Origin of the sequence: Actinomadura livida (assembly GCF_014648675.1) — a bacterium.
In the GTDB taxonomy this organism is placed as follows: domain Bacteria; phylum Actinomycetota; class Actinomycetes; order Streptosporangiales; family Streptosporangiaceae; genus Spirillospora; species Spirillospora livida.
The window spans coordinates 302642-358918 of the sequence record NZ_BMRO01000009.1 but is presented as its reverse complement, the minus strand read 5'-3'; the positions used below and the strand labels follow the sequence as shown (position 1 = coordinate 358918).

At 71.4% G+C, this 56277-nt stretch carries 57 protein-coding genes (1 of these 57 running past the window's edge); 19 read left to right on the top strand and 38 right to left on the bottom strand.

Features of this window, described 5'->3' with window-relative positions; genetic code table 11:
* A protein-coding gene (locus IEZ03_RS23300) for a flavin-containing monooxygenase (RefSeq protein ID WP_184885534.1) crosses the window boundary here: on the bottom strand, positions 1-590 show its beginning. 1027 nt of this gene lie to the left of the window's left edge; the window shows 590 of its 1617 coding nt (coding positions 1-590); the start codon lies at positions 588-590; its stop codon lies off the left edge, out of view.
* A 126-nt stretch (positions 591-716) separates the two neighbouring features.
* Between IEZ03_RS23300 and IEZ03_RS23295 the strand changes: the two genes are divergently transcribed.
* Positions 717-2648 carry a flavin-containing monooxygenase gene (locus IEZ03_RS23295; RefSeq protein WP_184885536.1) on the top strand — a complete coding sequence of 644 codons (1932 nt, stop codon included), beginning with the start codon at positions 717-719 and terminating at the stop codon, positions 2646-2648.
* A gap of 54 nt (positions 2649-2702) precedes the next feature.
* Here the strand turns inward: IEZ03_RS23295 and IEZ03_RS23290 are convergent, their stop codons facing one another.
* The 22 genes from IEZ03_RS23290 to IEZ03_RS23185 all read right to left on the bottom strand — a co-directional run bounded on the left by IEZ03_RS23290 (position 2703) and on the right by IEZ03_RS23185 (position 23687).
* A complete protein-coding gene (locus IEZ03_RS23290) occupies positions 2703-3632 on the bottom strand; it encodes a cyclase family protein (RefSeq protein ID WP_184885538.1) in 930 nt (309 codons plus the stop codon).
* Positions 3633-3666: 34 nt separating this feature from the next.
* Positions 3667-4455: an enoyl-CoA hydratase-related protein gene (locus IEZ03_RS23285; RefSeq protein WP_184885540.1), complete on the bottom strand. Its 789-nt coding sequence runs from the start codon at positions 4453-4455 to the stop codon at positions 3667-3669.
* 198 nt (positions 4456-4653) lie between these two features.
* Entirely contained in the window at positions 4654-5346 is a 693-nt protein-coding gene (locus tag IEZ03_RS23280) for a FadR/GntR family transcriptional regulator (protein WP_184885542.1), read from the bottom strand.
* A 569-nt stretch (positions 5347-5915) separates the two neighbouring features.
* On the bottom strand, positions 5916-7127 hold the full coding sequence (locus tag IEZ03_RS23275) for an ABC transporter substrate-binding protein (RefSeq protein ID WP_184885544.1): 1212 nt from the start codon (positions 7125-7127) through the stop codon (positions 5916-5918).
* A 152-nt stretch (positions 7128-7279) separates the two neighbouring features.
* Complete coding sequence (locus IEZ03_RS23270; RefSeq protein ID WP_184885546.1) at positions 7280-8017, bottom strand: ABC transporter ATP-binding protein; 738 nt, start codon at positions 8015-8017, stop codon at positions 7280-7282.
* 10 nt (positions 8018-8027) lie between these two features.
* Positions 8028-9842: a branched-chain amino acid ABC transporter ATP-binding protein/permease gene (locus IEZ03_RS23265; protein ID WP_184885548.1), complete on the bottom strand. Its 1815-nt coding sequence runs from the start codon at positions 9840-9842 to the stop codon at positions 8028-8030.
* Complete coding sequence (locus tag IEZ03_RS23260) at positions 9839-10702, bottom strand: branched-chain amino acid ABC transporter permease (RefSeq protein WP_184885550.1); 864 nt, start codon at positions 10700-10702, stop codon at positions 9839-9841. Before IEZ03_RS23260 ends, IEZ03_RS23265 begins: the two co-directional genes overlap by 4 nt.
* 358 nt (positions 10703-11060) lie before the next feature.
* Entirely contained in the window at positions 11061-11300 is a 240-nt protein-coding gene (locus IEZ03_RS23255) for a DUF5997 family protein (RefSeq protein ID WP_184891030.1), read from the bottom strand.
* Positions 11301-11610: 310 nt separating this feature from the next.
* Positions 11611-11790, bottom strand: coding sequence for a hypothetical protein (locus IEZ03_RS23250; protein ID WP_184885552.1), 180 nt, complete (start codon positions 11788-11790; stop codon positions 11611-11613).
* 355 nt (positions 11791-12145) lie between these two features.
* Positions 12146-12907, bottom strand: a complete 762-nt coding sequence (pcaD, locus tag IEZ03_RS23245) for a 3-oxoadipate enol-lactonase (RefSeq protein ID WP_184885554.1) — start codon at positions 12905-12907, stop codon at positions 12146-12148.
* Between the two features lie 80 nt (positions 12908-12987).
* Positions 12988-14316: a hypothetical protein gene (locus IEZ03_RS23240; RefSeq protein WP_184885556.1), complete on the bottom strand. Its 1329-nt coding sequence runs from the start codon at positions 14314-14316 to the stop codon at positions 12988-12990.
* Positions 14303-14713: a hypothetical protein gene (locus tag IEZ03_RS23235; RefSeq protein ID WP_184885558.1), complete on the bottom strand. Its 411-nt coding sequence runs from the start codon at positions 14711-14713 to the stop codon at positions 14303-14305. The genes IEZ03_RS23240 and IEZ03_RS23235 overlap by 14 nt, the downstream gene beginning before the upstream one ends.
* Positions 14710-15843 carry a molybdopterin-dependent oxidoreductase gene (locus tag IEZ03_RS23230; protein WP_229808506.1) on the bottom strand — a complete coding sequence of 378 codons (1134 nt, stop codon included), beginning with the start codon at positions 15841-15843 and terminating at the stop codon, positions 14710-14712. Before IEZ03_RS23230 ends, IEZ03_RS23235 begins: the two co-directional genes overlap by 4 nt.
* Positions 15819-16436: a class I SAM-dependent methyltransferase gene (locus IEZ03_RS23225; RefSeq protein ID WP_184885560.1), complete on the bottom strand. Its 618-nt coding sequence runs from the start codon at positions 16434-16436 to the stop codon at positions 15819-15821. Before IEZ03_RS23225 ends, IEZ03_RS23230 begins: the two co-directional genes overlap by 25 nt.
* On the bottom strand, positions 16433-17089 hold the full coding sequence (locus IEZ03_RS23220) for a TIGR04282 family arsenosugar biosynthesis glycosyltransferase (protein WP_184885562.1): 657 nt from the start codon (positions 17087-17089) through the stop codon (positions 16433-16435). Before IEZ03_RS23220 ends, IEZ03_RS23225 begins: the two co-directional genes overlap by 4 nt.
* Positions 17086-17760, bottom strand: a complete 675-nt coding sequence (locus IEZ03_RS23215; protein WP_229808505.1) for a glycosyltransferase family 2 protein — start codon at positions 17758-17760, stop codon at positions 17086-17088. The genes IEZ03_RS23220 and IEZ03_RS23215 overlap by 4 nt, the downstream gene beginning before the upstream one ends.
* Positions 17757-18770, bottom strand: a complete 1014-nt coding sequence (locus IEZ03_RS23210; protein ID WP_184885564.1) for an NAD-dependent epimerase/dehydratase family protein — start codon at positions 18768-18770, stop codon at positions 17757-17759. Before IEZ03_RS23210 ends, IEZ03_RS23215 begins: the two co-directional genes overlap by 4 nt.
* A 215-nt stretch (positions 18771-18985) precedes the next feature.
* A complete protein-coding gene (locus IEZ03_RS23205; RefSeq protein ID WP_221480768.1) occupies positions 18986-19180 on the bottom strand; it encodes a Rossmann-fold NAD(P)-binding domain-containing protein in 195 nt (64 codons plus the stop codon).
* 150 nt (positions 19181-19330) lie between these two features.
* On the bottom strand, positions 19331-20983 hold the full coding sequence (locus IEZ03_RS23200; protein WP_184885566.1) for an ABC transporter permease: 1653 nt from the start codon (positions 20981-20983) through the stop codon (positions 19331-19333).
* Positions 20980-21906, bottom strand: a complete 927-nt coding sequence (locus tag IEZ03_RS23195) for an ABC transporter ATP-binding protein (RefSeq protein ID WP_184885568.1) — start codon at positions 21904-21906, stop codon at positions 20980-20982. The genes IEZ03_RS23200 and IEZ03_RS23195 overlap by 4 nt, the downstream gene beginning before the upstream one ends.
* A gap of 79 nt (positions 21907-21985) precedes the next feature.
* Positions 21986-22663, bottom strand: coding sequence for a TetR/AcrR family transcriptional regulator (locus tag IEZ03_RS23190; protein ID WP_184885570.1), 678 nt, complete (start codon positions 22661-22663; stop codon positions 21986-21988).
* Positions 22664-22745: 82 nt separating this feature from the next.
* Positions 22746-23687: an ankyrin repeat domain-containing protein gene (locus tag IEZ03_RS23185; RefSeq protein WP_184885572.1), complete on the bottom strand. Its 942-nt coding sequence runs from the start codon at positions 23685-23687 to the stop codon at positions 22746-22748.
* Positions 23688-23862: 175 nt separating this feature from the next.
* Between IEZ03_RS23185 and IEZ03_RS23180 the strand changes: the two genes are divergently transcribed.
* The gene (locus tag IEZ03_RS23180) at positions 23863-24483 is read left to right on the top strand and encodes a TetR/AcrR family transcriptional regulator (RefSeq protein WP_184885574.1); all 621 of its coding nucleotides are present in this window, start codon (positions 23863-23865) and stop codon (positions 24481-24483) included.
* A 40-nt stretch (positions 24484-24523) separates the two neighbouring features.
* A complete protein-coding gene (locus IEZ03_RS23175; RefSeq protein ID WP_184885576.1) occupies positions 24524-25432 on the top strand; it encodes an alpha/beta hydrolase in 909 nt (302 codons plus the stop codon).
* A gap of 206 nt (positions 25433-25638) precedes the next feature.
* On the opposite strand, the gene IEZ03_RS23170 is transcribed toward IEZ03_RS23175, so the two are convergent.
* From IEZ03_RS23170 to IEZ03_RS23155, 4 genes are all read right to left on the bottom strand, one after another.
* Complete coding sequence (locus IEZ03_RS23170; RefSeq protein WP_229808504.1) at positions 25639-26652, bottom strand: glycoside hydrolase family 6 protein; 1014 nt, start codon at positions 26650-26652, stop codon at positions 25639-25641.
* Between the two features lie 295 nt (positions 26653-26947).
* Positions 26948-27295 (bottom strand): pyridoxamine 5'-phosphate oxidase family protein, encoded by a 348-nt coding sequence (locus tag IEZ03_RS23165; protein WP_229808503.1) that lies wholly within the window; start codon positions 27293-27295, stop codon positions 26948-26950.
* A 34-nt stretch (positions 27296-27329) separates the two neighbouring features.
* Positions 27330-28058, bottom strand: coding sequence for a flavodoxin family protein (locus IEZ03_RS23160; protein ID WP_184885580.1), 729 nt, complete (start codon positions 28056-28058; stop codon positions 27330-27332).
* 326 nt (positions 28059-28384) lie between these two features.
* Entirely contained in the window at positions 28385-28828 is a 444-nt protein-coding gene (locus IEZ03_RS23155) for an SRPBCC domain-containing protein (RefSeq protein WP_184885583.1), read from the bottom strand.
* A 351-nt stretch (positions 28829-29179) separates the two neighbouring features.
* On the opposite strand from IEZ03_RS23155, the gene IEZ03_RS23150 reads away from it, so the two are divergent.
* Together IEZ03_RS23150 and IEZ03_RS23145 are read left to right on the top strand one after the other, a co-directional pair.
* Positions 29180-30064 (top strand): bile acid:sodium symporter family protein, encoded by an 885-nt coding sequence (locus IEZ03_RS23150; RefSeq protein ID WP_184885585.1) that lies wholly within the window; start codon positions 29180-29182, stop codon positions 30062-30064.
* A 253-nt stretch (positions 30065-30317) separates the two neighbouring features.
* Positions 30318-30653: an MmcQ/YjbR family DNA-binding protein gene (locus IEZ03_RS23145; protein WP_184885587.1), complete on the top strand. Its 336-nt coding sequence runs from the start codon at positions 30318-30320 to the stop codon at positions 30651-30653.
* 362 nt (positions 30654-31015) lie between these two features.
* Here IEZ03_RS23145 and IEZ03_RS23140 read toward each other — a convergent pair whose 3' ends face one another.
* On the bottom strand, positions 31016-31444 hold the full coding sequence (locus IEZ03_RS23140) for a hypothetical protein (RefSeq protein WP_184885588.1): 429 nt from the start codon (positions 31442-31444) through the stop codon (positions 31016-31018).
* Between the two features lie 425 nt (positions 31445-31869).
* Between IEZ03_RS23140 and IEZ03_RS23135 the strand changes: the two genes are divergently transcribed.
* Positions 31870-32517, top strand: coding sequence for a class I SAM-dependent DNA methyltransferase (locus tag IEZ03_RS23135; RefSeq protein ID WP_184885590.1), 648 nt, complete (start codon positions 31870-31872; stop codon positions 32515-32517).
* Between the two features lie 521 nt (positions 32518-33038).
* On the opposite strand, the gene IEZ03_RS23130 is transcribed toward IEZ03_RS23135, so the two are convergent.
* On the bottom strand, positions 33039-34046 hold the full coding sequence (locus IEZ03_RS23130) for a MaoC family dehydratase (RefSeq protein WP_184885592.1): 1008 nt from the start codon (positions 34044-34046) through the stop codon (positions 33039-33041).
* A 340-nt stretch (positions 34047-34386) separates the two neighbouring features.
* On the opposite strand from IEZ03_RS23130, the gene IEZ03_RS23125 reads away from it, so the two are divergent.
* Positions 34387-34788, top strand: coding sequence for a nuclear transport factor 2 family protein (locus IEZ03_RS23125; RefSeq protein ID WP_221480770.1), 402 nt, complete (start codon positions 34387-34389; stop codon positions 34786-34788).
* Positions 34789-34799: 11 nt separating this feature from the next.
* Here the strand turns inward: IEZ03_RS23125 and IEZ03_RS23120 are convergent, their stop codons facing one another.
* A complete protein-coding gene (locus IEZ03_RS23120; protein WP_221480771.1) occupies positions 34800-35387 on the bottom strand; it encodes a TetR/AcrR family transcriptional regulator in 588 nt (195 codons plus the stop codon).
* Between the two features lie 97 nt (positions 35388-35484).
* Here IEZ03_RS23120 and IEZ03_RS23115 point away from each other — a divergent pair, with 97 nt between their 5' ends.
* From IEZ03_RS23115 to IEZ03_RS23100, 4 genes are all read left to right on the top strand, one after another.
* Positions 35485-36615 (top strand): hypothetical protein, encoded by a 1131-nt coding sequence (locus tag IEZ03_RS23115; protein ID WP_184885595.1) that lies wholly within the window; start codon positions 35485-35487, stop codon positions 36613-36615.
* Positions 36616-36691: 76 nt separating this feature from the next.
* Positions 36692-37759, top strand: a complete 1068-nt coding sequence (locus IEZ03_RS23110) for a DUF1214 domain-containing protein (protein ID WP_184885597.1) — start codon at positions 36692-36694, stop codon at positions 37757-37759.
* Entirely contained in the window at positions 37756-38973 is a 1218-nt protein-coding gene (locus IEZ03_RS23105; RefSeq protein ID WP_184885599.1) for a sulfotransferase family protein, read from the top strand. The genes IEZ03_RS23110 and IEZ03_RS23105 overlap by 4 nt, the downstream gene beginning before the upstream one ends.
* A gap of 118 nt (positions 38974-39091) precedes the next feature.
* A complete protein-coding gene (locus IEZ03_RS23100; RefSeq protein ID WP_184885601.1) occupies positions 39092-40150 on the top strand; it encodes an NAD(P)-dependent alcohol dehydrogenase in 1059 nt (352 codons plus the stop codon).
* A 245-nt stretch (positions 40151-40395) separates the two neighbouring features.
* On the opposite strand, the gene IEZ03_RS23095 is transcribed toward IEZ03_RS23100, so the two are convergent.
* Both IEZ03_RS23095 and IEZ03_RS23090 read right to left on the bottom strand, forming a co-directional pair.
* The gene (locus IEZ03_RS23095) at positions 40396-40875 is read right to left on the bottom strand and encodes a peptidase inhibitor family I36 protein (RefSeq protein ID WP_184885603.1); all 480 of its coding nucleotides are present in this window, start codon (positions 40873-40875) and stop codon (positions 40396-40398) included.
* A 71-nt stretch (positions 40876-40946) separates the two neighbouring features.
* Complete coding sequence (locus tag IEZ03_RS23090; RefSeq protein ID WP_184885605.1) at positions 40947-41852, bottom strand: hypothetical protein; 906 nt, start codon at positions 41850-41852, stop codon at positions 40947-40949.
* 259 nt (positions 41853-42111) lie between these two features.
* Here IEZ03_RS23090 and IEZ03_RS23085 point away from each other — a divergent pair, with 259 nt between their 5' ends.
* Positions 42112-42603, top strand: coding sequence for a flavin reductase family protein (locus tag IEZ03_RS23085; RefSeq protein ID WP_229808502.1), 492 nt, complete (start codon positions 42112-42114; stop codon positions 42601-42603).
* Between the two features lie 55 nt (positions 42604-42658).
* On the opposite strand, the gene IEZ03_RS23080 is transcribed toward IEZ03_RS23085, so the two are convergent.
* Both IEZ03_RS23080 and IEZ03_RS23075 read right to left on the bottom strand, forming a co-directional pair.
* Positions 42659-43369, bottom strand: coding sequence for a C39 family peptidase (locus IEZ03_RS23080; protein ID WP_184885607.1), 711 nt, complete (start codon positions 43367-43369; stop codon positions 42659-42661).
* 97 nt (positions 43370-43466) lie between these two features.
* On the bottom strand, positions 43467-44453 hold the full coding sequence (locus IEZ03_RS23075) for an alpha/beta hydrolase (RefSeq protein WP_184885609.1): 987 nt from the start codon (positions 44451-44453) through the stop codon (positions 43467-43469).
* Between the two features lie 156 nt (positions 44454-44609).
* Here IEZ03_RS23075 and IEZ03_RS23070 point away from each other — a divergent pair, with 156 nt between their 5' ends.
* From IEZ03_RS23070 to IEZ03_RS23060, 3 genes are all read left to right on the top strand, one after another.
* Positions 44610-45599 carry a helix-turn-helix domain-containing protein gene (locus IEZ03_RS23070; RefSeq protein WP_184885611.1) on the top strand — a complete coding sequence of 330 codons (990 nt, stop codon included), beginning with the start codon at positions 44610-44612 and terminating at the stop codon, positions 45597-45599.
* 155 nt (positions 45600-45754) lie between these two features.
* On the top strand, positions 45755-46546 hold the full coding sequence (locus IEZ03_RS23065; RefSeq protein ID WP_184885613.1) for an enoyl-CoA hydratase: 792 nt from the start codon (positions 45755-45757) through the stop codon (positions 46544-46546).
* 5 nt (positions 46547-46551) lie between these two features.
* Positions 46552-47409 carry a TIGR03619 family F420-dependent LLM class oxidoreductase gene (locus tag IEZ03_RS23060; protein WP_184890709.1) on the top strand — a complete coding sequence of 286 codons (858 nt, stop codon included), beginning with the start codon at positions 46552-46554 and terminating at the stop codon, positions 47407-47409.
* On the opposite strand, the gene IEZ03_RS23055 is transcribed toward IEZ03_RS23060, so the two are convergent.
* The 4 genes from IEZ03_RS23055 to IEZ03_RS23040 form a co-directional block, all read right to left on the bottom strand.
* The gene (locus IEZ03_RS23055) at positions 47406-48182 is read right to left on the bottom strand and encodes a PaaI family thioesterase (RefSeq protein WP_221480772.1); all 777 of its coding nucleotides are present in this window, start codon (positions 48180-48182) and stop codon (positions 47406-47408) included. The two genes, IEZ03_RS23060 and IEZ03_RS23055, sit on opposite strands and share 4 nt — an antisense overlap.
* Positions 48183-48208: 26 nt before the next feature.
* A complete protein-coding gene (locus IEZ03_RS23050) occupies positions 48209-49093 on the bottom strand; it encodes an LLM class flavin-dependent oxidoreductase (protein WP_184885617.1) in 885 nt (294 codons plus the stop codon).
* Positions 49094-49261: 168 nt separating this feature from the next.
* The gene (locus tag IEZ03_RS23045) at positions 49262-50440 is read right to left on the bottom strand and encodes an amidohydrolase family protein (RefSeq protein ID WP_184885619.1); all 1179 of its coding nucleotides are present in this window, start codon (positions 50438-50440) and stop codon (positions 49262-49264) included.
* 151 nt (positions 50441-50591) lie between these two features.
* Positions 50592-51491, bottom strand: coding sequence for an acyl-CoA thioesterase (locus IEZ03_RS23040; protein ID WP_184885621.1), 900 nt, complete (start codon positions 51489-51491; stop codon positions 50592-50594).
* 146 nt (positions 51492-51637) lie between these two features.
* Here IEZ03_RS23040 and IEZ03_RS23035 point away from each other — a divergent pair, with 146 nt between their 5' ends.
* The 4 genes from IEZ03_RS23035 to IEZ03_RS23020 all read left to right on the top strand — a co-directional run.
* On the top strand, positions 51638-52555 hold the full coding sequence (locus IEZ03_RS23035) for a hotdog family protein (protein ID WP_184885623.1): 918 nt from the start codon (positions 51638-51640) through the stop codon (positions 52553-52555).
* On the top strand, positions 52552-54144 hold the full coding sequence (locus IEZ03_RS23030) for an AMP-binding protein (RefSeq protein ID WP_184885625.1): 1593 nt from the start codon (positions 52552-52554) through the stop codon (positions 54142-54144). The genes IEZ03_RS23035 and IEZ03_RS23030 overlap by 4 nt, the downstream gene beginning before the upstream one ends.
* Positions 54145-54164: 20 nt before the next feature.
* Positions 54165-55208, top strand: a complete 1044-nt coding sequence (locus IEZ03_RS23025) for an acyl-CoA dehydrogenase family protein (RefSeq protein ID WP_184885627.1) — start codon at positions 54165-54167, stop codon at positions 55206-55208.
* On the top strand, positions 55193-56277 hold a 1085-nt coding region (locus tag IEZ03_RS23020; RefSeq protein ID WP_189241227.1), incomplete at its 3' end, for an acyl-CoA dehydrogenase family protein. The genes IEZ03_RS23025 and IEZ03_RS23020, both read left to right, overlap by 16 nt.

Genomic DNA, 56277 nt, shown 5'->3' with positions numbered 1-56277 from the left:
ATCGCCTGCGTGCCGGACGACCCCGTTCCGATGACCCCGACCCGCCGCCCGCGGAAGTCGACCTCCTCCCGCGGCCAGTGCGAGGTCTCGTACCACCGGCCCCGGAAGTCTCCGAGGCCGGGGATGTCCGGCGTCCGGGAGCTGGAGAGCTGCCCGGTGGCCATGACCAGATAGCGGCAGGTCACGGACTCGCCCGCGCTCGTCGTGACCGTGTACTGATGCAGGGCCGGGTCCCACACGGCCCCGGTCGCCCAGGTCTCGAACGTGATCAGCCGCCGGAGGTCGAACCGGTCGGCGACATGGTTCAGGTAGGCGAGGATTTCCGGCTGGGAGGGGTAGCGCTCGGTCCACCGCCATTCGGCGTAGAGGTCCGGGTCGAAGTAGTAGCAGTAGTCGTAGCACTCGATGTCGACCCGGGCGCCGGGGTACCGGTTGTGGAACCAGACCCCGCCCACGCCGGGCGCGGCCTCGAACCCCCGGACCGTGAACCCTTGCCCGGTCAGCGCGTGCAGCGCGTACAGGCCCCCGAACCCCGCGCCGACCACGACGGCGTCGACGTCTGGAGCATTGACCGATCCGGAAGGCGTCATCCTCGTCCCTTCTCGTCCCACCCGGGGCGCGGCACCGGCGACCCGCCGGGGCCGGCCGCGCACTTGCCGCTCGCGAGGATCTTATGCTAATCATAGCTAAGATACCACTCAATACCGGGAGGCGATGTGACCGGGACGACAGCCGCCGGGGTCTCGGACCTGGACGACGCCGCCATCTCCAAGGCCCTCGACCAGGCCGACATGAACGTGCTCCGCATGGCGCTGCTCCACGCCACCGGCGACCGCGAACTCGAAGGCATGAACGTGGACAAGGTCCCGCTCCGCGGCGGGACCTTCTTCGCGTACCGGCTGGCGGAGGAGCACCACGAGACCGTCAAGGCGAAGGCGCTGCGGTGGCTGCGGACCGTCCGGGCCGAGGGGTATCACGAGCGCACGCCCGACGACGCGGAGCTGCGCGAGCTCATGGAGACCATGACCGGCGTGCCGCTGAGCGACCGCCTCTTCCGCTTCGGCCGCGACGAGCTGGCCATCGACGAGTTCCCCCGGAGCGCCGCCTGGTCGGGCGCCCGGCCGGCGTCCGCGGGCGACTTCCACGTCGTCGTCATCGGCGCGGGCGCGAGCGGGATCGTCGCCGCCGTCCAGTTCCACCGGCTCGGCATCCCGTTCACCATCGTCGAGCGCCAGGAGCGCATCGGCGGGACGTGGAGCGTCAACGTCTACCCCGACGCCCGGGTCGACGTGAACAGCTACCTGTACCAGTTGAAGTTCGTGAAGAACTACCCGTGGACCTCCTACTTCGCGCCGCAGGAGGAGGTCCGCCAGTACCTCGAGCACATCGCGCACGAGTTCGGCGTCGCCGACGGGATCCGGTTCGGGACCGAGGTGAAGCGGGCCGTCTTCGACGACGCCGCCCAGGCGTGGACGGTCCACCTGCGCGACACCGCCGGACGGGAGAGCACCCTCCGCGCCAACGCGGTCATCAGCGCCGCCGGGTTGTTCAACCAGCCGAAGTTCCCCGACATCGAGGGCATCGGGACGTTCGCCGGGAAGATCTTCCACAGCGCGCGCTGGGACCCGGCGTTCGAGCCGGCCGGGGCGCGGATCGCGGTGATCGGCAACGGGTCGACGGGCGTCCAGGTCATGCCGAAGCTCGCGGAGACGGCCCGGTCCGTGCACGCCTTCCAGCGCACCCCGCAGTGGATCTCGCCCATGGAGGGGTACCGCGACACCGTCAGCGCCGAGGTCCGCTGGCTCTTCGACAACGTCCCGCACTACTGGAACTGGTACTGCTACTCCGCCCAGGTCACCTCGTCGAGCATGCAGACCGCGCAGGTGTACGACCGGGAATGGCAGGCGGCCGGGGGGCTGATCAGCCGGCAGAACGACGCCCTGCGCGAGAACCTGACCCAGTACATCGAGGACAAGCTCGCCTCCCGTCCCGACCTGATCGACCAGGTGACCCCGGACTACGCGCCCCTGGCCCGGCGCCTCGTGGTCGACAACGGCTGGTACGACGCCCTGCTGCGCGACAACGTCGAGCTGGTCACGGCCGGCATCGAGCGCATCGACGAGAAGGGGATCGTCACGGCCGGCGGGGCGAGGTACGACGTCGACGTGATCGTCCTCGCGACGGGGTTCGAGGTCGCCCGCTACCTGTGGCCGACCGAGTACGCCGGCCGGAACGGCGTCACGCTGGAGCGGCAGTGGGAGGCGGACGGCCCGCGCACCTACCTCGGGATGATGGTGCCGAACTTCCCGAACCTCTTCATCTTCTACGGCCCGAACGCGCAGCCCCGCTCCGGCGCCCTGCTGACCGCGGTCGAGCTGTGGGCGCGCTTCGCCGCCCAGTCCATCGTGGCGCTGATCGAGCACGGCAAGTCCGCGATGGACGTCGCCCAGGACGCCTTCGACGCCTACAACCGCGAGGTGGACCGGGCGCAGGAGGAGCTGATCTGGGCCGCCGAGTCGCCGCGCGGGCGGAACTACTACGTCAACCGGTTCGGGCGGCAGATGCTCAACGTGCCGTGGAGCAACCACGACTACTCGGCCATGCTGGAGCGGCCGAACCTCGACCACTTCGTCCTGACCGGGGACTGACCCGGGCCCGGCCGGGGGCGGGCCGGCCCGCCCCCCGCTCGGGCCGGCCGCTCCTCACTTGATCGCGACCGCGTTCGCCGGGGAGCCGATGCCGCCGCGGACGTGCAGCGGCGCGGACACGAGCAGGTGCTCGTAGCGGCCGTCGCGGAGGCAGTCCTCGGCCAGCGCTTCGAGCCACCACAACTCGCCGAGCGGCAGGCCGAGCCGGGAGAGGGTCAGGTGGTGCAGCGACGTCGCGGGGGCGGGCAGCGCCTCGACCCCGACGTTGTCCGACGCGACGGCGCCGACCCCCCAGTCCCAGAGGTACTCGGCCATCTCGCGGCTCGGCTCCAGGCCGGGCGACTCGCCGCCGGAGCGGTACTCGGTGCGCTCGGCCGTGGTGGCGGCCTCGTATCCGGCGGTCCAGCCGGTGCGGACGAGCAGGACGTCCCCCGGGCGCCGGTCGACGCCCGCCGCCGCCCGCGCCCGCTCCAGGTCGGCGGCGGTGATCTCGGTGCGGACGTTCCACGCCAGGTCCCGGCCGGTGCCGGCGAGCGCGCGGCCGACGTCGAGCAGGACGCCGCGCCCGGCGATCCCGCGGCGCGCCCAGTGGTCGACGCCCAGCGCCTCGTCCTGGCCGTTGTAGTAGCCGAACTCCGGGTCGCGGATGTGGCGGAACCCGTCCCACTGCGACGACGCCTGCGGATAGAAGTGGTCGAGGTGGTCGTCCAGGTTGCCCATCGCGGTGCGGAACACGGTGTGCTCGACGGGAAGCCTGCTGTACAGGGGAGGGTCCGGCCAGTCGACCGGGGCGTTGAGGGCGAAGACCCGGCCCGAGCGGACGAGGCGGGCCGCGGCGACGACGGCGTCCGGCGTCTGCAGGTTCAGGGTGCCGAGGACGTCGCCGGCTCCGAAGACGCCCGCCGCGCGCCCGTCGGGCAGGTCCCGGTACCGCGGACGCGGCGCGGAACCGGGTGCGCCGTCGGGGTTCGGATGGCCTCCCATCAGCCGCCCCTCCCCTCGCGCCGTGTCCGGTGCGTCACGTCCACGTCCATGACGGGGCCCGCTTCTCCAGGTAGGCGGCGCGCGCCTCACGCGAGTCGGCGAACTGGCCGAGCCGGTTCGTGTAGTCCCACTCCGTCCGGTAGTTCTGCTCGATGGCGTCGCCCTCGATCCGCAGGATGGACTCCTTGAGCAGCCGCATGGCGATGGGGCTCTTGCCCGCCAGGGAGGCCGCCGTCCGGACGGCCTCGTCTCCGGCCAGGCCCGGCTCGACGACCTTTTCGACGACGCCGAGGCGGTGCATCTCCGCGGCGTCGAGGAGTTCGCCGGTGAACATCATCGAGCGCGCCTTGTACGGCCCCACCATGTGCAGGGCCTTGCTCGCCCCGCCGAGGAGCCCGACGTTGATCTCGGTCAGCCCGAAGGCCGCGCGGGTCGAGGCGATGAGCACGTCGCACATGGCGATGAGCCCGAACCCGGCGCCGATGGCGGCGCCCTCGATCGCGCAGATCACGGGCACCGGGCAGTGGCGGACGGCGTGCTGCGCGGTGCGCCAGGCGAGGCCGGGGTTCAGCAGTTCCGAGGGGGTCCGCTCCGCGGGGTCCGGGGGCGGCTCCTTGAGGTCGATGCCGCCGCAGAACGCGCGGGACCCGGCGGCGGCGAGCACCACGGCGCGGACGTCCCGGTCGTCCGCGACGGCGCCGAACGCCTCGGTCAGCTCGCGGATCATCACCCGGTTCACCGCGTTGACCGGCGGCCGGTCGAGGGTCACCCGCCGCACCCCGGGCGCCGGTTCCTCGATGAGCAGGGTCTCGTACGCGGTCACGGTGCACCTTTCACCCGGCGGACGGAACTCCCTCGCCGGATCGCACAGCCCGACCCTTTGAGGGTAATCATTGCTATCTTAGCGCAGGTATTCGGGCGGCGCAGGAGGGGAGGGAGCATGCCGGCGGGTGGAGGCAGCCGCGAGCGGGCGGCGGGCCCGGACGGCGGCGCGGCGCGTCCGCCGTCCGGGGGAAGGCGGCTATACGCCTTCGGGGAACAGCGGCTCCTCGGTGAGGCCGTTCTTCTTGAGGTACTCGTCGTAGGCGAGCAGGTGGCTGCTCATGGCGCGCTCGGCGCCGTCGGCGTCGCCCGCGGCGATCTTCTGCGCGATCCTGCGGTGGGCGAAGTCGGTGTCCTCGCGGTCGGTCTCGGTGATCATGTCGTGCCGGAAGTGGCGCTCGAACGACACGTTGATGGCGTCGATCATGAACTCGAACATGTCGTTGCCGCACATCTCGGCGACCATGCTGTGGAAGTCCACCGCCCGGGACGTCGACTCGGCGCGCCCCTGCTCGGTCGCCCTGACCAGGTTCTCGCGCTGCTCGTCGGTGGCGTTCATGGCGGCCAGCCGGGCGACCACCGGCTCGACGTAGCCGCGGAAGGTCGAGAAGTGCCCGAGCCGGGTGTCGCGGATCGCGAACAGCAGCGCGAACGCGGACCCGAGCTGGCGGACGTCGGGCTTGGTGACGAAGATCCCGCCCTTGGGGCCGCGCTTGACCTCGATGAGGCCGTCGCGCTCCAGCACCCGCAGCGCCTCGCGGACGGTGACGCGGCCCAGGCCGTGCTGCTCCATGAGTTCGAGCTCGGTCGGCAGCCGGTACCCCACCGGCAGGCGTTCGCGAATGACACGGCGCCTGATCTCGTCGACCACCAGGTCGGAGGCCTTCGGCATCCTTCGTCGCGCCGACCCGGCCGACCTCTGGCGCGCGCCGGGACTAGTCGACATCTGCTCATTCCCTTCGGCGCCCGCACAAAGGCGCTATACCGGCCCTTGGCTCCACATGATCGTGACCAGAATCTCTTTCGCGTGCGGTCGACGCGATGCCTCCGCCCGCACTTTCGCGCGAGGCCCGTGGGCGCCCGGAAGGCACAATACATGCGGAACGGAAAGCATATCTATCATAGCATGGAAACCGCCATCCACCACTGAGGCTCGCGGCTCCGGAAGTCCGGCCCCCGTCCGGTTGGCTCGTGGCCAATCGGCCCTTTCACGTCGCGTATCCCCTGGTCAGAGCCCCGGGCGGGGTGAGGGTGAGTGACGGCCGTCACCTTCAGACGTGTTTTGGAATGACCGAATCGACGCCGATTACCGCCCGTTTATCGCGCCGGAGCAGTGATCGCTACATGTGACGTCGACATCGAAAAAGATATCGGGCGCCTGCCGCGGAAGACCGGCGCCATGTCGTCCCGATCCCCGCGCCCGGGACCGGGACGACATGGCGGGCACGCGGCGGCGTACCGTCACTTCTCCTTGACTTGGTACTGCCCGTTCACCATCGGCGAGGAGGGAATGAAGGGGAAGTCCTCCAGCGCCGGGACCAGGCTGTGGCGCCCCGCCTCGAACTCGAACTTCTTCGCGGTCAGCCAGTGCCCCTCGGGGACGTCGAGCTTGTAGAACGCCTGCACGTAGGAGTCGGGGTAGTCGTCGAACGCCCCCTCCACCTCGGCGGCGGCCGCGCCCAGCCGGAGCTGGTCCCACGCGAGCGCGGGCGTCGACAGGCTCGTCTGGACCGGCTGGCCCTTCGCGTACCGCTTCATGAACTGCTTGAACACCTCGGACTGCTCGCTCTCGGGCTGCGCGACCTCGACGCTGAAGACCAGGATCTCCAGGTTCTTGTTCGCCGCCTCCGAGCCGTACTTGTGCGGCCCCCCGGCCGTCATCGACATCCCGCTGCCGGCGATGGTGGGGATGTCGGTGGCGTCCGCCTGCTCGCGCGCCTGGAGGAGCCGGACCGCCGACTCGCCGGTGGTGTCCAGGTAGACGAAGTCCGGGTCGCCGTCGAGCATCCGCTCGTACGGGACGCGCAGGTCGACGTCACCGGGCGAGTAGGTGACCACGTTGACGTCGATCGGGGCGCCCTTGAGCTGGCGCTTGACCGCCTCGACGACCCCCTTGCCGTACTCGTCCTCGGACGCGAGGATGCCGAGCCGCTTCACGTTCGAGCGTTCGAGCCGCGCCTTCAGCCCGTTGAGCTGGCGCTCGCTGCTGGCGACGCCCTGGAAGTGGTAGGGGTACTGCTTCGGGTCGTCGATCAGCGGGCTCGCCGGGAACCCCACCGTGACGATCTTGTTGCGGGTGATGAGCGGAAGCATCGCCAGCGCCTCCGGGCTGGTCGCGCTGGGGATCATCAGGTCGGGCTTGCCGCCGCTCAGCGACTCCTGGAGGAGGCTCACCGACTTCGTCGGGTCGCCCTGGTTGTCCTTGACCTCCAGCTTGATCTTCTTGCCGCCGACGCCGCCGCTCTCGTTGATGTACTCGGCCGCGGCCTCCAGCGCCCGGACCGTCGCCTTGCCGTTGGTGCCGTACGGCCCCGTCGTGCCCCCGATGAACAGGACGTCGAACGTGTCGTCGCCCCCGCCCGCGTCGCCGCCGCACCCCGCCATCGCCACCGAGCACGCGACGAGCGCGGCCGTCAGCAGGCTTCTGCGCGCGAATCTTCTTTCCCTGCCCATGCCACCATCGACCTTTCTGTCCACCCGGGCCTGGCGGGTCCATCCCGCCGGGGCTTCATGCGTTCGGAGGCGCGGTCCGCCGCCGACGCGGCGGGCCTCCGCACCCGTGCTCCGTCAGGAGCCGTGCTTTCGGGAGCGTTGCGGCGGGTTCGTCATGCGACCGGCTCCTCGGACGGGGAGCCGTCGGCCATGTAGGCGTGCTTGATCGCGTCGCGGAGACCCGGCTGGTCGACGGTGCCCTCGTAGACCGTCCGGCCGACGTTGAGGACGACGACGCCGTCGGCGGCGGCGAGGGCGAACTCCACCGCCTGCTCGACCAGGACGATCGCCAGCCCCTGCTCGCGGAGGTCCTTGATGACCTCCAGGACGTCGCCGACGATGGTCGGGGCGAGCCCGGCCGACGGCTCGTCCAGCAGCAGGACGCCCGGCTCGGCGGCGAGGGCCTGCGCGATCGCCAGCATCTGCTGCTGGCCGCCGCTCAGCTGGGCGGCGCGGAACCGCCGCCGCTCGGCGAGCATGGGGAAGCGGTCGTACAGCTCGTCCCGGACCGCGTTCCCGCGGCGGCGCCGGGGCCGCGCGAACGAGCCGAGGGTCAGGTTCTCCTCGACCGTCCGCGACCGGAAGATGCGCTTGCCCTCCTGCACGTAGGCGATGCCCATCCGCGCGCGCCGGTGCGGAGCCACCTTGGAGATGTCCTCGCCGTCGAGGGTCACGCTGCCGGACATGACGCGGTTGAGGCCCGTCACGGCGCGCAGGGTCGTCGTCTTGCCGGCCCCGTTTCGGCCGAGCAGCGCGGTGACGCGGCCCGGTTCGGCGCGGAAGCTCACGTCCGTGACGACTTCGAGGTCTCCGTAGCCGCTGCGCAGGCGGCTGAGTTCCAGGATGCTCATCGGCCCGTCCCTACTCGCTCTCCGCGGTCGCCAGGCGGGTACCGCTGATCTCGCCGCCGGCGCCCAGGTACGTCGAGACCACGTCCGGGTGCGTGGCGATCTCCTCCGGGTCGCCCTCGGCCAGCACGCGCCCCTCGGCCAGGACGACGACGTGGTCGGCGATGGCGCGGACCAGCGCGAAGTTGTGCTCGACCAGGACGATCGTGACCCCGGCGTCCCGCAGCTTCCCGAGCACCGCGACCAGGTCCTGGATGTCGCTCTCGTCGAGGCCGGAGGCGACCTCGTCGAGCAGGATCAGCGCGCTGCCGCCGGCGACCGCCCGGCCGAGTTCGAGCATGCGGCGCGTCCCGAGGGCGAGGTCGGCCGCGGGCACGCCGGCGAGGTGGCTGAGGCCGAGGGCGCCCATGATCCGGCGGCCGCTCTCCGCCTCCTCGGCGAGTGCCCGCCAGTGCGCGGGGAGCCGGAGCGCCGACGCGATCATCGGGACCGGGTGGCTGCCGAGCCGTCCCGTCGTGATCGTCTCCGCGACCGTGAGGCCGTGCGGGACCATCGGCGTCTGGAACGTGCGGCCGACCCCGCACCGCGCCACCCGGTAGGCCGGGAGGCCGGAGATGGGCCGGTCGCCGAGTTCGATCGTGCCCTGGTCGGCGCGGTAGTAGCCGGACACGAGGTTCATCAGGGTGGTCTTGCCGGACCCGTTCGGGCCGACGAGCGCGGTGATCCGGCCCGCCTCGGCGACGAAGCCGACACCGTCCAGCGCCCGGTTCCCGCCGAAGCTCTTGCCGACCTTCGAGATCCGCAGCGCCCGCCCCTCGACCTCGGGGAACCGGAACTCCGCGGCCGGCGGCTCCTCGGCCGCGGGCCGCCTGCGGCGCGCGCCGAACCGCGCGTCCCAGAGCCGGTGCGCGATCCCGGCGATGCCGTTGCGCAGCAGCAGGCCGCCGATCACGAGGAAGACGCCGTAGGCGATCGTCGCGTACTGGTCGAACGCGGACGTGCGCAGCGGCCCGATCTCCATGATCGCCGCGCCGACGATGGCGCCGTAGACGCTCATCGAGCCGCCGAGGATGCTCGCCGCCAGGATCACGATGACGAGGTTGATGTTGAGGCTGACCGGCGACAGGAAGGAGTCGAGGAAGGCCGCGAAGCAACCCGCCATCCCTGCCGGGATGCCGCTCAGCGCATAGGTGACCATCTTCGTGCGGTACACCGACGTGCCCACGGCCGCCGCGAGCACCGGGCTCTCCTTGAGGACGAGCAGAGCCGAGCCGTGCCGCGACACGACGATGTTGCGGAAGACGGCGAACCACAGGGCGGCCACGATGATGAGGACGACGTAGAACTCCTCCGTCGACAGCTCGCGGCCGAAGAGGCTCGGCAGCGGGATGCCGTTCAGCCCCGCGAAGCCGCCGAGCGTCTCACCGAAGACGTTGACGACCGACGGCACGAGCAGCACCACGAAGAACGAGGTGATGGCGAGCGTCCAGCCGCCGAGCCGCAGCCCCGGAGCGCCGGTGAGGAGGCCGATGGCGAGGGCCGCCACGACCGACAGCGCCAGGCACAGCAGCAGGTCCGCCGAGTGGTTGATCGCGGTGTAGGCGCTCACGTAGGCGCCGGCCGCGTAGATCGCCACCTGGTTGAGGGCCAGTTCCCCGGCGTACCCGAGGGTCAGGTTCAGGGCGCTGACGCTGAGCGCGAGGATCGCGATGAGGGTGATGAGCCGGATGTTCGCCGGATCGGCACCGACCCAGGGCAGGGCGACGAGCACGCCGACCACCGCGATCCAGACGAGGCCGAGCTGCCGTCCCGTGAGGATGGATTTCATACCGTGCGGACCCTTCGTTCACCGAACAACCCCTGCGGGAACGTGAGCAGCACCGCGCAGAACACGGCGAAGACCACGATGTCGCGGTAGCCCGGTCCGATGTAGCGCGCCCCGAACGCCTCGATCAGGCCGATGGCGAAGGCGGCCAGCAGCACCCCGCGGTGGCTGCCCACCCCGCCGAGCACGAGGACGACGAAGCCCTTCACCGCGAGCACGATGGCGATGGACGTCGCCGCGAAGGTCTTGGAGACGATCAGCGGCCCGAGCAGCCCGCCGAACGCCGCGGCGAGCGCGAACCCCCACAGCGACAGCGACCGGATGTTCACCCCGCGCAGCTGCGCGGCCTCGCGGTCGTCGGTCTGCGCCAGGGCGGCCAGCCCGATGCGGGTCTTCTCGGTGCCGAAGTGCAGCAGCGCGGCGAACGCGATCACCGCGGCGACGACGATGAGGTCGAGCGGCCGGACCCGCTCCCCGAAGATCAGCAGCGCCTGCTCCGGCCCGAAGAACGGGACCCGCAGCGAGTCGGTGCCGAAGTGGAACGACAGCGCCCCGGTGATGATGGTCGCGACCCCGACCATCGTCACCAGCTCGGAGCTGCCGCTCACGTTGCGCATCGGGCGGATGGCCACCACTTCCTCGACCAGGCCGATGAGCCCGGCGAGCAGGAACGCGATGACGAAGACGAGCCAGGCGGGAACGTCGCCGCTGCTGTAGCCCCAGTAGGCCACGAACATCCCGACGACCATGATGTTCGCGTGCGCGAAGTTCAGGACCCCCGACGCGAGGTGGGTCATGTTGTAGCCCAGCGCGACCATGGCGTAGATCGATCCGGTCGCGAGCCCGGCGATGATCTCGGTCATGCGGGCCCGCAACCCTGCGCCGGCCGCGCCGGGCCGTGTCCGCCGGCGCGCGGGCCCTCGCCTCGGCCGGCGAACCGGGCCGCTCCGGGCGGGCGCGGGAGTCCGATCCTCATCCCATCGACTCCTGTTCGATCGCAATCAACGCTATCTATGCCATGAATGCTACAAGTCACATTGTCCCGGGTGCAATACACGCGTACCGATCGTCCGCGCAGGCAGGCGGACGATCGGTACGCGGGCAGGGAAACGGAGTCGGCCGACGGGCCGGACGGTGCCGGGCCCGACGGTGGGGGCGCCGGTCAGCGCGGGTCGCCGGCGGCCCGCTCGATGATCCAGTCGGTGGTGCGCCGGACGCGGATCATGCGGCGCTCCAGGCGGGTGCGACCCGCGGGCCGGCGGTTCGCCGCGCGGCGGTGCGGCGCCCGCCTGGACCCGGCGGCGGCGCGGGCGGGGCCTCACAGCGCAGGTTCGCCAGCCATGAGGGCGGGTCGGCCTGGAGCGCGTTCAACTCGTCCCGGGAGACAGGACCTTCCTGGAACTCGGCGGGTGCTGCCGACAGCAGGATCCCCGGCTTCGTGGCCGCGGTCGCGGACTTCATGGTCTGCAACAGCGCCCCGCCTCCAAACACCGCCGCCAGAAGCGCCGCCGCCGGAGGTGACGGGAGTCGCGCCCGCCGACGCCATCCCGCCATCCCTCTTCGCGGCGGGTCACCCCAGCAGCGCCTCGTTATGGGGACGCAGGAAGCCGACCCAGATGGTCGAGGCGCGCTCGGGTGCATGACCAGCGAAAGATCGAGGCGCGCACACGCCCGCAAAACCGGGGGGAACATCAGGGTGGCCGCGCAACGGAGCGAAGCTCAAGATGCCGTCAGAAGACCTCACGATGACGCGGTCACTGAGCCCGACATGTCATGCGCTCGGCTGGGGAACCTTGCAGTTGGCGGTGGGGTTGAGACCGATGTAGTTGAGCGGACCGGTGGCCAAGGTGATTCCGATCGTGGCGATACTGGCGCAGCTGCCGTCGAATTGGGCGTAGTAGTGGCGCTGTCCCGCGGCGAGCGCTCCGATGATCAGCCAGGCGACGAGCATCCACCGTCCGGACCTCATCGCTACCTCCAGTGACCGCTTCGCCGACCCGGGGGTACGACAGTAACGACAAGATCGTCCATAGTTAAGCAAGTCGGGCCGGGTGTGTCATATCACGAACGTCTCGGCGCGGCCGCTGTGTTCTCGACGACGCTCTGCCCGCCGCCGACGTCTCTCGACGACCCGACCGTGCACAACCCGCTCGAATCCTAGTGGCAGCAGCGTGCAGTCGCCGAGGGGCTCGGAACCCGCGCCCCCGGCACGACGACACTGCCGACGAGATCAACTCCTACGACATCGGCGAACCGCTGCGCCTGGACCGGTGCTCCCGCTGCAACGTCAAGGGGGGCGGCGGCCGTCACGCTCGTTCGGTGAGGAAGGCGATCACTGCGTCGAGGAACTCCGCCGGGCGTTCGACGTTCGCCAGGTGCACGGTGGGCAGGACGGTGAACTGCGCGCCGGGGACGGCCGCGGCGAGTTCTTTCCCGTGGCGGGCGGACGTGACGGTGTCGTACTCGCCCGCGACGACCAGCGTCGGGTTGCGGATGAGTGCGGCCGTGCGGCGCAGATCGTAGTCGCGCACCGCCGCCCAGCTGCCGGCCACACCCTCGCGCCGGGTGGCCAGCAGTGTGCGGCGGAAGCCCTCGGTGACCTCGTTGTCCTCGCGCAGCATGCGGGCCGGGAGCCAGTTCCGCAGGAACATCTCTGCGGTGGCTTGCATGTCCGGGGCCGCCAGCAGTTCGGCGATGGGCCGGGCCCACTGCTCCGGCGGGCCGAGGTACGCGGCGGTGTTGGAGAGCACGAGACGGTCGATGCGATCCGGGGTGTGGATCCCCATCCACTGCGCGACGATTCCGCCGAGGGACAGGCCCAGCATGTGCACTCGCTGCAGGCCGAGCGCGTCCAGGAGCTCCACCGCGTCGCGCCCCAGCCGGTCCAATGAATACGGGCCGCTCGGGACGTCGGAGGCGCCGTGGCCGCGAGCGTCGTAGCGCAGTAGGCGGAAGTGTTCGGTGAGGTCCGGCACCTGGCCGTCCCACATGTGCAGGTCTGTACCGATGGAGTTCGAGAGCAGCAGTACCGGCTTGTCCTGCTCACCGTCGAAGCGGTAGGCAAGCAACCGGCCCCTTCATACCAACTGATCCGGTCGAACCGCGGGGTGTGGGAAGGGGTTCTGCGGGTTGGGGTGGGATGGCCGGGTTACCAGGGGGAGAGTATTAGTGCCTGGAGGGTCAGTGTCAGGGTGGTCTGGGCTGACAGCCAGGGGCGAGCCGGGGGTTTGTGGTGGGCTGCCGCGGCGATCACCCATGCCGCGTAGGGCAGCCAGATGCGTTCCACCTCGCCCCTGGTCACGCCTGAGATGTCCAGTGTGAGCAGGCCGATCAGGGCCGCTCCCACCAGCCAGGCCAGGGGGCGGCGGTTGGAGAGTGCCGCGGGAAGGGCGTGGGCGGTCGCCGGTCCGACCAATAGGCCGAGCACAGCGATGTTGGCTATGACGAAGTAGGCGTAGGAGCGTTGTGCGGATCCTCTGCTGATGACGTAGGTGTCGTGGGTCGCCGCTACCCCGTCCGGCCACCAGAAGCCACCCAGGGTGAAGGCCAGCGGGACGATCGCCGCGCAGCAGAGCAGCACCACGAGCAGGCGTGGGGTGATCCGGGTGAGGAGGGCTACGGCCAGGGGCAGCGCGAAGAGCGGGAGCAGGCCGTAGCTGAGGTAAGGGAGCGAGCCCAGGAGAAGGCCCCCTGCCGCGGCCGCGAGCAGGTTCTCTCGCTTGGCGGCTACGGCGACCAGGGCGGTGGCCCAGGCGCCGACGCCGAGGAAAAAGGCGTCCATGGACGTGGCTATCCACACTGCGAGCGGCGCCAGGGCCAGGAAGGGCACCGCGCGCCGGGCCGTGGCCTCGTCGGCGACGCACCGGACCGTGATGGCGATGGCGACGACCGCCGAGGTTCCCACCAGGATGATGAGGGCGGCGGACCAGTCGGTGCCCCGCAGGCCGGTCTCTTCCAGCGCCCACAAGACCAGCATCGGCAGCGGCGGGTGTCCCCGTACGTGGGTGGTGTAGCCGCCCAGCCTCTCGGTGAACGTGCTCAGCCACTCCCCTGGGTCGGCCCGTACGGCGTCAAGTCCGGCCGGGTATTCGGTGGGCGAGTCCAAGGGGCGGTGCAAAGCGTCCAGACCATCGCTCAGCGCGAGCGCGACCGTCCATGCCACGGCCGTGCCCCAGGACACCGGCAGCAGCAGCCGCCAGGACAGCCGCTGGGCAAGGGACGGCAGGACGCTCACGGAGACGGCGGCCACGCAGGCGGCGGGCAGCATTTGCCAGGTGAGCAGCCGGGGTTCGGCGTGGAGCGGAGGCAGGTCGTCTTCTGTGGCGAGCCCCGCGCGGCGCAGCCACTCCCCTGCGACCAGCGCACCGGTGATCAGGAGCGTCCAGAGCGCGACCGCGATCCACCCGGATCGGGCACTCCGCTCAGCCGCTCCAGGAGGGGAGACGGGGCGTCGCCGCCTCAGCTCACCGAGGGTCATCGGAACGCTTCCTATGGCGGGCCAACGCGGTCCACACGACGGCGACCACGGCGATGACGGAAAGGACGATGATGAGGTTCCTGCCGTAGGCGAGCGGAAGGATGGACGGGTTGTCGGCCCGCTGCCCGAACCCCAGGACCATGGGCAGCGCCACGAGCGTCACCGCGCCGCCCACCAGGAGCGTGGCCTGCACAAACCTTCGATGGGACGCGGGCACGCGAGTGGTGAGCGCACCCAGGAGGAGCACGAAGGGAACGAAGATCCCGTCATGGACGATCACTGCTCCCGCGAACCAGAACGCCCAGCCGCGGGGATTGGTGGTCCCCGTGAGGACGCCCCACAGCCCGAGCAGGATGAACCCCGCGCCGATCGCATAAGCGGTGATGCGCGTCTTCATACGACGATCACCTGGCGCACCCATTTCGTCTGATGCACACCTGGGCGGTTAGGCGCGATCAGCCGGCACGGGAACCCGTGGTCGAGGTCGAGGGTTTCCCCGTTCACGCTGAGAGCCAGCAAGGTCAACGGGTCGTGCCAGTGGCGGGAGCTGACCCAGGAGGTCCGGAAGATCCCCCTGACTTCCATGGATATGAGCCGCACGCGGGCGTCCTCGGCGACCCCGGCCATATGGAGGAGGTCACGTAGCCGGATGCCTTGCCAGGTGGCCCCTGCGCTCCAGCCTTCTACGCACGCGATGGGCAGCCTGGCGGAATGCGACGGGAGTGCCTGCAATTCTTCCAGTGAGAAGGACAGTTCTCGTTGGACCCGTCCAGTGACCTGTAGTCGCCAGGCCGGATCGTTGGCGGCCGCCAGGCTGACCCCGGCCGCATACGCCGACCTGTTGACCGGCACTCCTTGAGGGCCTACCCCGGGACGCCTGGGGGCCAGCAACGCCACCTTGGCGAGCGGGGAGAACGCCTCACCGACCATGGTGACGGCGACCGTTCCGCTGGCGGCCGCTACGCCCAGCAGGAACCCGCGCCGGTTGAGGCCGTCCTCCGGGTGCTTCATCACGGTGCGATGCACCTTGGGCCACTTGTTCACCACGTGTATGACGAGAGCCCCGACGAGGATGTACGCCGTCCAGTAATGGGCCGAGGTGAAGAAGAACGGGAAGGCGTACCAGTAGGAGATGTTCAACAGCCCCGTGACGACCTGGAACAGCGCCGCCCCCACAAGGACGAATATCAGCGCCCGCTCGACGGCGTGCCCTACGGAACGGACCGGCGGCCACTGGAACAGCCTGGGATAGACCGTCCACATCTTCGCCAGCAGCAAGGGGATCGTGGCCAGCCCGCCGATGACGTGAAGGCCCTGCGTGACCCGGTACAGATTCACCGGACGCGACGGCCACATCAGCCAGCCCGGCGGTTGCTGCATGAAGTGGCTGATCAGTCCCGTGACGAACGCGCTGGTGAACGCGACGCCCAGCCATATCCCCAGCCAGGCCGCCACGCGTTCGTCATGCAGGCGGCTCTTGAAGCGCGGCACATACGAAGGAGTCAGCGGCTCAGCGCGACGAACCACCGGCCCGCCTCCTCCCAGATCTCCTTCACGGCGGCCCCGCTCTCCCAGGCGATCCCGGCGATGTCGTCGGCGGACACCCACGCCCACGGGAACCACTCCCCGACCGCCTGTCCGGAGCGGAGCCGCACGGGACCGGAGTACGCCCCCGTGCCGGGTGCCCGCACCTCGGCGAGGACCCGTCCGCCGGGAGCGAGCAGGGCGAACGCCCGGGCCAGCAGGGCGGAGGGGGCACCACCGATGCCGATGTTGCCGTCGACCAGCAGCAGCGTCGTCCAGATCCCGGCGCCCGGCACCCGCCCGAACACGTCCCGGCACAGCGCCGGGCCGCCGGCCGCCACCGTCAGCTCCACCGCGTACGGCGCGGTATCGATGCCGAGGGCGAGGATCCCGCGCTCGGTCAGCGCGACGGTGAGCCGCCCGGGCCCGGATCCGACGTCCAGCGTGGGGCCGTCGCACCGATCGAGCACGCCCTCGTCGCCGGGACGCAGCGCCATCCACTCCTGGACGGGCAGCGCGCTGCGGCGGCCCGTGCCGTCCTCGACCTCGACTCCGGCGCGCCCCGCGAGGGCCCGCTCGTACAGCTCGCCGATCACGTCGTCCCCACCTGTACCGCCTCCCGCACGGCGGCCCCGGCGGCCCGGACGGCGGCGGCGAAGCGGCCGTGCGGCGCCAGTCCGGCGACCTCGGCCGCGTCGCCGGCGGTGTCCACGTCGGTCAGCTCCGGGAGCAGCGCGACGTCCAGTCCGGCCGCGCGCAGCCGGGCGAGCTGGATCCGGCCGGTGTCGGGGCGCGACATCGGTACGCCGCGCAGCAGCCGCGCGTCCGGATGGGCCAGGCCGAGCAGCCAGAACCCGCCGTCGGCCGCCGGGCCGAACACCGCGTCCCGGGTCCGCAGCACCGCCCCCGCCCGTGCCAGCAGGCCGGGGCCGGCCTGGGGGGTGTCCATGCCGATCAGGACGAGCGGGCGCCCGGCGTAGCCGTCGTCGAAGGCGTGCGCGAGCCGCTCGTCCAGGCCGTCCCCGCGCTGCGGGAGCACGCGCAGGCCGGGCGGCAGCCACGGACCGGGACGGCCGCTCAGGACGAGGGTCCGGGCCCCGGCCGGGGTGCGGGCGACGGCGCCGAGCGTGTCGGCCAGGGACGCCTCCGCCAGCCCGGCCGCCTGCTCGGGTGTGTACGGGGGCGTCAGCCGGGTCTTCACCCGCCCGGCGACGGGCTCCTTGGCGATCACGAGCAGATCGGCGGTCACGGCGCCGCCCCTGACACCTCGGCCAGCACGCGCCGCATGTCGCGCACCGCCCGTACCGTCCCGCCGACCGTTCCGGTGACCTTCGACCGGCCGGTACGGGGACGGTACGGGACGTCGACCTCGCCGATACGCCAGCCCGCGGCGGCCGCCCTCAGCACCATCTCCAGGGGGTAGCCGAAGCGGCGGTCGGCCAGGTCCAGCGCCAGCAGGTCGGCCCGGCGGGCGGCGCGCATCGGCCCGAGGTCGTGGAGGGCGGTGCCCGCGCGCCGGTTGAGCGACCGGGCCAGGACGGTGTTGCCGAGCCGGGCGTGCAGGGGCCACGCTCCGCGCCCTACCGGACGGCGCCGTCCGAGCACCAGTTCAGGCCCGGCATGGTGGAGATCCGCGAGCAGGCGGGGCAGGTCACCCGGGTCGAGCGAGGCGTCGGCGTCCATCACGCACACGAGGTCCGCGGTGGCCGCCACCAGGCCGGCGTGGCACGCGGCACCGAAACCCCGTTGGGGGGCTTCGACGACATGGGCGCCATGACGGCGGGCTATGGCGGCCGAGTCATCGGTGGATGCGTTGTCCACCACTATGGGACGGAACCCCTCCGGCATACGCGACAGCACCCACGGCAGGGCCTCGGCCTCATTGAGGCAGGGCAGGATGACATCGATCTCGCGGGTCACCGGCCCGTCCCCACCGTTGCCTTGGCGAACTCGGCGATCCCCCCGGCGAAGGGCACCTCCGCCTCATAGCCGAGTTCCTGCCGGGCGCGCTCGGGACTCGCCACGATGTGCCGCACATCGCCCAGCCGGTAGCCACCGGTCACCTGCGGAGCCGGGCCGCCGTGGACAGCGGCCAACGCCTCCGCCATGTCGGCTATGGATCGCGGGTTGCCACTGGCGATGTTGAACGCCCGCAGCCGTGCGTCCTGCGCCACCTCCAGCCGCTCCAGCGCGAGGACGTTGGCGCGCGCCACATCGCGAACGTGGACGAAGTCCCGCCGCTGACGCCCGTCCTCGTACACCAGCGGCGCCTCGCCCCGTTCCAGCCGGGACCGGAACAGCGCGGCCACCCCGGCGTAGGGCGTGTCCAGCGGCATCCTCGGCCCGTACACGTTGTGGTAGCGCAACGCCGCCACGCGGCCGCCCGTCATGCGCGCCCAGGACGCGGCCAGGTGCTCCTGTGCGACCTTGGTGTCCGCATAGACATTGCGTGGGTCGAGGGCCGTGTCCTCCCCGACGACACCGGGTTCCAGGGGGCTTCCGCACTCCGGACACGGCGGCTCGAACCGTCCTGCCCGCAGGTCGTCCTCCGTGCGCGGACCCGGCCGGACGTCCCCATGGCTCCGGCAGGTGTAGGCACCCTCCCCGTAGACGACCATCGAGGACGCCAGCACCAGCCGGTGCACCCCGGCCCGCGCCATCTCGGCCAGGAGCACCGCCGTGCCGGCCACGTTCACCGACGTGTACGCCGGGAGGTCGAACACGTCCACACCGAGACCGACCATCGCGGCCTGATGGCAGACGGCGTCCACGCCCCGCACGCAGCGCGCCACCGCGTCGCGGTCGCGCACATCCCCGACCTCCCCGCCCGGGAGCAGATCGAGCCCGCGCACCTCATGCCCGCGGGCCCTCAGCGCCTCGGCGACGTGTGAGCCGATGAACCCGGCCGAACCTGTCAGCAGCACTCGCATGCGACGACCGTAGGTCGCCGGGCGTGCCCGCTCACTTGCGAAGCGCGACCTGTACGAATCTCGTAAGATTTACCGCCCCGCACATGGCCGAACCCCGAAGGCCCCACCGCCGACCACTCCGGCCACTCCCGCCTCCCGTTTGGTCGATCGCCGACCGGGTGGTCGGGCCGCCAGTCGCCGCTCCAGTACCGAGGCGTCGTGCAAGGCCGTCATCTCTACCAGGGCAGTGCTCCGTTCTCGTCCTGGAGGGTTCCCGTCGGCCCGTCCGGGTCGAGGGTCGCCAGCGCCACGACGACCTTGGCGCTCTCTTCGGGCGGCCTACCGATTCCGAAGGCGGCGGTCATGTCCGTGGCGGTGGTGCCGGTCTCCAGCGACCACCCCGAGGCGGCCAGCCCGCTTGGATCCAGCACGACCGACAGAACCGCAAGGAGCCGGCCCTCAACCTCGAACGGGCGAAGCCCATCAACTCGATGTGAAACTGCCTAACGGGGTTACGCCCATCGGAAACTGATCCGAGCTCAGACGTCCGTCCGATGGGGCCAGAACAATCCGGGGGGCGGTCATGCTCCGGTTGTCAGGTCGCGGCGGGCGAAGGTCCGGAGGGCGAGGGCGGTGAGGGCGGCGGCCAGGAGGGTCAGGATGCCGGTCGCGGTGGCGGCGATCTCCTCGCCCGGGTATTCGCCGACGTGCGCGAACGGAGAAACGCGGACGGCGCCGTCGGGGAGGTCGAGGACGGGGGCGAAGAGCCCGGCGACGACGCCGTAGCCGAGGGGGGCCCACACGATCGGCAGGAGGCGCGGCAGCGTCCCGTACAGCAGGCCGGCGGCGGCGAGGAGCAGCCACACGGCCGGGGTGTGGGCGACGTGGCCGAGCGTGGTCTTCCACAGGAGTGCGGTGTCGCCGGTGCCGATGGCCGTGGCGGCTCCGGTGCCCAGGCCCGCGACGAGCAGGAGCCACGGGACGGCGATCGCGGTGACGGCCAGGTTGCCGCCGAGCCAGCCGGTGCGGCTGACGGAGGTGGCCAGGACGGGTTCGGTACGCCCGGCGGCCTCCTCGGCGCGGACCGACTGCACGGCCAGCAGCGCGAACACGGTGACCGTGAACGCCATGGTCAGGCCCATGACGCCGAGGTAGCCCGCGACCAGGTTCCCGCCCCCGCCCATGACGGCGACCAGTTCTTCGGGAGCGTCTTCCAGCCCGTCGGCCAGGGGCTGGGCGAACGCGCCGTAGGCCAGGCCGGCGACCAGGAGCGCGATGCTCCAGCCGATGATGCCGGCGCGCTGGAGGCGGAAGGCCAGGGTGGGCGCGTCGCGGAGCCATGCGGCGGCGCGGGGCGGGCCCGGGCGCGGTGGGACGAGTCCCGCGTCGAGGTCGCGGCGGCCGGACAGGCGGTATCCGGCGGCGGCGGTCGCGGCGGCGCAGGCCAGCGAGAGGGCCAGCGGCCACCACCGGTCGAGCGCGTAGGGTCCGGTCTGCTGCGACCAGCCGAGCGGGGACAGCCACGACAGCCAGGACGCTCCGCCGTCCTGGACGGCGGCCATGTCGCCGATGCCGCGCAGGACGAACGCGGCCCCGAGGACCGCGCCGGTGAGACCGGACGCGGCGCGCGGGTAGGCGAAGATCTGCACGGCGATCGAGGCGATGCCGCCGAACACCAGCCCGACGGCTCCGGCGGAGGCGCCCAGCAGCGCCGAGCCGGCGGGGGCGTGCCCGGCGGCGAGCAGGACCGCGGTGACCAGGGCGGCGACCGTCGCGCTCAGCAGCGCGGTGAGGAGCAGCGCGGCGGTGAGCTGGGCGGATCGCCCGACGACGTTCGCGCGGACCAGCTCGGCCCGTCCCGACCGTTCCTCGGCGCGGGTGTGCCGGGTGACGGTCAGCAGCGCCATCAGCGCCGTGCCGAGCAGGATGTACAGGGCGTACTGCCCCGACAGGAACCGTTCGAGGGTGATGGCGTCGTAGCCGTAGCCGGGGCCGCCGAACAGCGCCCCGGCGGGGCTGCTGGAGAACGCGCTGACCGCCTCCAGTTCCTCGGTCGTGGTGTAGACCGAGCCCAGCGCGGTGGTGAAGTAGCCGGTGAGCAGCGCGATGCCGAGCGTCCAGGCGGGGAACCGGATGCGGTCGCGGCGCAGCATGAACCGCAGCAGCGTGCCCGTGCCGGTCAGCGGTCCGGCGGACGCGGGGCGGGCGGAGGCGGGAAGGGTCGTCGCGGTCATGGCCTGCTCCCGGCGGCCGCGCCGCCGCCGGTGCGGGCGAGGTCGTCGCCGTAGTAGCGCAGCAGCAGCTGCTCCAGGGTCGGCGGGTGCGCGGTGAGGGCGTGGACGTCCAGCTCACCGAGGCGGCGGACGACGGCCGCCAGATGGTCGCCGTCGACGTCGAAGCGGATCCGCCCGTTCTCGGTGCGCAGGTCGTGCACGCCGGGCAGGCCGGCGAGGTCGCGGGCGTCCCCGCCGGTGGTCGCGGTGACGGTGGTGCGGGTCAGGTGCCGCAGCTCGGTCAGCGTGCCGGTCTCCACGATCCGGCCGCCCCGGACGATCGAGACGCGGTCGGCGAGGGCCTCGACCTGGGCGAGGATGTGGCTGGACAGCAGGACCGTTCTCCCGGCGCCGCGGGCCTCGCGGATGCACTCCTGGAAGACGGCCTCCATGAGCGGGTCGAGGCCCGCGGTCGGCTCGTCGAGCAGCAGCAGGTCGGCGTCGCAGGCCAGCGCGGACACCAGCGCAACCTTCTGCCGGTTGCCCTTGGAGTAGGTGCGGCCCTTCTTGGTGGGGTCCAGGTCGAACCGCTCGCACAGCTCGTCCCTGCGGGACGCGTCGGTGCCGCCGCGCAGGCGGGCGAACAGGTCGATCGCCTCGCCGCCGGTCAGGTTCGGCCACAGCTCCACATCGCCCGGGACGTAGGCCATGCGGCGGTGCAGGCCGACCGCGTCGTCCCAGGGGTCGCCGCCGAGGAGGCGGACGCGTCCCGCGTCGGCGCGGAGCACGCCGAGCAGGATCCGGATGGTGGTCGACTTCCCGGCGCCGTTCGGCCCGAGGAATCCGTGCACATGACCGGGCTGGACGGACAGGTCGAGCCCGTCCAGTGCCTTCACTTTTCCGAAGGACTTGTGCAGGTCGTGGATCTCGATGGCAGGGGTCATTCTTCAGCCCTCGCTGAAAAGCATGGAGAAAGGCGTGGCCGAGCGCGCTCGGCCGGGTGGTGAAATGGTGTGGGTGCGTTCAGTCCTCGGCGCCGTCGCGGGGCGGGTCCGAGACGTACAGGAGGTACTCCTCCAGTAGCGACCGGTCGGTGTAGAGCCCCTCGGTGAACACTTCGAGCATGGGGACCGTCACCTCCTCCATGTAGGCGCGCAGGGCCTTGCCGAAGGACGCCGGGTCGGCGTGCTCCGGGTGCATCGTGAGCCACATCAGCATCGAGCCCATCCCCTGGTACGCCATCACCCGCGCACGGGCGACCGGGTCGCGGCTCGGCCGGATCACCCCGGCCGCCACCCCCGCCTCCAGGTACCGCGCCGCGTCGTCGACCATGTGCTCGAACAGTTCGGCCGCCAGGTCACCGCCCTCGCGCATCGATCGCACGACGTACCGGACGACGGGGGCGAAACGCTCGATGTCGGCCAGCTGCGCCAGGAGCCCGGCGGCGGTGCCGTCGGTGGCCGCCGCGCGCTTCTCGGCGACGATGACCTCGCGCACCCGCCCGTCGCACGCGCGCCGCAGCCCCTGCTTCGAGCCGAAGTAGTGCACGACCAGACCCGGCGACACCGCCGCGTCCGCGGCGACGGCCCGCACCCCGGCGGTGAACCCGTCCCGCCCGAACCGCTCGATCGCGGCGTCCCGGATACGGGCCGCGGTCCCCGGGTCGCCGCCACCCGCCGAAGACGTGCTCCTCGCGCTCACGCCCACCACATTAAACACTCGTTCAATGGCCGGCAAGAGATGGCGGGAAACGGTCTTAGATGACCATTGAAAGGAACCGTGCTCACTGAGAGTCTCTGGGGCCGAGCCGCACCCAGGCGTCCGGGCGCTCCAGGCAGTCTGTCGAAACGGGCTTCAGGCCCGAGTACACCAGGCAGTTTACGAGCGCGTCGCCACACGAGGCGAAGCTCGCCAACACCTCGCGGGCGGTGGAGTCGGGATCAGGGTCGTAGCCGGGGTGCAGGTCCCATTTGACCTGTCGACCGTCCTCGGCAATGCGCCCCTGATTGCCGCTCTTGGGGTTGGCGTACATGCCGTAGGCGAACGTCCCTGCCGTCACCGCTTCCAGGACGTCAACGGCCCGGTACCCCCACGGCTGTGCGATCACGCAGCCGCCGGGAACATCGGTGACGCCGACGATGTCCCTCGCGCCGCAGATCTCTTCCTCGTACCACGGCGTGTGGTCGTCCACGACGATGACCTCACCGACGGTCAGGCGTTGCAGCGTCTCGACGGCTGTCAGGCCCGCTACGCAGGCCGCCGAGAACCCGTCGTAGGAAATGCCGGAGAAGACCTCGGCCAGTTCAGGCCCGGCGTCGGCCATCGCCCGCTCTTGGTCGGTGAGGGCCTCGTCTTCGGGGAGGTCGAAAAGGTCACCGAGTGAGCCTGCCAGGCTGAGCCGGCCCGGCGACCAGCCGTTCATCATCGGTCGCCACGGATCGGCACCCAGTTCGGCCAGCACCCAAGCATTGTCCTCACGGTCGTGGTAGACGGCGGTCCACAAGGCGCTACGGCCCCCGTAGAGGGCGTCGAGGTCCAGAGCGCGGCTTGCCAGCTCGAATACCACCTGAGGTGAGCCCTCCTTCGCGGCCACGTGTAGTGGGGTGTAGAAGGTCCACAGTTCCCCCAGGGGGTCAGCCCCCGCCTCCAGGCGTTGCAGGAACTTCTGCGGATCAGTGAAGTCGCCGTGGACGATTCCGGACCAGTCCGCCTGGCCTTCGACCATGATTCATCCCTTCTTGCAGCTCAGGACCTGTCGTCTTCGCGAGCACACGGACGCCCCCCGCGCCACACGCCCGAGCTTGTCACCAGGCGCCGACAACCCGGTCGGTTGCCGCCGGGGCTGTTAATGCGAAGAAGTTCGCGTTACTCTGTCCGTGACCCGCAGAGAGGGGTGCCGGATGGACGTGGAGCCGCGCGCGGCGGGGGCCGCACGGCCCGGCGGCCGGACGGCGCGCACTCGTGCGGCGGTACTGGACGCGGCCTGGGACGAACTGGAGTCCGGCGGGTACGCCGGACTCACCCTGGAGAAGGTGGCCGAGCGCTCGGGCGTGCATCTGGCCACGCTGTACCGGCGGTGGCGGACGGTCGAGGGAGTCGTCCTCGACCTGCTGGGCGAGCTGGGCAAGAACGAGGTCCCGATACCGGACACCGGCTCGTTGCTGGACGACCTCCGGGCGCTCGCGCTGGAGATCGCCGCCCTGTACCGGCAGCCCAGGGCTCGGGCGCTCGTCGAGGGCGTCGTGGCCGCCGCCGTCCGGTCCCCCGAGGCGTCCACCGTCTGGGCAACGGTGATCGCCGACCGCAATCGCCTCGCGTCCCGGATCGTCGAACGGGCCGTAGAACGCGGGGAACTACCGCCGGGGACGGACGGTATCGCGGTGATCAGCGCCGTCGGCGCCCCCATCTACTATCGCCTGCTCGTCGCCCGCGGGCCGGTGGACGACGAGGTCGCCGAGACCGCCGCCGCGGCCGCGCACGCCGCTGCCCTCAGCGGCGTCTTCACCCCCGGCCCTCCATAGGCCGCGGCGTACATCCGCCGCACCAGCGAAAGGACCCGCAATGCGCCAGGACATCGAGTTCGTCTCGGCCGGGACGACCCTCCGCGGATGGCTCTACACCCCCGACGGCACCGCCGGCCCGCACCCCGCCGTGGTCGTCACCCACGGACTCGGGGCGGTCAAGGAGCAGTACACCGACGACATCGCCGAAGCGCTCGCCGCGGCCGGGCTGGCGGTCGTCCTCTACGACCACGCCTCGTTCGGCGCGAGCGACGGCGAGCCGCGCCAGGAGGTCGACCCCTGGACGCAGATCCAGGGATACCGGGACGCCATCACCTTCCTATGCACGCGTCCCGAGGTGGACGCCGAGCGCATCGGGGTGTTCGGGTCGAGCTTCTCAGGCGGGCACGTGCTCGTCGTCGGGGCCGTCGACCGGCGGGTCAAGGCCGTCTACTCGCAGGTGCCGGTCATCAGCGGCGGGACGACCCTGTCGCGGTTCATCCCCAGCGAGGCGCTCGCCGAGGTGCGCAAGAGCTTCGACGCCGACCGGCTCGCCCGGTTCAACGGCGAGGCGCCGGCGGTGATCCCCCTCATCACCGCGACGCCCGGGGAGCCCGCGGCGATGGCCGACCGGGAGACCTACGAGTGGTACCAGACGATCGAGCCGGAGCGCCTGGCGACGTGGCGCAACGAGGTCACGCTCAGGTCGGTGGAGGCGATCGCCGGCTACGAGCCGGGCGACTACATCGCCCGCATCTCCCCTACACCGCTCATGCTCGTCGTCGCCCAGCACGACATCCTGACCCACAGCGACCTGGCCTTCGCCGCCTACGAACGGGCCCTGCACCCGAAGCAGCTCGTCACCCTGCCCGGCGGGCACTTCGTCGTCTACAACCAGGAGTTCAAGAACACGCTCGCCACGATGACCGAGTTCTTCCTCCAGCATCTCGCTCCGCGGACAGCCGGCTGATACTCCAGCGGCACTGCCATCGCCAGCACTTTGGGGACTGGCGTCGAGCAGGACTGGTCACGCCGGCCCTCGCGTCCATCGGGTTGAAGAGGATCCCGTGATGCTGACTGTCTCCACCGAGGTCGTCCGTGAGTGAGCGGTGAGCCCTCGGCCTGAGGCAGGTCGAGGGCTCACCGGCATGGTGCGGGCGGCACGCGCGCGAGCGGTTACCGGGTGCCGTCGATCAGGCGGATGGCCAGGTCGGGGCTGAACTGTCCGGCGGGGATCCCGGCACCGATCCCGCAGTCACCGTCGGAGTCGCCGGGGACCTTGACCCACAGTTCCAGCTCGGCGTCGGCTCCCTCGCGGGGCGGGGTGCCGAGCCTGCGTCCGGCCGGGTTGCACCATTCGCCGTTGGAGCCGTTGCCGTTTCGGCTGGTGTCGACCACGAAGGTCTTGCCGCCGGGGAGCCCGGCGTTGACGGCCTTGGCGTAGGTGACCGACCGCTCGGTGGTGTAGTAGTTCGACACGTTGACCGAGAAGCCGCGTGCGTCCGCGATCCCGGCCGCCTGCAGACGCTGGGCCATGGTGCCGGCGGGAATCCAGTTGGCGTTGGCGGCGTCCAGGTAGACCCAGGCGTTCGGCGCCTTCTGCTTGAGCTGCTGCACGCCGTATCTCAGCAGGTCGAGCCGGGTCTGCCGCTCGGTGTCGTTCGGCAGGCAGTCGAGCTGGGCGACCGCGTCGGGCTCCACCACGACGATCGCGTGGCGGCTGCCGATGGCCGCGGCGAACTGCCCGATCCAGGTGCGGTAGGCGTCCGGGCTGCCCGCGCCGCCGCCGGAGTGGCTGCCGCAGTCACGGCCCGGGACGTTGTAGGCCACCAGCATCGGTGTGGCGCCGCTCTGCTCGGCGCCGCCGACGTAGCGGGACACCGCCGCGGTGATGTCGCTGTCCCAGTTGCCGAACCAGCGTGCGATCGGCCGGTCGGCGATGGCCGCCTTGATGCGGGCGGCGCGCCAATCGCCGGGATTGGCGGCGACCCAGGCCGCCGGGTTGGAGTACGGGTCGACGTACAGGTTGGCCGCGGTGATCGCCTTGGCCGCGGGCGCGGCGTAGGAGACGGCACCGACCTTGGCGGTCTGCGGCTGCTGTCCGGTGAAGTAGGCGCCGGTCAGGGCGGCCGCCGACGCGGTGAACGCGGCGACTGTGGTGATGGTCCATCTACGGAGAGCGGGTAGCACGGGGAGCCCTTCGTCGTCCGGTGTCATGGCGGGGGTCGGCGTCCGCGGGGTCTTCGGTCATATGTCGGCGGAGCCCTGGGGAGCGGACGTCTTGAATGCACTTTCTCTGGCTGTTTCCCGCGAAACTACCGACGCGCAGAAAATCGAGTCAAGAGCCCTTTCACGCTTTCCATTTCCGTTCAACTTCCGAGCATCTCGCCGCCATTGTTAGGCGCCGTCAAGGAACCGGCCTAACGAGCTGAACTCGTCGCCTGGAAACCTGGTGCCCGGCGGTGCGCACGCCTGGCTTCCGCGTTCAGAATGCGAAGCGGCGCACCCGCTCCGGGTGGCGGACGATACGGATGAGCTCGTCGGCGACCATCGCGGCCAGGTCGTCCGCCCGCTCGTCGAGATCCCAGTAGCGGGCGGCGAGCCGCTCGGCGAGGTCCCGTGCACCCTCGGCTTCCACGGTGGTCTGGCCGGTGACCGACACCCGGCGCTCGCGCTCACCGGGCGGGGCGGCGACGACGATCGAAGCGCGCGGATCGCGGCGCGGCCGTCGCAGTTTCACCGAGTCCGACGGCGTGAACAGCTGGATGGTCCCGTCCGCGGCGGCCTCGAACCAGACCGGCCGGGGCTGTGCGGGCCGCGGTGGCCCGGCCACCGGGCTGCGTCGTCTCGGAACCCGCCGGAGGTGATCAGCGGTGTTCGGGATTGGCGTTGTCGGGGTGGCAACCGGCGTCCCAGGCCGTGCGCTGGTTGCCGTAGGCCGGGATCCCACCGGCGCGCCGGATCAACGACGCGAGGTGGAGCAGGTTGTAGGTCATGAACGTGATGTTGCGGTTGGTGAAGTCGTTGTCCGGGCCACCGGAGCCCTCGTCGAGATAGGAGGGGCCGGGACCGACCTCACCGATCCAGCCCGCGTCGGCCTGGGGCGGGACGGTGAACCCGATGTGCTGCAGGCTGTAGAGGATGCTCATCGCGCAGTGCTTGAGGCCGTCCTCATTGCCGGTGACCAGGCAGCCACCGACCCGGCCGTAGTAGGCGTACTGGCCGCGCTCGTTGAGTACGCCGGAGTAGCCGTAGAGCCGCTCGATCACCCGGCGGGTCACCGAGCTGTTGTCGCCGAGCCAGATCGGTCCTGCGATGACCAGGATGTCGGCTGCCAGGACCCGGGTCAGCAGGGCGGGCCATTCGTCGGTGTCCCACCCGTGCTCGGTCATGTCCGGGCGGACGCCGGTGGCGATGTCGTGATCGACGGCGCGGATCTGATCCACACCGACTCCGTTGGCCTCCATGATGGCCACGCTGCGGTCGATCACACCTTGGGTGTGGCTGCTGTCGGGGGAACGTTTGAGGGTGCAGTTGATGTAGATCGCGCGCAGCCCGGTGAAGTCCGGTCGTTCCTCGGTCACGGATGCGGTCATGGCGTCCTTCCGGTGCTCGGTCGATGTGCCGCCCGCGTGGCCGTCTCGTGTCCGGGCGGTGGCGATGACGTGGATGTTGTGGGCCGGACGAACTTCTTTGCGGCTCTCGTCGCGGATCTGGCCGATTTCGATGACTCGGTCAACGTCAGGGTCCGGAGACCGTTCCGGCGGACGCGGCGCCGGAGACCGTCCGTCCCGATGCCCGGTTCCAACTGCCTTGGCCGCGCACGGCCGCCGGCCGCGAGCATCCGCGGCCCCTCCGCGACCGCTGCCGTAGGGCGGCCCGGGCCCCCTGGCTTGGCTCCCGTCACGGAAGTCGGTGCAGCTCAGCCAACGCCTGTCTTGCCCTCTGCCCGCGCGGCGAGGGCGGTATTCATTGCTGCGAAGCCCGCCTCGGTCGATCGCAGTAGGCCGCGCAGCAGCGGGACGAGCACTCCGGAGAACCGCTCAGATTGGATGAACCGGGTCGATCCGGGGGTGAGGGCCTCGAGTTCGAAGGAGTGCGCGCCGTCGAAGATGCCCGGGATGAACAGGCGGCCGAGCCAGGCGAGCCGCCGCTCGGGCTCGACCTCGGTGACGGTGGGAGTGAAGCGCTGCCGCTTCGCGCCGGGAGGAGCGATCGTCACGGCCAGCCGCGATCCGGGAACCAGGCTGCCGTCGAGCTCGATCATGAAGGGGTTCCATTCCGGGTACGCGGCGGTGTCGGTGAGGACCGCCCACACGCGACTCACCGGCGCGTTGATCTCGACTGTGTGGCTGACGGTGGGCATGGTCGTCCTTTCGCGATCGGCCCGAGGTGACTCCATCTGTCCACCCCGCTGCCCGGCGTCATCCTGATCACCGAGGACGGCCGCGAGAGCCGTAGACAAAACACCCCGTACTGCGGTAGGTAAAGCCGACTACTCAACCGCGAATTCCCTGTTCACCGCCAGAAACGGCGGCGCAACCGACCGTACCCGAAACCCCTCTGCCCCGCCGCCGTCCCTGGCCGGTGGCCAACCGACCGACGCCCGCGACCGCCGGCAACCGCGTGATGCCCACCCGAAGCGCAACACCGAGGACGGCGAACGCTCCCGTCGAAAGCCCACCGCCACCGGGAGCACCAACCATGAAGGAACAACGTGAACGACTCAGCATTGATTGCCGTCGGGCTGCCGATCGCGCTGGCCGTCATCATGTTCGGGCTCGGGCTCTCCCTGACGCCCGGCGACTTCCGCCGGGTGGCCCGCAGCCCGAAGGCGGTGACCGTCGCGCTCGTCCTGCAGATGCTCGTGCTGCCGCTGGTGGCCTTCGGCCTGGTCAAGGCCTTCGATGTCGATCCGTTGATCGCGGTGGGCGTGATGCTCCTGGCCGCCTCCCCGGGCGGCACGACGGCCAACCTCTACAGCCACCTGTTCCGCGGTGACGTCGCGCTGAACGTGACGCTCACCGCGATCAACTCGGTGCTCGCCGCGGTCAGCATCCCGCTGATCACCAACCTGGCGATCGGCTACTTCGACGCCGACGGCACGCTCGGTCTCCAGTTCGGCAAGGTGCTCCAGGTGGTCGCCATCGTCCTCGTGCCGGTCGGCATCGGCATGCTGGTGCGCCGGCGGTCGGACGCCTTCGCCTCGCGCGCCGACCGGCCGGTCCGGATCTTCTCGATCGTGGTGCTGGTCGGGGTCTCCCTGGGCGCCATCCTCGGCGAGCGGGAGAACATCGTGGACTACGTCCGCGAGGTCGGGCTCGTGGTCACGCTGTTCTGCCTGGCCAGCCTCACTCTCGGCTACACCGGAGCGCGGCTGTTCCGGCTCCGGCGAGAGCAGGCGATCGCCACCTCCATGGAGGTCGGCATCCACAACACGACCGTGGCGCTGACCATCGCCCTCAGCGTTCTCGACAGCACGGCGGTCGCCATCCCCGCCGCGGTCTACAGCATCGTCATGTACGTACTCGCCACCGCCTTCGGCTTCGCCATCACCCGCACCAACATGACGAGCCGACAGGAGGCCGAGTCTCACGTTTAACTACCTATTCCTACGCACCCAGTTGAGCGGCGAGGGGGCAGGGGATCGTGGTGCAATCCCGCCGTCTTGACATAGAAACACCAGCTCAGAGGCCGGTTCTCCGCTGGGAGGACCGGCCTTCTGATCGTTTGTTGGCCCTTCGTTAGCGGACTGGCCAACGGCGACACGTCGCCAGTGCCGCACCGGTCCCCTTGCCGTGCCCTGAGGGTACGGATGGAGATGAACCGTCCGACCCGGCTGGTACAGCTTCAGCATGCGCGCTGAAGAATTCCTTGAACTGGTGCTCAGCCTGCCGGAGGTCGCGGAGCGCGAAGCGTTCTCGGACCTGACCGGATTCCGGGTCCGCGACAAGGGGTTCTGCTATCTCAACGAGGATGACCATGTCGTCCTGCTCAAGGCCACCCGGGAGGAACAGGCCGCCCTCATCGCCGAGGACCCGGCCACCTACTCCCCGTCCTGGGCCAGCGGACGCTTCGCTTGGGTAGAGGTCAAGTTGGCCACCGTCGACCCAGAGGAACTGGCCGAACTGGTCACCGAAGCCTGGCGGCTCTCCGCTCCCAAACGCCTCGCCGAGGCATTCCGCACCTGACCTGCCCGGCTCAGGACATAGCTGGCAACGATGCTCCAGCTGACACGCACACCAGCACTTCGGGGGCGAAGGCATGCGGTTTCGCCCTGCCCTTGAACGCTGTGGCCAGCCCACTCGGCAACCTGGGGAGCTGGTACGCCCCCGGTTGAGCCAGGTCGTACAGGCGCCGGGCTACGGCGCGGCGGCTCGACCCCGTGCCCGGCGCCACGCGGCCGGGCAGATTGCGGCTCTTCCCAGTCGTCGGCGGGCTTGGGCCCGCGTCTGCGTCTGGTTGTTCCAGACGCAGACGCGGGAGCGTGAGGTTGTCGTGAAGCCGCCTCGCGCGGCGGAGTTCGCCACAGCGAGGCGGCCAACGGCTCTCGCTAATTGCAGACCCTGACGTAGTACACGGGATTCCAGTTCACGGGGTCGCGCCTCCCGGCCCCGTACCAGCCGATCTCCACCCCACGCGAATCGAGGAATACGATTGTCGTATTCGTGTGATTATGCGAGTCGTAGAGTCCGACAAAGTTCCGCAGTGCGACGGTGCCGCATATTTTGAAGGTGAATACCCGGTACCTGTCGGGCATCTGCTGGATGGTGCAGAACGCGTAGCCGCAGAGCGAGGCGCCGTGAACCCAGGTTCGCGCGAGCGCGCCGGCGGTCGCCTTGCCGTGGTTGCTGAAGGTGTAGTCGCGGTACCCGACGATGGGCGGATCGGTTCCCGGAGTTCCGGCGAGCGCGGTCAGCCGGCCCTTGTCCTGGGCGACCGGCTGTGCCGCCGCTCGGGGTGTTCCGGTTGAAAGCGCCAAGCATAGGACGGTGAGCGCCACTAGCACCCCCGCCAAGGGATACCGCCTACCTGTGATTATTACCCGCAACGAAACCTGCCTCGACTTTATTCGAACATGACGACCGTGGCATTGCTTTGGTCGACCCTCCCAGCTACCGCATTCATTTCGGCTTCAGAAGAGCTTCATGGCAGGCCAGGACGAGAGCACCCGTTGTCCTGGCACCGCAGCATCCATCCGTAGGTACACGCCGAGGTCCGCAGTTCCTTGGGGACTCCTGCGCCCTCGGACCGCGTGCCGACGGGCCCAAGCGCCGGTCCTTCTCGGCCGCATGCAAGTCAAACCGAGTTGCTGGTCGGCGACCGGTCGTGCAGGACGTGCTCTATTGCCGGATCGGGTGCGTGCACACCTGTCGACGCTCTGTCGGAAGGGTTAGAGTCCCTTTGATGACCTGGTTGACCGAGACTCGGAATTCCTACGACGCCATCGCGGCCGGCTACGCCGATGAGACCCGCGACCTGCTCGACAGGCTGCTCCACGTCCGAGCCGGGGTCGTGCTGTTCGCTGACCTGGTGCGCGCGATCGGCGGCGGGCCGGTCGCCGACGTGGGCTGCGGGCCGGGGCACACCACCGCCCTGCTGCGGGAGCTGGGCGCGGACGCGTTCGGGATCGACCTGTCACCCGCGATGATCGAGATCGCCCGCCGCGAGCATCCCGGCGCGCGGTTCGAGGTCGGTTCGATGACCGACCTGGAACTCGGCGACGCCTCCCTCGCCGGTGTGCTCGCGTGGTGGTCGCTGATCTACATCCCGGACGAGGCGGTGCCGGGCGTGCTCGGGCAGTTCCACCGGGTGCTGCGGCCGGACGGAGTGCTGGCCGTGGGATTCCACGTGGGTGACGAGTCGGTTCTCGAGACGACCGGTGAGGGAGACCATGCCTTGCAGGCGTATGTGCACCATCGCCCACCGTCCCGTGTGGCCGGCTGGCTCCGCGATGCGGGCTTCACCGTCGAGGCGGAGCACCTGCTGAATCCAGACGCGCCGAAGCCGGGCGCGATCCTGTTCGCCCGCCGACCCGCGGCACCGCCTCGATAACCCCCGGCAGCGGGGTCGCCTCACCCTTGTCGACCAGGCCGCCGGGGCTTGGGTGGGCTGCCAGCGGACTGTCCAAATCCTGAGGGGTCCCTACCCGCAGCCCGGCGGCGGTGGCCGGGGTACTGGCGTTGGCCGTGGTGATTGCAGATCTCGGCGAACCGCGCCCAGCTGACCGGCGGGTTCCTGCTCGCCGCCGCGGTTCCCCTCATCCTCACCAACGTGATCAGCCGCTGCCTGGCCCCAGCCCCGGGCCCGACCCCACCAACCTGACCGACCCCGCCCGCTTCCCGACCCCCGCCACACTGCAGAACGCCCTGTTCGACCAGCTCATCCCCACCCTGATCGACACTCTCCAGCCCGAGAAGGGTCTTGCCGAGCCGCTCCGGCCCCGGCGCCGCCACGATCCCGGCGACACCCGCCACTGGCTGGGCTAACTGGCCCACCACCTCACCAACCGGCCCCACGCCTCCGACGGCCGGGCGGGCGGCCAAGGAACCCGGGACTTCGCCCTATTGCGATGGTCAGGCCAGCGTGGCTATGAAGCGCCAGTCCAGGACGTCGACCGGTGCCGCGTCCGGGCGGCTTGCCTTGACCCGGGATCGGAGATGCACCAGGCCACCGGAGTCCAGGGCCTCGGTCCGCTCCACCTCGACACTGCTGGTGAGGGTGTCCCCCTCCCGGACGGGGGCGAGGTGGTCACAACCGTGCCACCCTACGACCGTGACGATGCGTGGTAGCGCCCGCACGGCCTGGTGCAGCGCGATGCCGATCGTGTGGCCGCCGTACACGAGCCGGCCGGCGGCGCTCGCCGACGCGTCGTGGTGCACTTTCGCCACGTTGAGGGTCAGCCTGGCCAGCTCGGGCGCTGAGGAGACCACGTCACCGCCGGCCACCGTGAAGACCTGCCCTTCGGCGACGTCCGCGAAATGCGGCCCGTCCATGGCCTCCCGGTAGGCGGACAGATCCCATTTCGCCGTCACAGCGGTCAGGTCGGCACCCGTGGTCTCCGCACCGACGGCCGTCAGATCTTCGGCGTGGCCGGTCTCCCGGCTCCCGTCCCGCAGGGGGAGCATGGCGCACCGCCAGAAGTCCAGGACGGGACGGTCCTCCTGGTCGACCGTGGTGATGCGCAAGGCGGCCAAGCCCGTCGCGGCGCGTCCGGGACGGCGGGAGTTCTGCCGCAGCCCGACGACCTCGGTGACCGTCCGCAGGGTGTCCCCAAGGCGGGGCGCACGCCGGAACACCACTCCCCGGTAGTACAGGTTCGCCACGACCGTGTGGGTGGCGAGGGTCGACTGGCCGATGGCGACGTCCCATACCAGGTTCGGCGCGGCGAGCGGTGCGTCTCCCCCGGTCACGCGCCGGCAGAGCGGGTGGTCGAGCACGAGCGGCAGCCGGCAGCCGGCGATCGCCTGGTGCGCGGCGGCCAGTCCCTCGGTGAGAGTCACGCCGGGGCCGTGCCCGAACCGCTGCCCGTGCCGCAGGTCCTCGAAATAGGGGCCGTCGACGACGGTCTCCCGTCCGGTCACCGCGCACCTCCAGTGGCAGCGCGGACCAGCGTTCGTTGGCCGCCCAGTGCTACCCCGCTGCTGTACTTGCACGATGCCGAGAATGGTTCGTCCGTCATCCTGGTCAACCGATCGAAATTGTCCGCATAGCTGAGACAAGCGGAAGGCACGTCCGCCTGTCGGGCCTAGAACTTAGCCTGTGGGGTCAGCGCGCCGCTCTACCGGGCGGGCGAGGAACACGGCGGATCGGCCCCGGGCACGTTCCGTCCCGGTTCACTCGTTTGTTCGCGGCCTCGTGTCGGTCACCGACCTGCGCGTGGCGTCGGTGGCGCGCCGGGGCGTGGCTGGCAGCATGGCGGGTGTGGACAGAGATGCCGTCGGGAGGTGGGTCGCCGGGTATGAGCGGGCGTGGCGCACATCCGGCACCGAGCCGCTCGCCGAGTTGTTCTCGCCGGACGTGTCGTACCTGCCGTCGCCCTGGGCGCAACCGATCGTCGGCCTGTCCCGGCTCGGCCTGTGGTGGGACGCCGAGCGCGACGGCCCCGATGAACCCTTCACGATGACCAGCGAGATCGTGGCCGTGGACGGCGACAGGGCGGTGGTGCGGATCGAGGTCGAGTATCTGCGCGACGACCTGGCGCGCTGGCGCGACCTATGGATTCTGCGTTTCGACGCCGACGGCCGCTGCGTCCACTTCGAGGAGTGGCCCTTCACCCCGGACCAGCCCGACGGGCATTGGCAAAGACGCGGTGAGCCCCGATGATCTGGCCGGTGTCAGTCGTGGGCGGAAGTTGGGGCCAGGCAGGCGCGGGCGATGCGGCGGGACTGGGACAGGAGTCGGTCGACCGGGTGGGCGTCGGGGTCGGTGAGGCGCAGGCGGACGAGTTCGTCGGCGAGCGCGTGCAGGACGCGGATGCTCAGGTCGGGGTCGTCCTGATGGCCGGTGAGCTTGTGCAGGTGGGCACGGGTCACGGCGCGGGCGCGGGCCAGGCGCTGGTGCAGTTCGGGCGGGCCGCCCTCGGCGGGCAGCATGAGCATCCGCCAGGTGGCGGGGGCGGCGTCGACGGCCTCCAGGATTCCGGCGAGGCCGGCGGTGAACGGGTCCTCGTCCGGCGGGACGGGACGGGCGACCGCCTGCCGGAACCCGGCGAAGGCGCGCTCGACCTCGCGGTCGATCAGCGCGACGAGAAGCTCGGGCAGGGTGTCGAACTGCTGGTACAGGACGGTGCGGGTGACGCCGCACTCCGCGGCGACCCGCTCGAAGGTGACCGCGTGGTAGCCCTGCTCGACCACGATCCGGCGGGTGACGTCCAGGATCTGGGCGCGCCGCTGCGGGCCGGTCAGCCGTCGGCGTGTGGCCATCCGCCGGGCCCCTCCCCTCTTGCCCCGCTAACTTACGATCTGTAAGTTAGCGGCCCGTCCGGTGATCGTCCAGACCGGGCGGGGAGCGAGGCGAGCGATGGGCACGACGCACCGGGTGATCATCTGGGGCCCGGGGGAGGTCGGCGGCGCCGTCGCCAGGGCGGCCCATCGCAGGCCGGACGTCGAACTGGTCGGCGCGAAGGTGTTCAGCGAGCGCAAGCACGGCGCCGACCTCGGCGACCTGCTCGGCCTCGGCCCGCTCGGGGTCACCGCGACCACGTCGGCGCAGGAGATCCTCGACCTGGACGCCGACTGCGTGATCGTCACACCGCGGCCCGACGCGCTCGGGGCGAAGCTGGACGCCGACGTGATCGCCCTGCTGGAGTCCGGCAAGAACGTCATCTCCACCGCCGCCTACCACAACGCGGCGATGCCGAACTGGCTGACGGCGTCCCGCCCGCCGGCGTCCCGGCTGGTGGAGGCGTGCCTGACGGGCGGGACCACGCTGCACGGCACCGGCGTCCATCCGACGTTCATGGTCGAGCGGGTCGCGATGACGATGGCGCGGGGCGTGTCGGGCGTCTCGCACGTGCGGTGCGTGGAGGCGGTCGACTTCGCCGCGGCAGGCTCGATGTGGGGCGGCCTCCGCCGGATCGGATTCGGCTCCGACCCTGCCGAGCTGGGCGCGGGCAAGCCGCTGGCGCTGTTCGGCGACCTGTACTACGGCGACCTGACCGGCAACGTCGCCCACCACCTGTTCGGCGCCTCCATGGACGAGGTCAAGGTCGTCCACGACCTGCGCGGCATCCCGGCGGCCGAGCGGTTCGAGACCCGCTCGGGCTTCGTCGTCGAGCCCGGCCAGACCGCCGCGCTGCACCTCACCCACCGCGGCTACCTGGACGACCGCTGCTTCTTCACCAACGAGGAGTGCTGGTACCTCGGGGAGGCCAACGCCTTCCGCGGCGACGACCTGCCCTACCCCGACCGCGAGGGACGCAGCCCCATCGACTACACCATCGAGATCACCGGCGACCCGTCGATCATGCGGACCCGGCTCACCTTCGACCCGAACCCCGCCGCGTCCGGAACGGACCGCACAAACCCCGTGACCGCGGCGTCGGTCCGCGCGGTCCTCGACGCGCTCCCGGCCGTGTGCGCCGCCGAGGCGGGGATCCTCATCGACGACCCGAGACCGCACTACGTCCTCGACGACCGAGTCCGCCTCTGACCCTCGCGCCCTCCGGAGCGATCATGACGCACCGCAGTGTCCAGTACCCGCGCACCGCACGCAGCGGCGAGGCGGCATGACCCCCGAAGCCCGGGCTTGGGCCGACCTGGTCGACGCGCTGTCGGCCGCCGGGCGGCTGCTCGACGATCCCGCGCTGCCGGAGGACGAGCGCGCCGACGGCTACCGGGCGCTGCTGCGCGGACTGCACCACCAGCTCGCCCGGTTCGAGGTCGACCGCGAGCGGCCCGAGCTCGTCCCGTTCAACGGGTGGCGGCAGAAGTTCTTCATGGACAATCCCGACACCCGCTACTGGGTCGCCGACGTGCGCGGCGACCGGCGGTACCGCGTCACCGGCCACTCCGGCGACGCCGTGTACACCTCGATCACCGCCTACACCGGCTCCGCCGGCGGGACGGCCGCCGCCGCCCGCATCGACGGCGACCGGCTCACCACCGACCCGTCCGGGGCGTTCTCCGTCCTGGTCGGCGGGACGGAACCCGGGACGGGCCCGTGGCTTCCGCTGCCGGAGGGCAACGGGCAGCTGTGGGTCCGCCACTTCCACGACGACGTCGCCGACGACCGGCCCGGCCGGTGCACGATCGAGCCGCTCACCCCGCCGGAGCCCCCGCCGCCGATCGAGGCCGCGCGGTTCCAGCACCAGGTGCGGCGGCTCGCCACGACGATCGAGATGATGCCGGTGGCCTTCTCCGCGGTCGAAGAGCAGGTCGAACCCAACACGGTGCACCACTGGGCGGAGATGGCCGACGGCGCCGCCTACACCGAGCCCGGCATCCACTACCAGCGCGGCGCCTGGCGGCTCGGCCCGGACGAGGCGCTCGTCATCGAGGGCGAGACCGTCCCCTGCCGCCACTGGAACGCCCTGCTCTACAGCAGGTACCTCAACTCCCTCGACTACCGGCACCGGACCGTGTCACGCACGGGCGCCACCGCCACCCTCCGAGACGGCCGATACCGCCTCGTCCTGGCCGCCCGGCCGCCGGAAGGGCCGTTTGACGGAGACTGGCTCGACACCGAGGGCCGCCCGTCCGGACTCATCGTGCTGCGCTGGCTCCACACCGAAGAGGCGCCGCCGCTGCCGCGCGTCCGCGTCCACCCGATCGACGAGTCGGGAGGCGGCGCATGACCCTCTGGACACCTCCCCCGCGCAGCCCGCAGGCCGAGGAGATCTACGCCGCGGCCGAGAACGACCGCGCCGCCCGTCCGGACGCCTACGCCCTCGACCCCGGTCCCGTCATCACCGCGGCGCTCCGCCAGGACGACCCCGCCGGCCTCGGCGATCCCGCGTACTGGCGCGAAGGGCTCGACCGCTACCTCGCCTCGGCGAACGACGACGGACGCCTCAACGCCGTCGGCGCCCGGATGGTCCGCGGCTCCGCCGTCGCGGCCCTGCGCGCCCGCCTGGCGATGAACCGCCTGCCGCGCACCGACCGTCCGCTCGGCCGGCCGCCCATCGTCATCACCGGAGGATGGCGCACCGGAACCACCTTCCTGTACCGCCTGCTGGCCACGGACCCCCGGCTGCGCGCGCCGCTCCCCGCCGAACTCGCCATGCCCTGGAAGTTCGCCGGCGCCTCCCCGCAGCGGCGCGAAGAACTCGTCCAGGCCGGGTCGGCGGCCAACGACCTGCTCCACCTGCTCAACCCCACCTTGGCCACCGTCCACGACCACGGCCCGCGCCTGCCCGAGGAATGCGTCGTCGCGATGAACTCCGGCTTCCGCAACTGGGGCTTCAGCTCCACCGTCCGCCTCGACGGCTACAGCCAATGGCTCGCCGACCAGGACCTCAGCACGACCTACCTGGACTACCGGCACGTCCTTTCCAGCCTCGACGCCGCCGACGACCGCCGCTGGGTCCTCAAGGCCCCCGCCCACACCGCCGAACTCCCCCGCCTCGCCGCCGCCTTCCCCGGCGCCGTCGTGGTCTTCCTGCACCGCGACATCGTCCAGACGGTCGCCTCCGGCGCCAGCCTCTTCGCCGTCTTCCGCTCCACCTACAGCGACGACGTCGACCCCGCGGACGTCGGCCGCTTCCAGACCGACCAGACCGAACTATGGCTCCGCCGCGCCCGCGCGTTCCGCCACTCCCCCGGAGCCGGGTCGGTCACGCTCTTGGACGTCGCCTACGACGACCTCGTCGGCGACACCCGCACCGTCCTCGAAACGATCTACACCGCCGCGGGCATCGATCCCGGCGACCCCACCGGCCTGATCGACGCCTACCACGCCGCCCACCCCCGCGACGGCAAGGGCGTCCACCGCTACACCGCCGCCGACTTCGCCCTCGACGAAGCAGACCTCCGCACCCGCCTCGACCCCTGGACCCGGCCCACCCCGTGACCGCCTCGACCGGCGGCCGATTTCGCCTCCGGCGTCATCGGTCCCGGACGGGACCTTCGTCCGTTGCGCATGCGGTGCTCGAAGTACTTGGCTGGAAGGAGAGGAAGGGAGGAGGGCAATGCGAGCATTGCGACTGCGGGAATGGAAGTCCGACCCAGTGCTGGTCGACGTCCCCGATCCCGAACCAGGGCCCGGTCAGGTCGTCATCCGGGTCGGCGGCGCGGGGGCATGCCACTCGGACCTGCATCTGATGCGCGACTTCGAGGGCGGGCAGCTTCCCTGGGCACCGCCGTTCACCCTCGGCCACGAGAACGCCGGATGGGTAATGGCACTGGGAGACGGTGTGACCGGACTCCAGGTCGGGCAGCCGGTCGCCGTGTACGGCCCGTGGGGCTGCGGAACGTGCGCGCGCTGCCGCCTCGGGGCGGAGAACTACTGTGAGGATCCGGCGAACGCGCCCGTGCCGTCCGGTGGCGGCGGACTCGGCCTCGACGGGGGAATGGCCGAGTACATGGTCATCCCCGACGCACGGCTCCTCCTGCCGCTGCCCGACGGCCTGGACCCGGCGATCGCGGCACCGCTCACCGACGCCGGTCTCACGCCTTACCACGCCATCCGCCGGTCCTGGGGGAAGCTGCCGCCGGGCGCGACCGCGGTCGTGATCGGCGCGGGCGGGCTCGGGCACCTCGCCATCCAGATCCTCAAGGGCACCACCGCCGCGACCGTCATCGCCGTCGACACCCGGACCGAGGCCCTCGACCTCGCGCTGAAGAACGGCGCCGATCTCGCCGTCCCGTCCGGTGACGGCACGGCGGCGAGCATCCGCGACGCCACCGGAGGACACGGCGCCGACGTCGTTCTGGACTTCGTCGGATCCGACTCGACCCTTGCCATGGCCGCGGCCTCGGTCCGGACGCTCGGGGACGTGACCATCGTCGGCATCGGCGGCGGCACCCTGCCGCTGTCCTTCTTCTCCGTACCCTACGAGGTGTCCCTGCAGACGACCTACTGGGGAACCAGAACAGAACTCGTCGAGGTCCTGAACCTCGCCGCGCGCGGGCTGCTGCGCCCGGACATCGTCCAGTTCCCCTTGGACCGGGCGATGGACGCGTACCGGCAGATGGAGGCCGGGAAGCTCAGCGGACGGGCAGTGATCATCCCTTCAAGCGTCGAGTGACGAGTAGCGGCCGGGGGCGTCCTCGGGCAGGAATTCCTCGCCGATCCGCTGGATATGCAGTACGTCGACGACGGCGACCACGTGATCCGGGCCGAACATCGAAGAGGCCCGGACATGTGTCCGGGCCTCGTCCGTGCACCATGCTCACCGCGTCGGAGCCGGCATCGGTCAGTGCTGGGCGGCGCGAGCACCCACGCGCGTCGGCACGATCGTGGGGCTGTGCCGGCGGGCTGGCGAACGGCGGGTCAGGCGTCGCCGCAGTTGTTCACCCACTTGTGCCCGGTGATGTTGTCCTGTGTGGCGAGATTCTTTCCGGTGCCCGATCCGGACGGCCCCCAGCTGAAGTAGCGGACGCCCAGCCAGGGCCATGCGTCGCCTTGGCCGATGCACGCCCACGCACTGAGCCCGCCGTTCTCCCAGGGCCGGTTGTAGTACAAGTTGACATTGTTGGGCTCGCCGTAGCCGGCGGACTTGTTCCAGACCGAGCTCGCCTTGTTGAGCATGTTGCTCGTCCCCGAGCTGTACTCGCCGCAGGTGGACCAGTCGCGGTCGTTGTTGAACCATCCGCAGATGGCGCCGGTGACGTTGTAGTCGGGTTTGTCATAGGCACAGATATAGCCCGTGCTCGGACAGTGTTCCGGGGCGGCGTCCGCAGGGAGGGCCGTCCCGATCGGGACGAACGTCGCCCCGGTCGCGCAGACGACCACCTTGTGGATGAGCTTCATGCGATCTCCCTTCGATCATTCCTGACTGACGCTGGCGGCCGGGCCGCATTCGATTTCCGCTCAGCGTGGTCTCACCCCGGTTCGACGATGGCGCCGGCACGGCTCAACGCGGCGATCTGGAGCTTCTGATGGGCCGCCAGTTCCCTGTGGAACTTCCGGCGGAGGACGCCGTCGTGGTGGCGGTCGAGCGCCTTCGCCGTGCGGGCCAGTCCGGTCTCGGCGGCACACTGCGCCTCGGTCACGGCGAGTCGGATCTCGAAGGCGCGCGAGGCCACCGGCTCGCCGGCCATGCCCGCGGCGCGCGAGTGCGCCGGGGTCGGATACTGGAAGCCGTTCGTCCGCATGCATCGGGACCATTTGGTGACGGCCTTCAGGTAAGCCCGGTCGTTGAGGACGAGTTCGGCTCGGAAACCAGGCAGGCTTTCGGTGAGCTTCAGCGTGCGATACCAGGCCGGAAGATCTCGGTACAGCTTGCGTCTGGCCTCTGAGGTGCAGCCCTTGTCGCTGTGCTCGACCGGCTGCCCATTGGGCAGGTAGGCGCGCAGTCCCTTGGCGGTCGGCCCGTTCATCGCCACGGTCACAGCCGATTTCTGGGCTGGTGAGAGGCTCTCGAAATAGCGCCGGTTGGCGCTGTTCTTGGCCAGCCGGTCCCTCTTCTCCTCAAGGTCTGACCCGTAGCCATGCCGACGTGCCCAGGTGATGTCGTCCACGACGTACGGGAAGTTCCGGTGTTCTGGCACGGGGTTGCGCGGTGAAGGGTTGTACAGGAAACCGGCACGCCGCATGCACTCTTTGACGAGCAACTGCTCCGCCGTGTACAGGCGGTCTGTCTCGGTCGGCGTGATGGGTCTCAGCGGTACTTCGCTGGCATCACTCGCACGAGCCGTCTCCTGGGAGGCTTCCCAAGTCGCATATGAGACCGGTACGGCGAGTGCCGCCGCGACCATCAGTCCGCCGATGAGCGTGTAGCGTCGCATGGATTCTTCCTTCGCCGGAGCGCCCAGCACTTGATCTGCGACACCCGCTCAAAAGCAGGTGTTCCTCTTAGAGTTGATCTTCGTTCGACTCATCTGAGTCAAGCATCGGCCGGCTTCAGATCGACTTCAGATCGGCTTCGCCGGTGATCACTGAGCCCTTTTGGGACGCGTCGCTCGATCGGCGATCGGGCACCTTGTGAGGGAGGTACGAACGCGGCTACGTATCGGCGCAGGCGCTGATGCGCCGTAGGCTGCCCGGGTGGACAGTGATGGGTTCGTTGCCGGGTTCGATTACCCGATGTTCGTGGTGACCACCGTTGACCCCCGGACGGGCTCGCCGGCGGGGTGTCTGGTCGGGTTCACCACGCAGACCAGCATCGAGCCGTTCAGGTTCCTGGTCTGCCTGTCGCGGCAGAACCAGACCTATCGGACGGCCGAGGCGGCGACGGTGCTCGCGGTGCACGTGCTCGGCCGGGACGAAGACCAGCGGGAGCTCGCCGCCCTGTTCGGCTCGGAGACCGGCGACGAGGTCGACAAGTTCGCCCGCTGCTCCTGGCAGCCGGGTCCGGAGGGCGTGCCGCTGCTCAGCGGCGCCCAGCGCCACCTGGTCGGGCGGATTCTGGAGCGTGTCACCCTCGGCGACCACGCCGGGTTCCTGCTGGAACCTGTCGAGGTGGCGGTCCGGACCGAGGCCGCCCCGCTCACCTTCCGGTCGCTGCCTGACATGGATCCCGGCCACAGCGCCGGTTGAGCCGGTGATGCCGGGCCCCCTGGCCGGTGGAAACCCACCGGCCAGGGGCGGCCGGTCAGGCCGAGTAGCCCTTCGGGGGGATCAGGGTCGCCAGCTGGTTGAAGGAGAGCCAGTAGATCTGGTAGCCGCCGAACGAGGCGGGGTCGGCGATGAGGACGGTGCGCTGTGCGTCGTCGTAGCCGATCACGGTGAAGTAGTGGTAGATCGTCTGGTTGGGCGGGTAGCCGGGCGGCTGGTTGCCGGGCGGGGCCACGATGTTCGCGACGATCGGGTAGTTGTTGTCGATGTCGAGTACGACGTCCCGCCACAGCAGGTCGCGCTGCGCCTGCGTGGGCGGGTCGTTGGGCATTTCCTTGGTCTCGTACCAGCCGGTGCCGAGCCGGGCGTTGAGTACCCAGGTCACCTGGCTGATGTGGTCCGTGCCGTTCTGCGTGGTGCCGAGCTCGGCGGCCAGGGTCGCCTGGTTCGGCGGTGCGATGCGGGCGGAGAGGGCGATCCGGGTGGCCGCGGGCCCGCACCAGTAGCCGGTCTCCTGGACCTGGTAGTCGATCTCCAGTGTGCGGACGGTCCTGGTCCGCGCGGGTTCGATGTGCAGCCGGGTGCCGGGCTGGTTCTGGCCGGCGACGAGGGCGGTTCCGGCGCTGGTGGGATGGTCGGCCACGACCACCGGGGCGGGGGGCGGGGGCGTCTGGGCGGCGGCCGGTCCGGCCAGTGCGGTGAGGACGGCGGCGGTGGCGAGGGTGAGCGGGACGGGGTTCCTGCGCATCGGGGCTCCTGGGGCGATCGTCGTGAGGGGATCACGAGAAAGGGCGGGGGGGGAACAGGGGCCGGGACGATCGGGGTGGGCGGTCGGGGCGGGGCGGTCAGGCCTTGCGGAGCCGGGCTATGACGCCGTCGAGATCGCGGCGGAGCATGTCCCCGCGGAGGACGTGGCCGCCGGGGAGTTCGTGCCATTCGTGCGGGATGCCGGCGGCGCCGAGGCGGGCGCGGAACTCCCGCTGGCCGGCGAGCACCTGGGTCTCCTGGACGTAGTCGGCCCAGTTCACCGGGTCGGGGCTGGTTCCGGCGACGAGGAAGACCCGCTTGTGGTGGTAGCTGGGGACGCGCTGCACGGGGTTGTCGGCGCTGACCCTGGCCTCGTCCCACAGCGGCGCCCCGTAGACGGTGCCGCCGGCGAGGTCGACGGCCGCGGAGCTGATGTTCGCCCAGTGCACGACGAGGCCCGCGTCGCGGCGCAGGCTCGCGGGGCCGGAGTGGGAGCTGACGGAGGCGAAGTCTCCGTAGTACTTGGCCGCGTACTTCAGCGCGCCGAAGCCGCCCATGGAGAACCCGGAGACGGCGCGCCCGTCGTATTCGGCGTAAGTGCGGAAGTTCGCGTCGACCCAGGGCAGGAGCTGGGCGATGTGGAACGTCTCCCAGTCGCGGGGGCCGACGTTGGAGGAGACGGGGTTGCTGTACCAGCCGGTGTGCCCGCCGTCGGGCATGACGATGATGAGGCGCTTGCCCGCGCTGAGTGAGCGGATGCCCCACCGGTCGAAGGTGATGAAGTCCTGGTCCAGGCCGCCGCCGTGGAACAGGTACAGGACGGGGTAGCGCCGTCCGCTCGAGTAGTCGTCGGGGAGGAGGACGTTGACCCCGGGGTTCCATCCGATCGCGTCGGTCGCGAACCGGTAGTACTTCATGCGGGGGTCTCGCTCGTCGTGCTCGACGATGCGCAGGCCGAAACCGTCACGGGCCGCGTGGGCGGCGGTGGCGGATCCGATGACGCCCGCGCCGCCGAGCGCGGCCGCGGCGGTCGCGGCGCCGGCGGTCTTCAGCACCTGCCGGCGGGAGATGTTCGACTGGCTCACCCGGACCTCCTGGTGGGGGTTGTCGCTGCCTCGGTCGGGAGAAAGGTCGGTACGGAATGGCACAGCGGATGCTAAGAGCCCGGCGGACGGGACGCGGCCGAGCTTTTCGGGCCCAGTCGAAATCCCCTCGTTACCGCCGAGTATTAACGTCGGGCGATGGGCGGCGTTCTGCGCATCCACTTCAGCGACCGCGATTTCCGGCACGTGCAGGTCGCGAGGTCCGCCGATCCGGTCTGGGAGGCGTTCCTCGGGCTCCACGTCCTCACCACTCCGCTGGCCCGGCTGCCCCGGCGGCTGCACCCGTGGCGGCGCCAGGCGGCGGCGCGGCTGCAGGACGACGGCCTGCGCGCGGCGGCCCGGCTGCTCCGGGACCTGGCGCCCGCCGACGCCGCGTACTTCCCCGACTTCCTGACCCCCGCCGAGTCGGAGGAGGGGATGGCGTCCGCGCTGCGGACGCTGCGCGCCACCCCCGGCACCCGGCTGGCCCGCGAACTGCGCGAGGCGGCCCGGTACCGGACGCTCCCCGGCTGGACCCGGCGGCTCGCCTCGGGCGACCGCGGCCTGCTCGACCAGGTCGCGGACGCCGTCCTGCACTTCCACACCCGGCTGATCGCCCCGGACTGGAGCGAGGTGGAGGCCACCGTCGCCACCGACTGGGAGCGGCGGATGGAGACGCTGGAGCGCGGCACGGTGGCGATGCTGGCGACGCTGACGCCGTTCGTGTGGCGGGACCCTGTGCTCAGCGCGCCGTATCCGGTGGACGCCGACCTGCACCTGAGGGGACGCGGCGTCCGGCTGATCCCGTCCTTCTTCTGCCACACGACGCCGATCGCCATCGCCGACCCCAGCCTGCCGCCGGTCGTGGTCTACCCGATCGGCGGCCCGCCGCCGGATCCCCGGGCCGGCGCCGACCGCGCGGACGTGCTCGCCGCCCTGCTGGGCGCCGGCCGGGCGCGGGTGCTCGGCGCCCTGACCGGCACGTTCACGACGGGGTCGCTCGCCGTCCGGCTGGGCATGCCCGCGTCCACGGTCAGCGGCCACCTGAAGGTGCTCCGGGACGCGGACCTGGTCCGCAGCGAGCGGGACGGCGCCCACGTCATGCACCGCCTGACCAGCCGGGGCCGGCACCTCCTCAGACCGTCCTGAGACCGCCGGCGGGAACGCGGAAGCCGGCCCGGGAGGCCCGCTCCGCGCCGGGCGGCGATGTCCTTGACACGGTCTCGCACGGTGGTCGAATATTGAAATCGACGCCGAAGTTAAAAAGCCGTGGTCCTTGGCGCGAAGTGGATGGGGAGAGCCCGATGGAGCAGATTCTGTACGAGGTCAGGGACCGGGTGGCGGTCATCACGCTGAACCGCCCCGAGGCCGCCAACGCGCAGACCATGGAACTGCTGGACGACCTCGACGCCGCATGGACCCGCGCCGCCGCCGACGACGAGGTGCGCGTCATCGTGCTGAAGGCCAACGGCAAGCACTTCTCGGCCGGGCACGACCTGAAGGGCGGCGGTCCCGCGCCGGAGAAGCTCACCCTTGAGTACATCTACAACATCGAGGCGCGCCGGTACCTGGAGTACACGCTGCGGTGGCGCAACGTCCCCAAGCCGTCGATCGCGGCGGTGCAGGGCAAGTGCATCGCGGGCGGACTGATGCTGTGCTGGCCGTGCGACCTGATCGTGGCGGCGGAGAACGCGCAGTTCTCCGACCCCGTGGTGCACATGGGCATCGGGGGTGTGGAGTACCACGGGCACACCTGGGAGCTGGGGCCGCGCAAGGCCAAGGAGATCCTGTTCACCGGGCGGCCGGTCACCGCCGAGGAGGCCGAGAAGGTCGGCATGGTCAACCGGGTCGTGCCGCTGGACGACCTCGACACGGCGGCGATGGATCTGGCCGGGCAGATCGCGCAGATGCACCCGTTCGCGCTGCGGCAGGCCAAGCGCGCCGTCAACCAGACCCTCGACGTGCAGGGCTTCTACGCCGCGATCCAGTCGGTCTTCGACATCCACGAGACCGGGCACGGCAACGCCCTCAGCGAGAGCGGCCTTCCCGTCCTCATGCAGCTCACGGGGATGAAGGACAAGGTCAAGGGCCAGTGACCGCGATGGAGTTCGGGGTCCAGCTCGGCGCCGTCAGCCCGCGGCTGTGGGGCGAGGTGGCGGAGGAGGCGGAGCGGCTCGGGTTCGAGTCGGTCTGGCTTCCCGAGCACCTGGTCCTGCCGGTCGAGGTGGCGGGCAGCCCGCACCGGGACGCGGAGCATCCGCCGCTGCGGCCCGACGTCCCGGTGTTCGACGCGCTGGGAGTGCTGAGCCACCTGGCGGCACGGACGGCCCGGCTGAGGCTCGGCACCTGCGTGTACAACATCGGGCTGCGGCATCCGTTCGTGACGGCGCGGGCGGCGGCGACGGTGGACGTCCTGTCCGGCGGGCGGCTGGCGTTCGGGGTGGGGGCGAGCTGGCTGCGCTCGGAGTGGGAGGCCGTGGGCCTGGACTTCGACCGCCGCGGGGCTCGGGTGGACGAGGCGATCGCGGTCTGCCGCCGCCTGTGGAGCGAGGACGTGGTGGAGCACCACGGCGAGTTCTTCGGCTTCGGGCCCGTGGCGTTCGAGCCGAAGCCGGTGCAGCGGCCGGGACCGGCGCTGCACATCGGCGGCGACGGGGCGGCGGCGCTGCGCCGGGCGGCGACCGTCGGCACGGGGTGGATGCCGATGAACCACACGCTGGAGCGGCTCCCCCGGTCGCTGGCGCGGCTGCGCGAGCTGGCCGAGCGCGAGGGGCGGACGACGCCGATCGAGGTCACGCTGCCCGGCGCACGGATCGGCCGGGCGGACGAGGTCGGCGCCTATGCCGAGGCGGGGGTGACCCGCCTGATCGTCGCGCCCTGGGCTCGCTCCCGGGAGGCACTGGACGGCCTGCGCCGGTTCGCCGACGAGGTCCTCCACCCCGTCCGGGCGGCAGGTTAGGCCGCCGTCCCGAAGGTTCTGGCGGTCGCGGTGCCGGTGAGGCGGTCGCCGTTGCCGGAGTCGCGCAGCTCGACCCGGCCGAGGCCGTCCCGCAGGCGCGCCGTGGCGACGACGGGTCCCGTGCGCGCCGGCTGGAGGTAGCGCAGGCCGAGCGAGGCCAGGGTGCCGCCCGGCGCCAGCGACAGCGCGGCCTCCTCCGCGGCCAGGGCGATGAGGCCGCCGTTGATGGTGCCGGAGATGTTCAGGCCGTCCGCGGAGCGGGGCAGGAGGGCGACGCCGGGGCCGCGGCGTTCGCAGCCCGCGCGCTCGGCGAGCGGCGTGGCCAGCGGTTCCGGCGGCGCCGGGAGCTCGACGCTGAAGGCGTCCGGCACGGTGAGCCCGGGGTCCGGTGCCATCATGAAGGACGCGCTCGCGATCGCCAGCGGCTCCCCGGACGAGCTGAATTCGACGTCGGCGACGAACACGGAGCGGCCGACCTTGACGGCCCTGGCGACCCCCTCGACGGTCCCCTCCGCGGGGGCGGGACGGTACAGCTGCACGTCGAGTTCCAGAGTCACCGGCACGCGCGGGGCCGTCACCTGCGTTGCCAGCAGACCGGTCAGCGTGTCGGTCCACACGGCGAGGATGGACGTCCGCAGCCGCGGGACTCCCGGGACGTGCATCGCGGGGGTGATCGAGGCCGCGCCGTGCAGTTCGCGGCCGGCCATTCTCGTCGTGAAGCCCAGTTCCGCGAGCATGGCCGCGGACCTGTCCGGATCGGTGCTGGTGGTCAAGTCCCGCGCCTTTCGAGGGTGGTCGGTCATTCGAGCGCCGGCAGCACTTCCTCGGCGAAGAGCCGGATCGTCTCCGGGGTGCCGAAGTCGTGGAACTGGCACACGAACAGCTCGGCTCCGGCCTCGCGTTCGCGGGCCAGCGCGGCGGCGACCTCGTCGGGGGTCCCGGCGATGACCCCGCCCCAGGCGCCGAAGCGGCGGTGCGCGGTCTCGGCGACCTCGTCCCGGGCGGCCGAGGAGGCGGCCAGGCCGATCGGGTGCTGGACGGAGACCCGGGCCGAGCCGGCCGACGGGCGGAGTTCGGCGAGGCGGTCCGCGGCGCTCGACGGGCAGTTCCACCAGTCGGCCCGCCCGGCGACCAGCGGCATCGTGAGGCGGGGGCCGGCGCCGCCGATGTGGATCGGCACCCGGCCCGCGGCGGGGCGGGGCCGGCAGACCGCGTCCCGGAGCGTCCAGTGCGCGCCGTCGAAGTCGACCGGTTCGCCGGTCCACAGCAGGCGGAGGATGTCGATGGTCTCGGCGAGCCTGCCGGCGCGGGCCTCCGGGCCGGGGTCGGGGAATCCGTAGTCGGTGAGCTCCCGGGCGACCGACCCCCAGCCGAGGCCGAGCTCCAGGCGCCCGCCGGAGACGACGTCGAGGCTGGCGGCCATCTTCGCCAGGACCGCCGGGTGGCGGAACTCGGCGCACAGGACGAGGTGGCCGACGCGCAGCCGCTCGGTGCGCATGGCGACGGCCGTCGCGACCGTCCAGGCGTCGAGCAGGTCGAGATCGCGGGCGGCGGGCGGCGCGAGGTGGTCGATGAACCAGGCGGAGTGGAAGCCCGCCTCCTCGGCGACCCGCGCGCGCCGTTCGATGGCCGCGAAGTCCATCCGGACCTGCGGCAGGTAGAGGCCGGCGAGAGCCGTGGTCATCTTGGTCGCTCCTTCGTCCGGAACCGGGCCGCCGCACGGCCCGCGTCCGTGTCCGCGGCCGCCCGGAGGGTGGAGAAAGGCCCGCCGCCCAGGGGTGGCGGCGGGCCTTTCGGCGCCGTGGCGTCGCGCCGAGGCCACGGCGGGCGGGCGGCCCCGGGGACGGTCAGGTCACGCGGGGATGAGGCGGGAGAGGTTCCCGCCCATGATCTTGGCCTTGGCCTCGTCGCCGAGGTGGGCGAGGTCGTCGACGTAGGTGATCGGGTCGGCCTTGCCCTCGGGGTGCGGGAAGTCCGACCCGAACAGCACCCGGTCGACGCCGAGCAGGTCGGCGAGCGCGGCCATGTCGTCCTCGATGAACGGGCTCACGTGGATCAGCCGGCGCATCTGCTCCACCGGGTCCTCCTCGAAGCCCTGGGGCATCTTCTTGAAGGTGGTCTGCAGCTTCTCCAGCAGCGGCCCCACCCACGACGAGCCGGTCTCGATGGTGGCGATCTTCAGGTCGGGGAAGCGGGACAGGCAGCCGTGGCAGATCAGCGACGCCACCGTGTCCTCGATCGCGCGCCACTGCCCGATCTCGCGGAACGGCTGCAGCGTGAACGGCAGGTACTCGCGCTGCTTGCCCTCCCAGTCGGCGGTGTACCGCTGGTAGCCGCTGTCGGAGGAGTGGAAGGCCACCATCGTGCCGCTGTCCTGGACGAGCTTCCAGAACGGGTCGAACTCCGGCAGCGCGACCGAGCGGGGGCCGGCGACGCCGAACGCGGGCGCGGGGCGGACCAGCACGACGCGCGCGCCGCGCTCCAGGCACCACTCCAGCTCCTTCACGGCCTCCTCCACGATCGGGAGGGTGATCACCGGGGCGGTGTAGATGCGGTCCTTGTAGTTGAACGACCAGACCTCGTCCAGCCACTGGTTCAGGGAGTGGACGGCGGCGTGGGTCAGCTCCGGGTCGTCCCGCATCCGGTCTTCGAGGAGGCTGGCGAGCGTCGGGAACATCAGGGTCCGCGAGATGCCCTGCTCGTTCATCAGCTCCAGCCGGGGCCCCGGCTCGCGGAACGCCGGGATCGACTCGATCGGCCTGCCGACGATCTCGCGGTACGACTTGCCCTCGGGGTTGCCGTTCTTGAAGTAGTCCTCCTGCGCCCCCGGACGGGCGACCTTCTCGAACGTCGGGTTCGGGATGTACTCGCTGATCTGCCCCCGGATCGCGATCTTCGTCCGGCCGCGGACCTGCACGTACTCGATGGCGCCCTGGTACTGCTTCGGCAGGTACCGGGTGAAGGCGTCCTCGGTCTCGTACAGGTGGTTGTCCGCGTCGAACAGCGGATACGGCAGGTCACGTGACGGCATGGATCGTCTCCCTCTCCGGTCGGAAAATCGCCTCTTGCGCGGGAGCCCGGGGACCGGTGGTCGCCCGCTCGGCGGCGTCCGCTCCTGCGGGGGCGGTCGGCTCGCCGCCAGGATATATCGATGTCGATGTCAAAATCAACGGACGGGCGGATCAGAGCACCATGTCCGGGGCTCCGGGGCGGCGCACCAAGGGGCGGATCATCCCGTGCACGGCGTACGACGCCACCAGGCGGCCGTCCTCGGCGTAGACGCGGCCCTCGCTCTGGGTCGTCCCGCGCCCGGTGTAGACGACCTGGTTCGCGTAGAGGAACCACCGGGAGACGTCGATGTCGTCGTGGTAGGCGACCGTGGCCTTGGAGATCCCCGTGGAGATCGTCTTGTGCGCCATCGCCTCGCTGTACCCGGCGTGCGGACGCAGCGCCGCGGCGATCGTCCAGTGCGTGACCGAGTGCGTCATCAGGGCGCTGTGCAGGTACGACGCCGCGGGCGCGGCGGCGAAGCGGGTCCACACCAGCAGTTCGGGCGGTCCGACGTGCTGCGGGTCCCAGTCGTAGGCGTCGTCGACGACGCGGAGCTCGCGGCCCCGCACCCGCATGCCGGGCGGCCCGAAGGGGCGCACCTCGTCCGGCCGCGGGACGTCGGGCATCGGCGCGGTCGAGGTGACCAGGTCGTCGGCGTCGGCTCCCATGAGGATCAGCCCCGCGCACCGGAGCTCGTCCTCCTGCGCCACCCGCGCCTGGACGGTGGAGTAGGTCCGGCCCCGGTGCACCACGTCCAGGTCGACGGCGATGCCCTTGTCGTGGCCCGCGGCTCGTGAGAACACCATGGACGCCGAGGTCACCCGCTGGTCGGGGATCTCCTTGGCGGCCGCGACGACGGCGTCCGCGAGGAGCTGGCCCGCCTCCACCACGTTGCGTTCGGCGCCCTCGTGCGGAGGCGCCGTGTACCGGCCCGGCCCGGCCGGCCGGACGTCCATCAGCCGGAGCAGTTCGTCCTGGTCCCAGGGCCGCGCCGGCTCCCCCGCCGCGGCCCTCTCGCCACCAGCCCCCATCGTCCTCACTCCCGACCGATCCGATTACGGCGACCGCGCCGCGCGGTCCGGCGCGGCGCCCGCAGGCAATCTACGCCCTGCGGCCATCTATTGACAACGACGTCGAAATTGGATTGGGTTTCGCGGACAGACCCCGAGGAGGTGCCGTGCCCGACGGCGTTTCGGAGATCCTGCGTCTCGTGGACCGCTGGGAGCGGCGCGCGTACCCCGTGCGGTGGTCGCTGCGGGACACGATCACCTACGCCATCGCCACCGGGGCCGACGCGCGCAACGCGCGCTCGCTCGTCTGGGAGTCGGCGCCCGGCTTCACGACGCTGCCGACGTTCGCGACCCGCTTCGCGCACGCCGCGCTCACCGACTTCGCCGCCGGCGTCCAGGACGCGGGCCTCCCCTCCTTCGCACGCGCGTGGCGCGTCTCCCTCGACCGCCCGCTCGCCCCCGAGTGCGCCGGGGCGCGGGCGTCGGCCGATCTCCGCGTCAAGGAACGCTCCGGCGACCGGCTGGTGCTGACGCTCGACGTCGAGACCCGCGCGGACGGCGAGCGGATCGCCCGGTCGTCGCTCGACGTGCACTTCCGCCTTCCCGGCGAGCGGCCCCCGGCGCGGCGGCCGACGCCCCCGGCGACCGGCGCGGACGCCTCCCCGGGCCACGGCAGGGCGGTCACGGTGCGGGAGAGGGTCCACCCCTACCAGGCGGCGGTCTTCCGCACCCTGCTGGGATTGACCGCCTGCGGAAGCGTGCAGGACGCGATGCACATCGACCCGGTCCGGGCGCGCGAACTCGGGCTGGCCGCGCCCGCGCTGCCCGGGGAGGTCACCCTCGGCATCGTCGCCAGGCTGGCCGAGCGGACCCTCGGCCCGGTGGGGCTGCGCGGGCTCCGCGGCGCCGAGGTCTCCTACCGGAGCCCGGTGTCGGACGCGGACCGGCTGACGATCACCTACACCCCCGGCCGCGACGGGACCGCCGAGGCGCTGGTCCGCAACGGGCAGGGCCGGACGGCCGTCAGCGGCGTGCTGCGCTTCGAGACGGAACCCACGAGATCTGTGAGCGGGGAGGCACCGTGAAACCGTCCTTCGAAGGTTCGCTGCCGCCTTTGGAAAGGCGCACCGTCGTCCACGTCCTGCGGGAGCAGGCCGAGCGGCATCCCGGCCGCCCGGCGATCGCCGGTCCCGGCGCCGAGATCGGCTACGGCGCGCTGCTGGACGAGGCCGCCGCGCTCGCGGGGAGCCTGCGCGCCCACGGCATCCGGCCGGGCGACCGGGTACTGCTGATGCTGGACAACCATGTCGACGCGATCCTCGCCTGGCTCGGCCTGACCTGCGCCGGGGCGGTGGAGGTCCCGGTGAACACCGCGTTCGCCGCCGGGTTCCTCGACCACGTCGTGCGGGACAGCGGCGCCGTCGCGGCGATCGCCGAGACGCACTACCTCGACCGCCTGGCGGCGGCGGACGGCGGACGGCTGCGCGGCAGCGTGATCGAGCACGTTCCCGCGCAGAGCGGCCGCGGCCGGTTCGACCTTCCCGAGGGCGAGCCCACGGTCGAGGACGCCGCGCCCTGGGACACCGCAGCGGTGTTCTACACGTCCGGGACGACCGGGCCGAGCAAGGGCGTCCTCGTTCCGCACGCCCAGGCGTACGGATACGCGAGCCCCGTGTACATCGGCGCGGTTGAGCCCGACGACACCAGCTACGTGGCGATGCCGCTGTTCCATGTGGGCGGGCAGTTGTGGGGCGTGTACAACGCCCTGATCGCCGGTGCGCGCGCCTACATCAGCCCCCGGTTCACGGCGTCGGGCTTCTGGGAGGACATCGTCCGGAGCGGCTCGACCTTCGCCGTGCTCACCGGCGCCATGGCGCGCTTCCTGGAGGCGCGGCCGCCGAGCCCGCTGGAGCGGTCCAGCGGCCTGCGCAAGGTGTGCCTGGCGCCCGTCCCGGCGGACGTCGACGCGTTCTGCGCGCGGTTCGGGGTCGCGTACTGCGCCGGCTACGGCAGCACGGAGGCCGCGACGCCGCTCGCCGCCCCGCACGGGGTGTCGGGCGCCGGCGGGCTGGGATGGGTGCGCCCGGGGTTCGAGGCCCTGGTCGTGGACGAGCACGACCGGCCGGTCCCGGACGGGCGGATCGGCGAGCTCGTCGTCCGCCCGCACGAGCCCTGGACGATGTTCCAGGGCTACCTCGGCCGCCCGGAGGCCACGGCGGAGGCCTGGCGGAACTCCTACTTCCACACCGGGGACGCCGTCCGCAGGACGCCGGGCGGCGAGTTCTTCCTCGTCGACCGCATCCGCGACAGCATCCGCCGCCGCGGCGAGAACATATCCTCGCTGGAGGTCGAGGCCGCGGCGAACACGCACCCGCAGGTCACCGAGACCGCCGCGGTGGGCGTGCCCAGCGAGCACAGCGAGGACGAGGTCCTGCTGCTGGTGGTCCCCCACCCGGAGGGCCCGCCCGACCCGGCCGACCTGTTCCGCTACCTGGCGGAGCGGCTGCCGTACTTCGCCGTCCCCCGCTTCATCGCGTGCACCGCCGAACTGCCGAGGTCGGCCTCCAACAAGATCATGAAGGGGCCGCTGCGCGCGGCGGGCGTCCCGGCCGACGGGTGGGACGCCGAGCTGAACGGCCTGCGGGCGACCCGGAACGGGATCGTCCAGACATAGAACCAGGAACTGGATTCGGCATGGATGTTGGTCTGAGCGACGAGCAACGCCAGCTCGTCGCGTCTTTCACCGCCCTCTTCGGGGACGCGGCGTCGCCGTCCCGCGTGCGCGCGGCCGAGCCGCTCGGTTTCGATCCGCGGCTGTGGAACGCGGTGCGCGACGCCGGGGTCGTGGCCATGGCCGTCGGCGAGGACGACGGCGGCTGGGGCGCGGCGCCGCTCGACCTCTCGCTCGTCGCCGAGGTCCAGGGACGCTTCATCGCCCCCGCCCCGATCGTGGAGGCGCAGGTCGCCGCGCGTCTGCTGGCCCGGCTCGGCACGCCGTCCGCCGCCGCCGTGCTCGCCGCGGCACTGGCGGGCGAGCGGACCGTGACCATGGCCGTCCATCCGGCCCGCGACGGCGTGGCCGCACTCGTACCGGCCGGGGCGGTCGCCGACGACGCGCTGGTGATGGACGGGGACCGGCTGCTGCTCGTCCGGTCCCCGGGCGGGCACGCCCAGGCCGGGAACCTCGGCTCGATGCCGCTCGCCGACCTGCGCCTCGGGCCGGACGCCGAGCCGCTCGCGTCGGGGCCGGCCGCCGCGGCCGCCTACGAGGCGGCGCTGGACGAGTTCCTGCTGCTCACGGCGGCCGCGCAGGTCGGCGTCGCCGCCCGCGCCGTCGAGATCGGCGTCGGCTACGTCAAGGAGCGCCGCGCGTTCGGCGTCCCCATCGGCTCGTTCCAGTCCATCGCCCACGCCCTCGCCGACTCGGCCACCGCCGTCGACGGCGCCCGGCTGCTGAGCCACGAGGCGGCGTGGGCGCACGACGCGGAGCCGGAGCGGTGCGCCGAGCTGGCGACCATGGCCTTCGCGTTCGCGACCGAGACGGCCCGCGACGCGACCTACCGCGCGCTGCACTTCCACGGCGGCTACGGCTTCACCGACGAGTACGACATCCAGCTCTACTACCGGCGCGCTCGGGCGTGGGGGGCCGTCTGCCTCGAACCGCGCGCCGCCTACCGCAGGGCGGCCGACCGCCGGTACGGCGCCGCACAGATGGGGGAACAGTGGACTTCCGCATAGGAGAACGAGGCGAGTCGCTGCGCGCGGAGGTCCGGGCGTTCCTCAAGGAGCACCTGACCGACGAGCTGGCCGAGCGCTGCCACCGGACGGGCGTGGCCCATGACGACGGGTTCGTCCGCGCGATGCACGAGGCGGGGCTGCTCGCTCTCGGCTGGCCCGAGGAATGGGGCGGCCGGCCCTGCGACCCGCTCGACCGGTGCGTGGTCGAGGAGGAGCTGAGCAAGGCGGAGGCCCCCACGTACGGGGTCAGCACGACGCACATGGTCGCCCGCGCGATCCTGCACGCCGGGACCGACCGGCAGCGGGCGGAGATCATCCCGAGGGCGCTGCGCGGGGAGATCCTCATCGTGCTCGGCTTCACCGAGCCCGAGTGCGGGTCGGACCTCGCCGCCGCGCGGACCCGCGCGGAGCGCGACGGCGACGAGTGGGTCGTCAACGGCTCCAAGATGTTCACGACCAACGCCCACATCGGCGACCACGTGTTCCTCCTGGCGCGGACCGACGCCTCGTCCAAGCACGGGGGGCTGACCGTCTTCCTCGTCCCGCTCGACCAGCCCGGCATCGAGGTCCAGGCCGTGCGCACCATCTCCGGCGAGCGGACGAACATCACCTACTACCGCGACGCGCGGGTCCATGACGACTGGCGGATCGGCGAGGTCGGCGGCGGCTGGCGCGTGCTGGGCGAGGCGCTCCAGGAGGAGCACTCGACCGGCTTCGGCGCCTCGATGCTCGGCCTGCTGGAGGCGGCCGAGGGCTGGGCGCGCACCGCCCGCGGCGGCTCCGGGCGGCCGCGGATCGAGGACCCGGACGTGCGGGAGCGGCTCGGCCGGTGCGCCGCCGAGGCCGAGGTGTCGCTGCTGCTCCAGCGGCGCGCGGCGGCCATGGCGCAGCGGGGCGACGTGCCCGTGGCGGAGGGGCCGATGGCCAAGCTGTTCAGCTCCGAGGCGCTGACCCGGGCCGCCGAGGACCTGTTCGACCTCCTCGGCCCGGACGGCGTGCGCAGCCGGCTGTCCCCCGGCGCGCCCGAGGGCGGGCGGGTCGAGCACGCGCTCCGCTTCTCCCTCGGCAC

Coding starts and splice junctions, on each gene's coding strand:
- IEZ03_RS23265 (WP_184885548.1), bottom strand. CDS start 9,842: ATGAAATCCATCCTCACGGGACGGCAGCTCGGCCTCGTCTGGATCGCG.
- IEZ03_RS23040 (WP_184885621.1), bottom strand. CDS start 51,491: ATGGGGGCTGGTGGCGAGAGGGCCGCGGCGGGGGAGCCGGCGCGGCCC.
- IEZ03_RS23080 (WP_184885607.1), bottom strand. CDS start 43,369: ATGCGCAGGAACCCCGTCCCGCTCACCCTCGCCACCGCCGCCGTCCTC.
- IEZ03_RS23260 (WP_184885550.1), bottom strand. CDS start 10,702: ATGACCGAGATCATCGCCGGGCTCGCGACCGGATCGATCTACGCCATG.
- IEZ03_RS23290 (WP_184885538.1), bottom strand. CDS start 3,632: ATGGGAGGCCATCCGAACCCCGACGGCGCACCCGGTTCCGCGCCGCGT.
- IEZ03_RS23280 (WP_184885542.1), bottom strand. CDS start 5,346: ATGCCGAAGGCCTCCGACCTGGTGGTCGACGAGATCAGGCGCCGTGTC.
- IEZ03_RS23195 (WP_184885568.1), bottom strand. CDS start 21,906: ATGACCCCTGCCATCGAGATCCACGACCTGCACAAGTCCTTCGGAAAA.
- IEZ03_RS23045 (WP_184885619.1), bottom strand. CDS start 50,440: ATGCCGTCACGTGACCTGCCGTATCCGCTGTTCGACGCGGACAACCAC.
- IEZ03_RS23025 (WP_184885627.1), top strand. CDS start 54,165: ATGGATGTTGGTCTGAGCGACGAGCAACGCCAGCTCGTCGCGTCTTTC.
- IEZ03_RS23235 (WP_184885558.1), bottom strand. CDS start 14,713: ATGAAGACGCGCATCACCGCTTATGCGATCGGCGCGGGGTTCATCCTG.
- IEZ03_RS23200 (WP_184885566.1), bottom strand. CDS start 20,983: ATGACCGCGACGACCCTTCCCGCCTCCGCCCGCCCCGCGTCCGCCGGA.
- IEZ03_RS23070 (WP_184885611.1), top strand. CDS start 44,610: ATGGGCGGCGTTCTGCGCATCCACTTCAGCGACCGCGATTTCCGGCAC.
- IEZ03_RS23180 (WP_184885574.1), top strand. CDS start 23,863: ATGGACGTGGAGCCGCGCGCGGCGGGGGCCGCACGGCCCGGCGGCCGG.
- IEZ03_RS23210 (WP_184885564.1), bottom strand. CDS start 18,770: ATGCGAGTGCTGCTGACAGGTTCGGCCGGGTTCATCGGCTCACACGTC.
- IEZ03_RS23110 (WP_184885597.1), top strand. CDS start 36,692: ATGACCCCCGAAGCCCGGGCTTGGGCCGACCTGGTCGACGCGCTGTCG.
- IEZ03_RS23275 (WP_184885544.1), bottom strand. CDS start 7,127: ATGGGCAGGGAAAGAAGATTCGCGCGCAGAAGCCTGCTGACGGCCGCG.
- IEZ03_RS23135 (WP_184885590.1), top strand. CDS start 31,870: ATGACCTGGTTGACCGAGACTCGGAATTCCTACGACGCCATCGCGGCC.
- IEZ03_RS23145 (WP_184885587.1), top strand. CDS start 30,318: ATGCGCGCTGAAGAATTCCTTGAACTGGTGCTCAGCCTGCCGGAGGTC.
- IEZ03_RS23060 (WP_184890709.1), top strand. CDS start 46,552: ATGGAGTTCGGGGTCCAGCTCGGCGCCGTCAGCCCGCGGCTGTGGGGC.
- IEZ03_RS23115 (WP_184885595.1), top strand. CDS start 35,485: ATGGGCACGACGCACCGGGTGATCATCTGGGGCCCGGGGGAGGTCGGC.
- IEZ03_RS23090 (WP_184885605.1), bottom strand. CDS start 41,852: ATGCGACGCTACACGCTCATCGGCGGACTGATGGTCGCGGCGGCACTC.
- IEZ03_RS23270 (WP_184885546.1), bottom strand. CDS start 8,017: ATGAGCATCCTGGAACTCAGCCGCCTGCGCAGCGGCTACGGAGACCTC.
- IEZ03_RS23175 (WP_184885576.1), top strand. CDS start 24,524: ATGCGCCAGGACATCGAGTTCGTCTCGGCCGGGACGACCCTCCGCGGA.
- IEZ03_RS23100 (WP_184885601.1), top strand. CDS start 39,092: ATGCGAGCATTGCGACTGCGGGAATGGAAGTCCGACCCAGTGCTGGTC.
- IEZ03_RS23105 (WP_184885599.1), top strand. CDS start 37,756: ATGACCCTCTGGACACCTCCCCCGCGCAGCCCGCAGGCCGAGGAGATC.
- IEZ03_RS23065 (WP_184885613.1), top strand. CDS start 45,755: ATGGAGCAGATTCTGTACGAGGTCAGGGACCGGGTGGCGGTCATCACG.
- IEZ03_RS23155 (WP_184885583.1), bottom strand. CDS start 28,828: ATGCCCACCGTCAGCCACACAGTCGAGATCAACGCGCCGGTGAGTCGC.
- IEZ03_RS23250 (WP_184885552.1), bottom strand. CDS start 11,790: ATGCTCGTCGCCTGGCTGATCATCGGAGCGCTCGCCGCGGGACAGCGC.
- IEZ03_RS23185 (WP_184885572.1), bottom strand. CDS start 23,687: ATGGTCGAAGGCCAGGCGGACTGGTCCGGAATCGTCCACGGCGACTTC.
- IEZ03_RS23255 (WP_184891030.1), bottom strand. CDS start 11,300: ATGAAGTCCGCGACCGCGGCCACGAAGCCGGGGATCCTGCTGTCGGCA.
- IEZ03_RS23095 (WP_184885603.1), bottom strand. CDS start 40,875: ATGAAGCTCATCCACAAGGTGGTCGTCTGCGCGACCGGGGCGACGTTC.
- IEZ03_RS23240 (WP_184885556.1), bottom strand. CDS start 14,316: ATGACCCTCGGTGAGCTGAGGCGGCGACGCCCCGTCTCCCCTCCTGGA.
- IEZ03_RS23160 (WP_184885580.1), bottom strand. CDS start 28,058: ATGACCGCATCCGTGACCGAGGAACGACCGGACTTCACCGGGCTGCGC.
- IEZ03_RS23050 (WP_184885617.1), bottom strand. CDS start 49,093: ATGACCACGGCTCTCGCCGGCCTCTACCTGCCGCAGGTCCGGATGGAC.
- IEZ03_RS23120 (WP_221480771.1), bottom strand. CDS start 35,387: ATGGCCACACGCCGACGGCTGACCGGCCCGCAGCGGCGCGCCCAGATC.